The organism is Mesorhizobium sp. M0518, from assembly GCF_040321125.1.
GTDB lineage: Bacteria > Pseudomonadota > Alphaproteobacteria > Rhizobiales > Rhizobiaceae > Mesorhizobium.
The window spans coordinates 1-54,808 of record NZ_JAMYQY010000027.1; the positions used below are offsets into that span (position 1 = coordinate 1).

General features: G+C 62.6%; 60 protein-coding genes and 1 tRNA gene (1 of these 61 cut by a window edge). 40 read left to right on the top strand and 21 right to left on the bottom strand.

Annotated features, from left to right (window positions below; translation table 11 throughout):
* A partial coding sequence (locus NKI66_RS28355; RefSeq protein ID WP_352753709.1) for an IS3 family transposase occupies positions 1-512 on the top strand: 512 nt, incomplete at its 5' end.
* A gap of 63 nt (positions 513-575) precedes the next feature.
* Here the strand turns inward: NKI66_RS28355 and NKI66_RS28360 are convergent.
* Together NKI66_RS28360 and NKI66_RS28365 are read right to left on the bottom strand one after the other, a co-directional pair.
* Positions 576-1,766, bottom strand: a complete 1,191-nt coding sequence (locus tag NKI66_RS28360; protein ID WP_352611685.1) for an aq_1923 C-terminal domain — start codon at positions 1,764-1,766, stop codon at positions 576-578.
* A 103-nt stretch (positions 1,767-1,869) separates the two neighbouring features.
* On the bottom strand, positions 1,870-2,139 hold the full coding sequence (locus tag NKI66_RS28365) for a hypothetical protein (protein WP_352611718.1): 270 nt from the start codon (positions 2,137-2,139) through the stop codon (positions 1,870-1,872).
* On the opposite strand from NKI66_RS28365, the gene parC reads away from it, so the two are divergent.
* Together parC and NKI66_RS28375 are read left to right on the top strand one after the other, a co-directional pair.
* Positions 2,095-4,347: a DNA topoisomerase IV subunit A gene (gene parC / locus NKI66_RS28370; protein WP_352611686.1), complete on the top strand. Its 2,253-nt coding sequence runs from the start codon at positions 2,095-2,097 to the stop codon at positions 4,345-4,347. The genes NKI66_RS28365 and parC overlap by 45 nt on opposite strands.
* Positions 4,348-4,665: 318 nt before the next feature.
* Complete coding sequence (locus NKI66_RS28375; RefSeq protein WP_352753711.1) at positions 4,666-5,880, top strand: AI-2E family transporter; 1,215 nt, start codon at positions 4,666-4,668, stop codon at positions 5,878-5,880.
* A 12-nt stretch (positions 5,881-5,892) separates the two neighbouring features.
* On the opposite strand, the gene NKI66_RS28380 is transcribed toward NKI66_RS28375, so the two are convergent.
* The 3 genes from NKI66_RS28380 to NKI66_RS28390 form a co-directional block, all read right to left on the bottom strand.
* Positions 5,893-6,789, bottom strand: a complete 897-nt coding sequence (locus tag NKI66_RS28380; protein ID WP_023810204.1) for a DMT family transporter — start codon at positions 6,787-6,789, stop codon at positions 5,893-5,895.
* A gap of 129 nt (positions 6,790-6,918) precedes the next feature.
* A complete protein-coding gene (locus tag NKI66_RS28385) occupies positions 6,919-7,683 on the bottom strand; it encodes an arginyltransferase (protein WP_023810205.1) in 765 nt (254 codons plus the stop codon).
* Between the two features lie 140 nt (positions 7,684-7,823).
* A complete protein-coding gene (locus NKI66_RS28390) occupies positions 7,824-8,294 on the bottom strand; it encodes an RDD family protein (protein ID WP_352629775.1) in 471 nt (156 codons plus the stop codon).
* A gap of 208 nt (positions 8,295-8,502) precedes the next feature.
* Here NKI66_RS28390 and sthA point away from each other — a divergent pair, with 208 nt between their 5' ends.
* A complete protein-coding gene (gene sthA, locus NKI66_RS28395; RefSeq protein ID WP_023810207.1) occupies positions 8,503-9,891 on the top strand; it encodes a Si-specific NAD(P)(+) transhydrogenase in 1,389 nt (462 codons plus the stop codon).
* 26 nt (positions 9,892-9,917) lie between these two features.
* Here sthA and NKI66_RS28400 read toward each other — a convergent pair whose 3' ends face one another.
* Complete coding sequence (locus NKI66_RS28400) at positions 9,918-10,580, bottom strand: alpha/beta hydrolase (RefSeq protein ID WP_128305700.1); 663 nt, start codon at positions 10,578-10,580, stop codon at positions 9,918-9,920.
* A gap of 202 nt (positions 10,581-10,782) precedes the next feature.
* Between NKI66_RS28400 and NKI66_RS28405 the strand changes: the two genes are divergently transcribed.
* The gene (locus tag NKI66_RS28405) at positions 10,783-11,994 is read left to right on the top strand and encodes an OpgC family protein (protein WP_128305701.1); all 1,212 of its coding nucleotides are present in this window, start codon (positions 10,783-10,785) and stop codon (positions 11,992-11,994) included.
* A gap of 2 nt (positions 11,995-11,996) precedes the next feature.
* Here NKI66_RS28405 and NKI66_RS28410 read toward each other — a convergent pair whose 3' ends face one another.
* Positions 11,997-13,076 (bottom strand): LacI family DNA-binding transcriptional regulator, encoded by a 1,080-nt coding sequence (locus tag NKI66_RS28410; protein WP_128305702.1) that lies wholly within the window; start codon positions 13,074-13,076, stop codon positions 11,997-11,999.
* A gap of 155 nt (positions 13,077-13,231) precedes the next feature.
* Between NKI66_RS28410 and NKI66_RS28415 the strand changes: the two genes are divergently transcribed.
* The gene (locus NKI66_RS28415) at positions 13,232-13,375 is read left to right on the top strand and encodes a hypothetical protein (RefSeq protein ID WP_126068772.1); all 144 of its coding nucleotides are present in this window, start codon (positions 13,232-13,234) and stop codon (positions 13,373-13,375) included.
* A gap of 60 nt (positions 13,376-13,435) precedes the next feature.
* Complete coding sequence (locus NKI66_RS28420) at positions 13,436-13,585, top strand: hypothetical protein (RefSeq protein WP_127288860.1); 150 nt, start codon at positions 13,436-13,438, stop codon at positions 13,583-13,585.
* A 43-nt stretch (positions 13,586-13,628) separates the two neighbouring features.
* Here NKI66_RS28420 and NKI66_RS28425 read toward each other — a convergent pair whose 3' ends face one another.
* Together NKI66_RS28425 and NKI66_RS28430 are read right to left on the bottom strand one after the other, a co-directional pair.
* Entirely contained in the window at positions 13,629-14,003 is a 375-nt protein-coding gene (locus NKI66_RS28425) for a DUF423 domain-containing protein (protein ID WP_352753714.1), read from the bottom strand.
* Between the two features lie 39 nt (positions 14,004-14,042).
* Complete coding sequence (locus NKI66_RS28430) at positions 14,043-15,305, bottom strand: multidrug efflux MFS transporter (protein ID WP_023810214.1); 1,263 nt, start codon at positions 15,303-15,305, stop codon at positions 14,043-14,045.
* Positions 15,306-15,487: 182 nt separating this feature from the next.
* On the opposite strand from NKI66_RS28430, the gene NKI66_RS28435 reads away from it, so the two are divergent.
* Entirely contained in the window at positions 15,488-16,153 is a 666-nt protein-coding gene (locus NKI66_RS28435; RefSeq protein WP_023810215.1) for a GntR family transcriptional regulator, read from the top strand.
* Positions 16,154-16,266: 113 nt separating this feature from the next.
* Complete coding sequence (locus tag NKI66_RS28440; protein ID WP_244506945.1) at positions 16,267-16,500, top strand: DUF982 domain-containing protein; 234 nt, start codon at positions 16,267-16,269, stop codon at positions 16,498-16,500.
* A 66-nt stretch (positions 16,501-16,566) separates the two neighbouring features.
* On the opposite strand, the gene NKI66_RS28445 is transcribed toward NKI66_RS28440, so the two are convergent.
* Positions 16,567-16,719 carry a hypothetical protein gene (locus tag NKI66_RS28445; protein WP_013532262.1) on the bottom strand — a complete coding sequence of 51 codons (153 nt, stop codon included), beginning with the start codon at positions 16,717-16,719 and terminating at the stop codon, positions 16,567-16,569.
* 176 nt (positions 16,720-16,895) lie between these two features.
* Positions 16,896-17,939, bottom strand: a complete 1,044-nt coding sequence (locus NKI66_RS28450; RefSeq protein WP_352753717.1) for an aldo/keto reductase — start codon at positions 17,937-17,939, stop codon at positions 16,896-16,898.
* Between the two features lie 270 nt (positions 17,940-18,209).
* On the opposite strand from NKI66_RS28450, the gene ppk2 reads away from it, so the two are divergent.
* Complete coding sequence (gene ppk2, locus NKI66_RS28455; RefSeq protein WP_023810217.1) at positions 18,210-19,130, top strand: polyphosphate kinase 2; 921 nt, start codon at positions 18,210-18,212, stop codon at positions 19,128-19,130.
* 52 nt (positions 19,131-19,182) lie between these two features.
* Here the strand turns inward: ppk2 and NKI66_RS28460 are convergent, their stop codons facing one another.
* From NKI66_RS28460 to NKI66_RS28470, 3 genes are all read right to left on the bottom strand, one after another.
* A complete protein-coding gene (locus NKI66_RS28460) occupies positions 19,183-19,830 on the bottom strand; it encodes a dihydrofolate reductase family protein (RefSeq protein ID WP_023810218.1) in 648 nt (215 codons plus the stop codon).
* Between the two features lie 217 nt (positions 19,831-20,047).
* Complete coding sequence (hemB, locus tag NKI66_RS28465) at positions 20,048-21,079, bottom strand: porphobilinogen synthase (RefSeq protein ID WP_352753719.1); 1,032 nt, start codon at positions 21,077-21,079, stop codon at positions 20,048-20,050.
* Between the two features lie 88 nt (positions 21,080-21,167).
* Entirely contained in the window at positions 21,168-21,944 is a 777-nt protein-coding gene (locus NKI66_RS28470; RefSeq protein WP_245273170.1) for a DUF8605 domain-containing protein, read from the bottom strand.
* Positions 21,945-22,191: 247 nt separating this feature from the next.
* Between NKI66_RS28470 and NKI66_RS28475 the strand changes: the two genes are divergently transcribed.
* The 20 genes from NKI66_RS28475 (at position 22,192) to NKI66_RS28570 (ending at position 42,119) form a co-directional block, all read left to right on the top strand.
* Positions 22,192-23,235, top strand: a complete 1,044-nt coding sequence (locus tag NKI66_RS28475) for an enoyl-CoA hydratase/isomerase family protein (RefSeq protein ID WP_023810221.1) — start codon at positions 22,192-22,194, stop codon at positions 23,233-23,235.
* A complete protein-coding gene (locus NKI66_RS28480) occupies positions 23,232-23,654 on the top strand; it encodes a DUF6163 family protein (RefSeq protein WP_023810222.1) in 423 nt (140 codons plus the stop codon). The genes NKI66_RS28475 and NKI66_RS28480 overlap by 4 nt, the downstream gene beginning before the upstream one ends.
* A 238-nt stretch (positions 23,655-23,892) precedes the next feature.
* Positions 23,893-24,408, top strand: a complete 516-nt coding sequence (ldtR, locus tag NKI66_RS28485; protein ID WP_008875359.1) for a transcriptional regulator LdtR — start codon at positions 23,893-23,895, stop codon at positions 24,406-24,408.
* A 176-nt stretch (positions 24,409-24,584) separates the two neighbouring features.
* Complete coding sequence (locus NKI66_RS28490) at positions 24,585-24,983, top strand: hypothetical protein (protein WP_023810223.1); 399 nt, start codon at positions 24,585-24,587, stop codon at positions 24,981-24,983.
* A gap of 362 nt (positions 24,984-25,345) precedes the next feature.
* A complete protein-coding gene (locus tag NKI66_RS28495) occupies positions 25,346-26,599 on the top strand; it encodes a L,D-transpeptidase family protein (protein WP_023810224.1) in 1,254 nt (417 codons plus the stop codon).
* A 142-nt stretch (positions 26,600-26,741) separates the two neighbouring features.
* Positions 26,742-28,388, top strand: a complete 1,647-nt coding sequence (locus NKI66_RS28500) for a Na+/H+ antiporter (RefSeq protein ID WP_352753722.1) — start codon at positions 26,742-26,744, stop codon at positions 28,386-28,388.
* A gap of 179 nt (positions 28,389-28,567) precedes the next feature.
* A complete protein-coding gene (gene glyA, locus NKI66_RS28505) occupies positions 28,568-29,881 on the top strand; it encodes a serine hydroxymethyltransferase (protein WP_023810225.1) in 1,314 nt (437 codons plus the stop codon).
* A gap of 76 nt (positions 29,882-29,957) precedes the next feature.
* A complete protein-coding gene (locus NKI66_RS28510; RefSeq protein WP_032909003.1) occupies positions 29,958-30,608 on the top strand; it encodes a hypothetical protein in 651 nt (216 codons plus the stop codon).
* A gap of 160 nt (positions 30,609-30,768) precedes the next feature.
* Positions 30,769-31,248 carry a transcriptional regulator NrdR gene (gene nrdR, locus NKI66_RS28515; RefSeq protein WP_023810227.1) on the top strand — a complete coding sequence of 160 codons (480 nt, stop codon included), beginning with the start codon at positions 30,769-30,771 and terminating at the stop codon, positions 31,246-31,248.
* A 2-nt stretch (positions 31,249-31,250) separates the two neighbouring features.
* Positions 31,251-32,366, top strand: coding sequence for a bifunctional diaminohydroxyphosphoribosylaminopyrimidine deaminase/5-amino-6-(5-phosphoribosylamino)uracil reductase RibD (ribD, locus tag NKI66_RS28520; RefSeq protein ID WP_352753725.1), 1,116 nt, complete (start codon positions 31,251-31,253; stop codon positions 32,364-32,366).
* A gap of 12 nt (positions 32,367-32,378) precedes the next feature.
* Positions 32,379-32,996, top strand: a complete 618-nt coding sequence (locus tag NKI66_RS28525) for a riboflavin synthase (protein WP_023810229.1) — start codon at positions 32,379-32,381, stop codon at positions 32,994-32,996.
* Complete coding sequence (locus tag NKI66_RS28530; protein WP_023810230.1) at positions 32,996-33,199, top strand: type II toxin -antitoxin system TacA 1-like antitoxin; 204 nt, start codon at positions 32,996-32,998, stop codon at positions 33,197-33,199. Before NKI66_RS28525 ends, NKI66_RS28530 begins: the two co-directional genes overlap by 1 nt.
* A 107-nt stretch (positions 33,200-33,306) precedes the next feature.
* Entirely contained in the window at positions 33,307-33,801 is a 495-nt protein-coding gene (ribH, locus tag NKI66_RS28535) for a 6,7-dimethyl-8-ribityllumazine synthase (protein ID WP_013532245.1), read from the top strand.
* The gene (gene nusB / locus NKI66_RS28540; protein ID WP_023810231.1) at positions 33,798-34,298 is read left to right on the top strand and encodes a transcription antitermination factor NusB; all 501 of its coding nucleotides are present in this window, start codon (positions 33,798-33,800) and stop codon (positions 34,296-34,298) included. The genes ribH and nusB overlap by 4 nt, the downstream gene beginning before the upstream one ends.
* Positions 34,295-35,500, top strand: coding sequence for an MFS transporter (locus NKI66_RS28545; protein ID WP_352753727.1), 1,206 nt, complete (start codon positions 34,295-34,297; stop codon positions 35,498-35,500). Before nusB ends, NKI66_RS28545 begins: the two co-directional genes overlap by 4 nt.
* Before the next feature lie 177 nt (positions 35,501-35,677).
* Positions 35,678-36,589, top strand: a complete 912-nt coding sequence (osmF, locus tag NKI66_RS28550) for a glycine betaine ABC transporter substrate-binding protein OsmF (protein WP_352753729.1) — start codon at positions 35,678-35,680, stop codon at positions 36,587-36,589.
* Between the two features lie 302 nt (positions 36,590-36,891).
* The gene (locus tag NKI66_RS28555) at positions 36,892-38,055 is read left to right on the top strand and encodes an ABC transporter permease (protein WP_023810234.1); all 1,164 of its coding nucleotides are present in this window, start codon (positions 36,892-36,894) and stop codon (positions 38,053-38,055) included.
* Positions 38,052-38,990 (top strand): ABC transporter ATP-binding protein, encoded by a 939-nt coding sequence (locus tag NKI66_RS28560; RefSeq protein ID WP_023810235.1) that lies wholly within the window; start codon positions 38,052-38,054, stop codon positions 38,988-38,990. Before NKI66_RS28555 ends, NKI66_RS28560 begins: the two co-directional genes overlap by 4 nt.
* Entirely contained in the window at positions 38,987-39,736 is a 750-nt protein-coding gene (locus NKI66_RS28565) for an ABC transporter permease (protein ID WP_023810236.1), read from the top strand. The genes NKI66_RS28560 and NKI66_RS28565 overlap by 4 nt, the downstream gene beginning before the upstream one ends.
* Before the next feature lie 241 nt (positions 39,737-39,977).
* Positions 39,978-42,119 carry a sodium-translocating pyrophosphatase gene (locus NKI66_RS28570; RefSeq protein WP_023810237.1) on the top strand — a complete coding sequence of 714 codons (2,142 nt, stop codon included), beginning with the start codon at positions 39,978-39,980 and terminating at the stop codon, positions 42,117-42,119.
* A 267-nt stretch (positions 42,120-42,386) separates the two neighbouring features.
* On the opposite strand, the gene NKI66_RS28575 is transcribed toward NKI66_RS28570, so the two are convergent.
* Positions 42,387-42,899, bottom strand: a complete 513-nt coding sequence (locus tag NKI66_RS28575) for an outer membrane protein assembly factor BamE (RefSeq protein WP_023810238.1) — start codon at positions 42,897-42,899, stop codon at positions 42,387-42,389.
* Between the two features lie 114 nt (positions 42,900-43,013).
* Here NKI66_RS28575 and NKI66_RS28580 point away from each other — a divergent pair, with 114 nt between their 5' ends.
* From NKI66_RS28580 to NKI66_RS28615, 8 genes are all read left to right on the top strand, one after another.
* Positions 43,014-43,562 carry a ubiquinol-cytochrome C chaperone family protein gene (locus NKI66_RS28580; protein ID WP_023810239.1) on the top strand — a complete coding sequence of 183 codons (549 nt, stop codon included), beginning with the start codon at positions 43,014-43,016 and terminating at the stop codon, positions 43,560-43,562.
* Entirely contained in the window at positions 43,559-44,107 is a 549-nt protein-coding gene (locus tag NKI66_RS28585; protein WP_352753733.1) for a YceD family protein, read from the top strand. Before NKI66_RS28580 ends, NKI66_RS28585 begins: the two co-directional genes overlap by 4 nt.
* 113 nt (positions 44,108-44,220) lie before the next feature.
* Positions 44,221-45,291, top strand: coding sequence for a phosphate acyltransferase PlsX (plsX, locus tag NKI66_RS28590; RefSeq protein WP_023810241.1), 1,071 nt, complete (start codon positions 44,221-44,223; stop codon positions 45,289-45,291).
* Between the two features lie 9 nt (positions 45,292-45,300).
* Entirely contained in the window at positions 45,301-46,272 is a 972-nt protein-coding gene (locus tag NKI66_RS28595) for a beta-ketoacyl-ACP synthase III (protein ID WP_023810242.1), read from the top strand.
* A gap of 103 nt (positions 46,273-46,375) precedes the next feature.
* Positions 46,376-46,699, top strand: a complete 324-nt coding sequence (locus NKI66_RS28600; RefSeq protein WP_023810243.1) for an integration host factor subunit alpha — start codon at positions 46,376-46,378, stop codon at positions 46,697-46,699.
* A 124-nt stretch (positions 46,700-46,823) separates the two neighbouring features.
* A complete protein-coding gene (locus NKI66_RS28605; RefSeq protein WP_023810244.1) occupies positions 46,824-47,363 on the top strand; it encodes a MerR family transcriptional regulator in 540 nt (179 codons plus the stop codon).
* 92 nt (positions 47,364-47,455) lie between these two features.
* Positions 47,456-47,758, top strand: a complete 303-nt coding sequence (locus NKI66_RS28610) for a hypothetical protein (RefSeq protein ID WP_128305467.1) — start codon at positions 47,456-47,458, stop codon at positions 47,756-47,758.
* A gap of 86 nt (positions 47,759-47,844) precedes the next feature.
* Positions 47,845-47,994 (top strand): hypothetical protein, encoded by a 150-nt coding sequence (locus NKI66_RS28615; RefSeq protein WP_164893064.1) that lies wholly within the window; start codon positions 47,845-47,847, stop codon positions 47,992-47,994.
* Positions 47,995-48,522: 528 nt separating this feature from the next.
* Here the strand turns inward: NKI66_RS28615 and NKI66_RS28620 are convergent.
* Entirely contained in the window at positions 48,523-49,137 is a 615-nt protein-coding gene (locus tag NKI66_RS28620; protein WP_352753736.1) for a hypothetical protein, read from the bottom strand.
* 283 nt (positions 49,138-49,420) lie between these two features.
* Here NKI66_RS28620 and NKI66_RS28625 point away from each other — a divergent pair, with 283 nt between their 5' ends.
* Together NKI66_RS28625 and NKI66_RS28630 are read left to right on the top strand one after the other, a co-directional pair.
* Positions 49,421-49,705 (top strand): helix-turn-helix domain-containing protein, encoded by a 285-nt coding sequence (locus tag NKI66_RS28625; RefSeq protein WP_127320647.1) that lies wholly within the window; start codon positions 49,421-49,423, stop codon positions 49,703-49,705.
* Positions 49,706-49,883: 178 nt separating this feature from the next.
* Complete coding sequence (locus NKI66_RS28630; RefSeq protein WP_128305465.1) at positions 49,884-50,345, top strand: YbaK/EbsC family protein; 462 nt, start codon at positions 49,884-49,886, stop codon at positions 50,343-50,345.
* 119 nt (positions 50,346-50,464) lie between these two features.
* On the opposite strand, the gene NKI66_RS28635 is transcribed toward NKI66_RS28630, so the two are convergent.
* From NKI66_RS28635 to NKI66_RS28655, 5 genes are all read right to left on the bottom strand, one after another.
* Positions 50,465-50,541 (bottom strand) — tRNA-Pro (locus NKI66_RS28635).
* A gap of 56 nt (positions 50,542-50,597) precedes the next feature.
* On the bottom strand, positions 50,598-51,866 hold the full coding sequence (locus tag NKI66_RS28640; RefSeq protein ID WP_128305464.1) for an O-antigen ligase family protein: 1,269 nt from the start codon (positions 51,864-51,866) through the stop codon (positions 50,598-50,600).
* Complete coding sequence (locus NKI66_RS28645; RefSeq protein ID WP_128305463.1) at positions 51,863-53,398, bottom strand: undecaprenyl-phosphate glucose phosphotransferase; 1,536 nt, start codon at positions 53,396-53,398, stop codon at positions 51,863-51,865. The genes NKI66_RS28640 and NKI66_RS28645 overlap by 4 nt, the downstream gene beginning before the upstream one ends.
* A 94-nt stretch (positions 53,399-53,492) precedes the next feature.
* Entirely contained in the window at positions 53,493-54,623 is a 1,131-nt protein-coding gene (locus NKI66_RS28650) for a glycosyltransferase family 4 protein (RefSeq protein WP_128305462.1), read from the bottom strand.
* A gap of 10 nt (positions 54,624-54,633) precedes the next feature.
* On the bottom strand, positions 54,634-54,808 hold the 3' end of the coding sequence (locus NKI66_RS28655; protein WP_013532220.1) for a polysaccharide biosynthesis/export family protein. It continues 389 nt past the right edge of the window; only the last 175 of its 564 coding nucleotides appear in the window; its start codon lies off the right edge, out of view; it ends in the stop codon at positions 54,634-54,636.

Sequence of the window (54,808 nt, forward strand, 5' to 3'; positions counted from 1 at the left end):
AGTTCAACGCTGACAGCGCCAACCATAAATGGGTGACCGATGTGACGGAGTTCAACCTGGCGGGCGACAAGCTCTATCTCTCACCGGTCATGGACCTTTATAACGGCGAGATCATCGCCTTCGAGACCGCAAGGCGACCGCTCTTCAAGCTGGTGGAAAATATGCTCGCCAGAGCGCTGGACCGGCTCGATCAAACCCAACGGCCCATCCTACACTCCGATCAGGGATGGCAGTATCAGACGCCTGCCTACCAGCGCAGGCTCCAGGCACGAGGCATTGCCCAGAGCATGTCACGCAAAGGCAATTGCCTCGACAACGCACCTATCGAGAGCTTCTTCGCAACACTCAAATCCGAGCTCTTCTACCCCAATACCTTCGAGAACGTTCAGAGCCTCAAGGCCAGCATCGAGGATTACATCCACTACAACAATCATGATCGCATCAAACTGAAACTGAAAGGGCTGAGCCCTGTGCAATACAGAACCCAGCCCTTAAATCTGCCGCCACCTTAAACTGTCCAACTTTAAGGGGTCAGTTCACACAGGCGGGTTTTTCGCATCTTAAGATCGCTTCGATCAGTCTTCGTTGGCCTTGACGGTGACGCCGAGCGTCTTCGGCAGGTCGAGCGGGTTGGACATGGCGCCCGCCATGATCAGTGCGAACGGCACGGATGCCGGCGGCTCGGCCGAGATTTCGAGGCTCTTCGGATCGTCGAGGAATTTGCTGACCGCGGCCGTAACCTGCGCCGTCAGTTCTGGGTTGTTGAGCTGCGCCATGCCGAACGGCACTATCGCCTTGGCCTGGTTGGCGATGTCCTTGCCGGACATGCCTTGCTGCTTGCCGACATAGTCCAGCACCTTGTTGGTCAGCGAATCGTCGTCGAAGCGGATCGAGGCGCTGTTGAACGAAAGCTGCTGCAACAGGCCGAGCATGGCCATGCCTTGCGCCGAATTGTCGGCGCCTTCAGGCTGTGCCGCCATCTTCTTCTGCATTTCCTGCAGCGACTTGATAAAATCCAGCGTGTAGCCGCCGAGATTGAAGGTCATGCCGAGCGTGCCGGCATTCTCGACCGAGATGTCGTATTTCGACAGTTCCATCTTGCCGTCCGTGGGCTGCCAGGTGCCGGCCATTTCGAGATTGCCCGCGATGTTCTGGTAGCCGAGCGCGTTGATGACTTCCTTGGACTTGGGATCGTCCACCAGCGTCAGGTCGGCGTTGAATTTCTCCGTGGTGGCGGTGAATTCCATTGCCTTGCCGTCCGCCGGCGGCGTGATTTCGATGGCAAGCCCGTCCATCGAGAAGGCGGTCTTGTCGGCGACCTTGACGGTCATGTTCGAGAGTTCGGCGGACTTGTACATCATCAGCGAGCCGAGCGGGCCGGTGGCGCCGTCGGCCGGAACTGTCATGTCATGGATGACGAAGGGGCTGAGGTCGAGGGTGACGCCGTCCTTGCTGTGTGTGAAGGCAGCCGTCGATACGGTGGCGATGGCATAGCCGCCATTTGCCTCGGTCACACCTTCGAGTTTGACGTCGCCGATGGGAAGCGCTTCCTTCTCCGCCGCCGGTTTGATGGCAACGCCCTGCAGCACCATGCTGGTGTTGTCGCCGGTCACGCCGGTCCAGGTGATGTCGACACCTTGTGCGACAAGCGCGGCCTTCAGCCGGTCGGCCACTGCCGTATCCTGTGCGAGGGCCGCATTCAGCGGCAGCGTGAGCAAGAAGGTCGAAAAAGCCAGTTTCTTGAGAGTTGAGCGTTTGATTGTCATCGCAAGGTCCCTGAGAGTGTCCTGAAATTGTTTTTTCAATTATTTGCGCCATCACCATTCCGTGACGAACTGGACCGGAAAAAGGCGTGTCCCGGCACAATGGTCAAAAATCGCGGTGAAAGGCAAACCTGATCCCGCCGTCTTTGCGCAAACCGGTGAATTTGTCATGAAGAGCCGATAGCCGGATATCGTCACGCTTGGCCATAGAACCCGCATGTAACAGCCTGATGTTGGCCGACATCCCCCGCGGTGCGGTTTCATGTTGCAGAAGGGCCGGTATCTCTGTCGGGCTCTTGCCGAGAATCACCCGCTCGGCTAGTCCGAGCCCATGGGAAAAAGGCTTTTGCCGCCTGAAAATGGCGGTGGCGATCATATCGAGCCGGTCGATCTGAAGAAGGCGCTGGAAGAGCGCTATCTCGCCTATGCGCTGTCGACCATCATGCACCGGGCGCTGCCCGACGTGCGCGACGGACTGAAGCCGGTCCATCGCCGCATCATGCATGCCATGCGCCTGCTGCGGCTCAACCCCGACCAGGGCTTTGCCAAATGCGCCCGCATCGTCGGCGAGGTGATGGGCAAGTTCCACCCGCATGGCGACCAGTCGATCTATGACGCGCTCGTGCGGTTGGCGCAGGATTTTTCGATGCGCTATCCCCTGGTCGACGGGCAGGGCAATTTCGGCAACATCGACGGTGATAACGCCGCCGCCATGCGCTACACCGAAGCGCGCATGACCGATGTGGCGACCGAACTGTTGTCCGGCATCACCGAGGATGCCGTCGATTATCGGCCGACCTACAATGAAGAAGACGAGGAGCCGGTGGTTTTGCCCGGCGCCTTTCCGAATCTGCTGGCCAACGGCTCGTCCGGCATCGCGGTGGGCATGGCGACATCGATCCCGCCCCACAACGCCGCGGAGCTTTGCGATGCCGCATTGCACCTGATCGAAAACCGGGACGCGCCGGTGGCGAAGCTGATGGACTTTGTCCAGGGGCCGGATTTCCCGACCGGCGGCATCATCGTCGACAGCCGCGCCTCGATCCTCGAAGCCTACGAAACCGGCCGCGGCGGTTTCCGCGTGCGCTCGAAGTGGTTCCAGGAGGACCAGGGCAGGGGCACCTGGAGCATCGTCGTCACCGAAATCCCCTACGGCGTGCAGAAGGCGCGGCTGATCGAGAAGATCGCCGAGCTGCTGATGGCACGCAAGCTGCCGCTGCTCGAGGACATCAGGGACGAAAGCGCCGAGGACGTCCGCGTCGTGCTGGTGCCGAAGAGCCGTTCGGTCGATCCCGGCATCCTGATGGAATCGCTGTTCAAGCTGACCGAGCTCGAAAGCCGCTTCCCGCTCAATATGAACGTCCTGTCGCGCGGCAAGGTGCCCAACGTGCTGTCGCTGAAGGGCGTGCTGCAGGAGTGGCTCGAGCACCGCCGCGAGGTTTTGATCCGCCGCTCGAAACACCGGCTCGGCGAAATCGAAAGACGGCTGGAGATACTTGCCGGCTACCTGATCGCCTACCTCAACATCGACGAGGTGATCAGGATCATCCGCGAGGAGGACGAGCCAAAGCAGGTCATGATGGCCCGCTGGTCGCTCACCGACAACCAGGCCGAAGCCATTCTCAACATGCGCCTGCGCGCGCTGCGCAAGCTTGAAGAATTCGAGATCCGCAAGGAATTCGATGGCCTGAGCGCGGAGAAAAAACAGATCGAGGCACTGCTTGCTTCAAACGAGAAGCAGTGGGCGACGATCAAGTGGGAAGTCACCAACATCCGCGACAAGTTCGGCCCGGAGACCGAGCTCGGCAAGCGCCGCACGCAATTCGCCGACGCGCCCGAGCATGATCTGACCGACATTGCCCATGCCATGATCGAGCGCGAACCGGTCACCGTGGTGGTTTCGGAAAAAGGCTGGCTGCGGGCGATGAAGGGGCATTTGGCCGATCTCTCGACGCTGACCTTCAAGGAGGGCGACAGCCTCAAGCTCGCCTTCCATGCCCAGACCACCGACAAGGTGCTGGTCTTCACCACCGGCGGCAAATTCTACACCATCGGCGCCGACCGGCTGCCTGGCGGGCGAGGCCATGGCGAGCCGATCCGCATCATCGTCGATATGGACAATGACCAGGACATCGTCACCGCCTTCGTTCATGACCCGAAACGCAAGCTGCTGCTGGCCTCGCATGATGCCAATGGCTTCATCGTGCCGGAAGAGGAAGTCGTCGCCAACACCCGCAAGGGCAAGCAGGTGATGAACGTCAAGGCGCCGGACGAAGCCAAGCGCTGCATCCCGGTCACCGGTGACCATCTCGCCATCGTCGGCGAGAACCGCAAGATGCTGGTGTTCGCGCTCTCCGAGATTCCGGAAATGGGCCGCGGCAAGGGCGTGCGGCTGCAGAAATACAAGGATGGCGGCCTTCTCGACCTCAAGCCGTTCACGCTGGAGACCGGCCTATCCTGGCAGGATTCGGCCGACCGCACTTTCATCCGGTCGCGTGAGGAACTGACTGAGTGGATCGGCGCCCGCGCCTCAGCCGGACGCATGGTGCCGAAGGGATTCCCGAGGACGGGGAAATTTGGGTAGCGGCAGTTTTCAGGTTTGAAAATCTCAGGCGCTAGCAATCCTTCACACCCCCCTCTGTCCTGCCGGACATCTCCCCCGCAAGGGGGGAGATCGGAAGCTTCGCCCTTTCTGCCCGCTTTCCAATGTTGGCGATTTGCGAAAGCCGACATGACAGCCAATCTCCCTCCTTGCGGGGGAGATGTCCGGCAGGACAGAGGGGGGTGCTGGCCCGCGGCGACGCCAATGGCGCGCGCAACTCCATCACCATTTGGACTATCGTCACGATTGCTGCACTATATCAGTGCATAGACAGGAGGGGTGTTTGGGAGAGCCAGGCGTTTGAAGGAAGCAAAAGTCCAGAAACCGGAACGGCAGCAACGCCTGTTCGGCCTGTCGACGCCGCTCAGGTCCGCCGTCATCCCGCCGCTGTCGGCGGCGCGCTGGCTGCTGGTGCTGATCGTCGCCGCCGGCGTTTATTTCTTCCACGGCTTCCTGTTTCCGGTGCTGGCGGCGCTCGTCATCGCTTTCGCCAGCTGGCCGCTCTACCGCCGCCTGCTTGTCGCGGTCAGTGGCAACCGCACCATCGCCGCGACCTTAGCCATCCTCTTCATCCTCGCCTTCCTGGTGATCCCGATCGCGCTCGCCGGCACCTATGCGATCAACGAGGTCCGCGAATGGGTCGCCTGGGCGATCGAGACCAACCGTCATGGCGCGGTGACACCGCACTGGATCGTCACGCTGCCTGTCGTGGGCGAGTGGCTGAACCAGCAGTGGACGACCAATTTCGGCCATCCGGGCGGCATTGGTGAACTGATCCAGCTGGTCAGCGGCGCCAATATCGGCAGCATCTATCGCGGTGTGCTGGCGGCTGGCGGCAGCGCGTTCGGGCTGCTGTTGACGCTTTTGTTCATGATGATCGCGCTGTTCTTCGCCTATCGCGACGGCGAGCATTTTGCCGGCCAGGTCGACCGTCTCGGCGAGCGCATCCTGCCGACCAGATGGGAGCGGATCTCGCGCGTCGTGCCGGCAACGATCTCGTCGACGGTGACCGGCATGACGGTCATCGCCATCGGCGAAGGCCTGGTGCTGGGCATTGCCTACTGGCTGGCCGGCGTGCCGTCACCGGTAACACTCGGCGCCCTGACCGGCGTCATGGCGCTGATCCCCGGCGGTGCACCGCTGTCCTTCACGCTGGTCTCGATCTACCTCGCCGCCAGCGGGTCGCCGATGGCCGGGCTGGCGCTGTTCATCTGGGGTGCGGTCGAACTGTTCATCGTCGACAAGACATTGCGCCCGAAGCTCGTCGGCGGGCCGATAAAACTGCCGTTCCTGCCGACCTTTTTCGGGCTGATCGGCGGCGTCAAGACCATGGGGTTTCTCGGCCTGTTCATCGGCCCGGTGCTGATGGCCCTGCTGGTCGCGATCTGGCGCGAATGGCTGCGCGAGGTTGAAATGGCCGACGACATCGTCCCGGGCTCGGCAGCCGAAATCGAAGCCGGTCCGCAAATCGAGGTCCTGCCGGAACCTGACGTGGCGGAGAAGGCCAGCGCTTGATCTCAACGCACCTCAGACCGGATGTTGCACCGCAAGGTCGCCACGCCGCTTGCGTCCCTCGTGAAGTTGCCACAGCGAATGCGCGACCAGTGTGACGATCAGGATCCCGCCGCCGATCAGGCTGTTGCGCGTCGGTGTTTCGGCAAAGATCATCCACACCCAGACTGGCGCCAGCACGGTTTCAAGCAGGTAGAACATCGCCACTTCAGGGCCCGAAATGTATTTCGGCCCGGTGGCAAGGCAGAAGAACGCTATCGGCATGATGACGGCGCCGTTGAGGATGATCCACCATGGCGCCTCCACCTGAAAGCCGGTCTTGGAGACCATGAACGCCGCCAGCCCTAAAGGCAGGACGACGCCGATCAGTGAGGTAAAGCCCATGTCCTTGCCGCTGGCGCGCGAGATGGTGATGGCGCAGGCGATCAGGAAGGCCGAACACAATGCCATCAGGTCGCCGAACAGATGTCCGGTGCCGACGGAATCGCCGACGATGATGACGACGCCGACAATCATCATGGCCAATGCCGCAAGGGTCAGCGGCCGCGGCCGCTCCTTCAGGAACACCCATGAAAGCAGCGCGGCGAACATGGTTGTGAAGGCCAGGATGAACACCAGGTTGGCGGTCGAGGTGTTGTAGACGCCTGTGATGAACGCAATCGCGCCGAGCCCGTAGATCGCGGCAACGATCAGGCCCGACCAGCCAGGTATCAGCTGCGGCGCATTCTTGCTGAACGAGCGCCAGATGGTCCACATGATCAGTGCCGCGGCCAAGGTGCAGCCGGTGCGCAGCAGCAAGATTGTCCACGCCTCGCCGTGGGCGAGCCGGATCAGCGGGATATCCACGGTCAGCGTCAGCCCGCCAAATGCGGTGAGCAGAAGTCCTTTGGTGTGAGTATCGTGAGATGACATGCAGCGACTTTCACAATGAATTCGGGAGAGGATGGCGGACCGGCGCAATCTCACGCTCTCCGCCAACCAGCGGAAAGACCAGCATCGTCTCGATTGAAAATGTTTAAGCCCGGACTTGGGAAAGACTAATCAGCGCGCGACCGCTTCGTTGGTGTAGCGCTCCCAGCCCTTCGGGCCGAGATGCTCCTGCGGCATGAAGCGCATCTTATAATTCATCTTGCGCGAGCCGTTGACCCAGTAGCCGAGATAGACATGGGGCAGGCCCATCGCCCTGGCGCGGGCGATGTGGTCGAGGATCATGAACGTGCCGAGCGACCGTTCCTCGAAATCGGGATTGAAGTAGGAATAGACCATCGACAGGCCGTCGGCCATCTTGTCGGTGAGCGCCACCGCGATCAGCTCGCCCTGTCCCTTGCCGGTGATGAACGTATCGGGTCCACGCCGCCGATACTCGATCACCTTGGTGTCGACATGGGTATCCTCGACCATCATCGCATAGTCGAGCACCGTCATGTCGGACATGCCGCCACGGCGGTGGCGGGCGTCGAGATAGCTGCGGAACAGGGAATATTGTTCGGTCGAAGGCTCGGCATTGTGCATGTGGCCGACGAGGTCGGAATTGTGCTGCAGCACGCGCTTCATGTTGCGGCTGGCGACGAATTCCTGGGCGAGGATGCGTACCGAAACACAGGCGCGGCAGGTCTCGCAGGCCGGCCTGTAGGCGATATTCTGCGAGCGCCGGAAGCCGCCTTGCGTCAAGAGGTCGTTCATCTCCGCCGCCTTGTCGCCAACCAGGTGCGTGAACACCTTGCGCTCGAACTGGCCGTCGAGATAGGGGCACGGCGAAGGCGCGGTCAGGAAGAACTGCGGCGACTGGGTCGGATGCTGCGTCATCGAGCCTTGGAAACACTCCTTCGAATCGCTCTACCTTTGGCGCGGACGGCGAAAAATTCAACAGGATTGTGTGGGCGTGGTCGACTCGACGCCTTCACATTTGTGCTCAATCAGTTGCGACTGCTCTTCAGAGGGCCGTTTCAGCGGTCGGTGCGGCTGACGACCGTGCCAAGCAAAAGATCGTGCAAGGTGCGCTTGCGGTCGGAAAACAGCGTCACCAGCAGGACGAGCGGCGACAGGATGACATTGCCGGCCCAGAACAGCACCGAATGGACGACCGCGGTGAGGCCGTCGATCGGCCTGCCGTCGAGCCGGTCAAGGCGGATGCCCATCATCTTCATGCCCGTGGTGGCCTGGTCGGTGTTGCCCAGCGTGTTCCAGATGTAGAGGATGGCGACGGCCGGTACCAGGATGCCGAACAGCATCCAGCCAAGCCCGAGGGTCAAAAGCCCGAGGAAGAACACCAGAATGGCAAACGGAATGGTAAGCAGCGCGACGATGACATAGTCGATTACGAAAGCCAGAATGCGCTTCGTGCGCACACCGTCATAGGCCCTGACATCGTCGAGCCTGCTGGTGATGATTTCGCCGTCGAGAACGCGCGCGTCCATGTCATTTCCTCGTAACAAGGTCCGACATAGGGTGCGGACCGCTCAGCCATGAAATGGTGAAGGCCTGTGGCGGAATCAAGATCGAGCTTCTTGCGGTGCGCCGGCCTTCAAGGCGCCAGGCGCAATCTGAACCGGTTGAATTTGCGGCGCGGATAGCATTAGCTTGCTGCGGCGCAACAAAAGCGCACATGGCAGGGGACGGGGCAATATGGACTACGACATGCTGGTCATCGGCAGCGGCCCTTCCGGTCGCCGGGCCGCGGTGCAGTCGGCCAAGCTCGGCAAGTCGGTGCTGGTGGTCGATCGCGGCCGGCGTCTGGGCGGTGTCTCGGTGCATACCGGCACCATCCCGTCGAAAACGCTGCGCGAAACGGTGCTCAACCTTTCGGGTTGGCGTGAGCGCGGCTTCTACGGGCGCGGCTACCGGGTCAAGCAGGATATCTCGGTCGGCGATCTGGTCGAGCGCCTGCACAAGACGCTCGACCATGAGGTCGAGGTGCTGCAGCACCAGTTCATGCGCAACACGGTCAAGAGCGCCCGGGCTGCGGTCAAATTCCTTGGCCCCAACAAGGTCAGCCTGACCACCGACACCGGCGATTACAGCGAGGTCGGTTTTGCCAATGCGCTGATCGCGGTCGGCACCAGGCCGCACCGGCCGCGCGACGTGCCTTTCGACAAGACCCGCGTCTTCGACAGTGACGAGATGCTGGAGCTTGATCGCTTGCCGCGCACGCTGACCGTGATCGGCGCCGGCGTCATCGGGGTCGAATATGCCACGATCTTTTCCGCGCTTGACGTGCCGGTAACCTTGGTCGAGCCGCGCAACTCCATCCTCGATTTCGTCGACCGCGAGATCGTCGACGATTTCATCCACCAGATGCGCGATCGTGGCATGACCATCCGGCTGGGCAGCGCGGTGAAGGAAATCCGCTCCAAGCCTGATGCCGCCGAGGTGGAACTGGCCGATGGCCGCACTATCCGTTCCGAGGTCGTGCTCTACGCCGCCGGTCGCACCGGCAATGTCGGCAGCCTGGGCCTCGATGTGGTCGGTATCGACGCCGATTCCAGGGGCCGTATCAAGGTCGATCCGCATACGTTCCAGACCAGAGTGCCGAACATCTACGCCGCCGGCGACGTCATCGGCTTTCCGAGCCTGGCCTCGACGTCGATGGAGCAGGGCAGGGTGGCCGCCTGCCATGCCTTCGGCGTGCCTTTGCCGCCGCCACCGGAAACATTCCCCTATGGCATCTATGCGGTGCCGGAAATCTCGACGGTTGGCCAGTCCGAGGAACAGGTGCGTGAAAGCGGTGCGGCCTATGAGGTCGGCGTAGCGCGCTTTCGCGAAACCTCGCGCGGCCACATCATGGGCGTCAACACCGGTTTCCTGAAGCTGCTCTTTTCGATCGAAACGCGCCGTCTGCTCGGCGCGCACATCATCGGCGAGGGCGCCACCGAGCTCATCCACATCGGCCAGGCGGTGATCAATCTCGGCGGCACCGTCGACTTCTTCGTCAACAACACCTTCAACTATCCGACGCTCGCCGAAGCCTACAAGATCGCCGGACTGGATGCCTGGAACAGGATGGGACGAGGGTAGGCAGACTGGTCATGCTGGTGAGTCCGTCAGCCTGCCTGCGCCGCCGATCCCGGCAGCCATTGCCTGACGATTGCCGCGTCAGCGCTGCCGAATTCATGACCTGATGGGACAATCCGGGCGTCGATCTCGGCGCCATGCTGGCTGAGCAATGTCACCAGAGCAGGGGCGAAGGGCGAATAGGTGAGATCCGCGGCGCCGGCGATCATCAGGACGCGCACCTTTGACAAATCCGTCGCCGGCACATCATCGAGCACCGGCATCGGCCGCAGCAGTGCGGCGCGCTCTATAAGAGCCGGATGCAGCAGCATCAGGCTCGAAATCAGATTGGCGCCGTTCGAATAGCCGAGGAACGTCGCGCGTGAGAGATCGAGATGGTGGCGTCTGGCCGCGTCGGCGACGAAGCCCGCAAAGGCATCGGTTTCGGTGCGGATGCTGTGCTGTTCGAAGCGCGTCGGCGTGATGCGCCCGAACCAGCGGAAACCATCCTCCTGGACAATGCGGCCACGCACCGCGATCAGCTTGGCCCGCGGTGCGATCTCTCGTGCCAGCGGCACCAATGTCGTCTCGTCGACACCCGATCCATGCAGCAGGAAGAGACATTCGCCGGTTGAATCCGCCGGACTGTAAAGCCGGTAGCTGAAGGCGAGATCGCGCCGCAGCGCACCATCTTGTGAGGTCTCTTCGATCATCGCGCATCCTCTTGATTATATGAGGTTTCGCTCAATTTGCCGGCTTCAAAACGCAATATTTTCAAGCTCCGCGAAAGTTGATTGAACCGGGCGCATTACAGTCCGTTTCTCCGCCGATAACATTCCTTCGGGAGGAATCGAAGCGGTGCGCCGGGGGTCGCATTGCGCGGTATGAACAACCAGCTTTGAGGCCTTTTTGTCGATGACCACCCAGATTTCCCCGGACCGCGATGCGCGTGTCCCGGATCGCACTGAGCGCGACACGCGCATAGACGTGCTCCGTGCTCTCGCTTTGCTGACCATCTATGTCGACCATGTGCCAGGTACCGCCTTCGAGTATCTGACCTACAAGAATTTCGGCTTTTCCGATGCGGCGGAAGTCTTCGTACTGATCTCCGGCATCTCGGTCGCACTTGCCTATGGCAGGAAATTCCAACCTGGTAACCGGCTGCTGGCAACGTTGAAGATGTGGCGCCGCGCCGGTGTCCTCTATGCCGCCCACATCGTCACCACCATGGTGGTGATGGCCATCTTCTGCGCGGCGGCAGTGTTCGTCAGGCGGCCGGAGCTTCTGACGATGATCAACATCGAGCCGTTGATCAAGAATACGCCGCAGGTGCTGATCGGCATCGTGACGCTCGGCCACCAACTCGGCTACAACAACATACTGCCCGTCTATGCGGTGCTGCTCTTGCTGACGCCGGTGTTCCTGCTCATTGTCAGCTATCGGCCGGTCTCGGCACTGGTCGCCTCCGGCGCCCTGTGGCTGGTCGCGGGGGTTTATCAAATTGCTCCGCCCAACTATCCCGAGCCCGGCTTCTGGTTTCTCAACCCGCTGTCGTGGCAGTTCCTTTTCAACATCGGCCTGGCAGGCACGCTGCATGTGCGTCGCGGCGGCATCATCCCGGTCAATCGCTGGCTGGTTGGCGCTGCCTTGGCCTACACCGCAACCGCGCTGGTCTGGGTGCACAGCCCGCTTTGGGGGCATATCTCCTGGTTGGGCCTGCCTCCGGTGCTGACCGGCTTCGACAAGACATTTCTGTCGCTGCCGAGGCTGCTGCATATATTGGCGGTGAGCTACCTGATCGTGGCATTCCCCGCCATCTCGAACCTGTTTCGCACCGGGCGCGATCATCCGCTTGCCATATTGGGCAAACGATCGTTGCCGGTTTTCATTGCCGGCACGGTGCTCGCGATGGCGGCGCAGGTGCTGAAGCTGATCAATCCGGGCGGATTTGCCTATGACAGCCTGTTGATATCGGCCGGCATCGTCATGCAGTTCGCGCTTGCCTACTATCTCGAATGGCTTTCGGGACTTGGCTGGTCCGCCAAAAGCAGGCCGGCTCACGCCGCACCGCCCGTCCATGCTGCATCCTTCGCGATGCCGACCATGGCGACAAGAATGGGCCGTTGAGCTTAGGCGGGCGAGGGGCCGGATGAAGCTCGCACCACGAGTTGGACCGGCAGCGATTGCCGGCTGAACGAGCCATCATTTTCAAGGATCGCCTTGACGGCAAGACGGCCCATCTCGGCGATCGGCTGGACGATCGTGGTCAGCGGCGGACTGGAAACCGCTCCTTCCGGAACACCGTCGAAGCCGACGATCGAAACGTCGCCGGGTACCGTGACGCCACGCTGCCGCAGCCAGTCCAATGCATGCAAGGCCATCCTGTCTGACATAGCCAGGATGGCGGTCGGGGTCTCGGCGCCGGCGAAAATATGATCGAGGCCGGCCCGCACGCTTTCCTCGTCATTGACGGTTTCGTAGATCGGCACACGCTCGACGTCGATGTCGACGCGGGAGAGTTCCGCGAAATAGCCACGCAGGCGGTCGCGCGTCCCGGAATAGAGGGCCTTCTCCATCTGCTCCCTTGTGGTGGGGCCGAAGCCGGAGTCCGCGACGGGCAGGGCAAGCACGGCAAAGCGGCGATGTCCGAGTTCGGTCAGGTGGCGGGCCGCCAGGCCAGCCCCGGCGATGTTGTCGACGCCGATCGCTGCAACGGCGTCGTCGTCGTCCGAATCGAGATCGAGCGCGACAAAGGGGAGTTTGCGTTCACGCGCCAGTTCGACCAGCCTTGAACCGCCATCGACGCAAAAGACGATGAAACCGTCGACCAGCGCACTCTGTATGTTCCAGGCAAGCTGTTCGTTGTTGGCTGCGGAGACCAGCGAAATCCCCGCACCGGTCGCGTCGCAAGCCTGCGAGATGCTGGCCATCATCACCCGGGCAAAGGGGTCGTCGAAGAAATAGGAGAGGGGTTCCGCGGTCGCGACACCGATGGCATTGACCTTGCCGGCGCGCAGCAGCCGGCCCTTGGGATCGGGGCCGCCATATCCCATGGCCTCGGCTGCCGCCTTGACCCGCTCGCGGACCTCCTCACGCACGATCTCCGGACGGGCGAACACGTTGGACGCGGTGCCGTGCGACACGCCGGCCGCCTTGGCAATGTCCGCCAGCCGGACCGGTCTTGTCTTTGCAGAGATAAGTGGCGCCATCTTCGTCTCCTGAATCCCTCCCATCTAACACTTTCGTTGGATCGGTTCAAATTTTGACTTGATCGCAGCCTCGCCAAGGCGTATATTTGAATCGATCCAAGTGAGCGATGGTTCTCTGAATTGGATCGATTCAACATATTCAGGGGAGTTGTGCCATGCATCCCGTCAATTTTCTGTTCGAAGACATTTACCGCAACGACTGGAGCATCTCGTCGAACACCACGACGCAGAAGCGCCGCGGCAAAGCCAGCCCATGGGTTCGCGAGTTGCGGTTCCTTGTGGAGCGCAAGCGGAGCTGAGCGGGGTCGGTTTTCGCGCCTGTCGATTGGATCGATTCAAGAATCTAAAGGAAGCACATCATGCACCCCGTCAGCTATCTGTTCGAAGACATCTACCGCAACTATTGGGGCATCGCGCCGGCTTCCAAAAGGCCGCAAGAGCGCTGGTTGGCCAAGCTGCGGCGACGCAATCGCGAATTGCTCATCAAGCCCGAGCGTCGGCAAGACTAGCAGCCACGCTTTGACGTTTGGTGCCGGCGGGCGCGCCGAGGCGTCAGGAGCGCACGCGCACCAGCGCCGAGGCGGCGATCGTCAGCCAGCCGGCGATGAGTAAGGTGCCGCCGGTCGGCGCCGACAGCGGGAACAGCCGCGACCCGATGAAATCGCGGGCCAGCAGATCGCCGCAGAATAGCAGGAGCCCGACCAGCAGGATCAGGCTGCCGATGCGCAGGGTCCGGTTCGCGCCAAGCAATCCGGCGACAAGGAAGACCGGCGCATGCATCAGCAGGAAGGATGCGGCGGTGCCGACGAAGGCGCCGCCCAGATGCGCTGCCGCGGCCGACAGCGCCACGCCGGCGGCGCCGCACAGGCCGCCGGCCAGGGCGAGGATACGGCCGCTGCTATCGGAAGGTCGTTCGGCCGTGCTCATGTCCATGGCTCCGTGATATCAGGGGGATGCCCAATCCCGTCAGGACTTGCCGGCTTTGGCGAGCATGTCCTGCTCGCGGCGCGACTGTGCGAGCCAGTTATACACCGCGCCCCCCGCCATCAAGACGGATGTGCCCAGAAACACCGAGCGCATGCCGAAATGACCACCGGCAAAGCCGCCCAGCAGGGGGCCGGCGACCTGCCCGACATACTGGGCGGAAATCGACAACCCGAGCACATTGCCGCCGACCCCATCGGGAACATTGTGGCGGATCACGCTGGTGATGCAAGGCAAGAGCCCGCCCAGCGCCAGGCCCATCAGGAAACGCAGGCCGACGAGTTGCCAGCTTTGCGTGACGAAGGCCTGCGGGATCAGCAGCAGCGCCGAGACGGCAAGCGCGCCGATGATGACGTTCCAGTGGCCGACGCGGTCGGCGAGCTTGCCGAGGCGCGAGGCCGACAGGATGGCGCCAAGGGCCGCCGCCGACATGACGACGCCCGATATCAGCGTCACGCGGCTTTGGTCCGCAATCAACTGCTGCACATAGACGGTGATGATCGGCTCGATCGACATGGTGGCGAAGCTCAACAGCATGCCGGTCGCCAGCATGGCGACGACAGGCCGCTTGTCGGGGATTTGTGACCAGCCGCCTTTCCGCTTCTGCGTCGCTGCGGCGTCCGCTGTTTTCGGCCGGGGATTCTCCTTGATCAGAAACGTGGTTGCCAGGAACGCCAGGAAGATGACGCCGCCGGAGAGGAGAAAGGTGGCGCGGATGCCGATCAGCGGCGGCAGGGCGCCGCCAACCAGCGGACCGACCAGAGCCCCACCCGTGATACCGGCCGACAGCAGGCCCAGCGCCCAGCCGGAACGCTCCTTGGGTGTTTGCATGGCGACGAGGATGGTCGATCCCGAGGAATAGCCGCCGGCAAACCCAATCAGCAGCCGCAGCAGCACCAGCTGCCAGACCGTCTGCACCATGCCGGTCAGCGACATGCATATGGCCATGCCGAAGCTGGCGCGAACCAGCATCACCTTGCGGCCGTAGCGGTCGCCGAGACGTCCCCAGAGCGGCGCCACCAGCGCCGCCGCGAAGAACGTCGCGCCATAGGCAATCCCCGACCATTGCACGATCGCCGCGTGGCCCTCGGCGCCGAGCTGCTCGATATAGAGCGGCAGGAATGGCAAAAGCAGCGTCATGGCGACAAGCGTCGAAAACGATCCGGCAAAGCACACGAACAGATTGCGCCGCCAGTGAATGTTGTAGGTGCTGTCGGTTGCCGGGGGCGTGCTCTGCTGCTGCATGTCATATGTCCTGTCCCAGCAACTCTTTATCGATGGTTGCTGCGGATACCAAATTGGAATACCAAGATGGTGCCCCTGATGGACGCAAGCTTGACCGCTGTCAATGCGACCGTCTCAAACGTGATCGGAAAAGGCGGCCGGCAAGACGATCGCCAGCAACGATCAAAAAATGGAAAACGACAATGTCGCAGATGCAGAGCGTCGAGAAACAGCTTCGGCAAATGATCCTGGGCCTCGAGATCGGTCCCGGCGAGAAGCTGACCGAGCGCTGGATCGAGAGCCGCTTCGGCGCGTCGCGAACCCCGGTCAGGGCAGCACTGCTGCGGCTTGAGACCGAGGGCCTGGTCGGCAGGGACGGACGTGGCTGGACGGTGTCGCCGATCAATCTGGCTGAACTCGAGCAGATCGCCGTCTACAGGGATGCGGTCGAGGTTGCGGCGCTTCGCCTGACATGCAGCCTGGCGGACCGGAGCGCCGTCGATGTCATCGAGGCGATGCTCGAGTCCTGCGACAACGACACGCCGCGCGAGGAATGGCATCGCGTCGGCATGGATTTTCACATCGAACTGGCGCGTCTGTCGGGCAATGAATTCCTGTTTAGGGCGGTGCGCGATGCCATGACGCGCCTGTCGCGGGCGCGCTGGCTGGAGGTTCGCGACGAAGCGGCCCTTGCCCGCGCCTGGGCTGAACATCGCGCCATTCTGGCGGCCACGCGCCTTGGCGACGCCGATGAAGCCGCGCGCCTGCTCTCGGTCCACATCGTCGGCAGCCGCGACCGGCTGGTGACGTCGCTCGCCAACGATCGGCGCGGTCTTCGCGCCAGAGGCTTTGCCGTCGTTGCTGCTTAAGAGTGGATGAAGGGGCGCAAAGCGGCGTCTGGACGTATGCGCACTTTCGCCTCGCTTCGCAGACGCCGATGGCGTAAGGAGCGGCCATGGAAAACAACCGATTTGAAACACCTGTGACTGTGAAGTCAGTCGCGGCGGGAAGCACTCAGCTCTTGCGCACGGCGCGTGAGGCTTCCGACTACCTCCTCAACAGCTGGCCCGGCAAGCGCAGCCCCAAGCATCGCGCGGCCCTGCAGGCCTGCCATGACGCACTCGCCGGCGACAAGCCGGCAATGAACGCCAGGCGCGCCTTCATCGCGGCAGCACGCGAAGTGGACGTGTTCGTCAGCGACAAGGCGCCGGCCTGACACAAGGCGACATCCGGGGCGGCAATCCGAATTGAGGCGCGGCCCGCATCTGCGGGCCGTTTGCCGTCACTTTGCCGTTTCGGTTTCGGCTTCAGTCTCGTCTTCGGGCTTCGAACGTTCCCTCGCTGCAACCTTGGCTGCCAGCTTCTCGGCCTTCTTGGCCGCCTTCTGGCGGTCGCGTTCCTTGCGTTCCTGATCGTAATTTGGTGGTCGCGCCATATCGGCTCCTTTTCACTGCCTCGCGGCTCTGGTCCTGCCTAGGAGCATTAGCCGTCAAACACAACAGCTGAAGCGATAGTGCGTCGATGATGGCCAGGCTTGCAAGATGCGCGTTGCAATGAAGGGGCCAGGCTCATCATTGCGGCGGCCGATACCTATCGCCGTCGATTTGCCGATCAGATGCCGCTTCGGTCAATCACCAGATCGGCGGCGCCAAACCGGTCCTTTGCCGTCAATTGCTGGTGCCAGTAGGGATAGAGCAAGGGCGGCCGGCTCACCACGTCGAGGCGCTCGCGCTCCTCGCCGGAAAGCACCAGGCTTGCCGCCGCGATGTTGTCCCGGAACTGCGTTTCCGTCCTGCCGCCGATCACCAGCGAACTGACGGCCGCCCGGCCAAGCAGCCAGGCCAGCGCCACCTGCGCTGCCGACACGCCGCGCTGCGCGCCGATCTCGACAAGCACATCGACGATCCGCCACAGCCGGTCCTCGTCGCGGATCGGCGGTTCCGACCAGCCTGCAAGCTGGCGGGCGGTGGGGCTGTCGCGGCGGTATTTGCCGGACAGCAATCCGCCGGCAAGCGGGCTCCAGACCAGAACGCCCAATCCCTGGTCGACGGAAATCGGCAGCAGTTCGTACTCCGCTTCGCGCGCTTCCAGCGTGTAGTGGATCTGCTGCGAAACGAAGCGCGGCTGATGATGGCTGTCGCTGACGCCGAGCGCCTTCATCACCTGCCAGCCGGAATAGTTGGAGCAGCCGACATAGCGGATCTTGCCCTGGGCAACCAGCGTATCGAGCGCGGCGATGGTTTCCTCCAGCGGTGTCACGCCATCCCATTCGTGCAGGAAATAGATGTCGATGACGTCTGTCCTGAGCCGCTTCAAGCTCTTCTCGCATTCGCGGATCAGGTGATGGCGCGACAGGCCTTCATCGTTCGGACCTTTGCCGATCCGCATCCGTGCCTTGGAGGCGATCAGCACGTCGCCCTTGCGCTTGCCGCCGAGCGCTTCGCCGATGATTTCTTCGGAAATGCCGTTCGAATAGACGTTGGCAGTGTCGATGACATTGATGCCGGCGTCGATGCAGAGATCGATCATCCGGCGCGCCTCGTCGAGGTCGGTCTTGCCGACAGCCGAAAATGCGCCGGCGCCGCCGAAAGTCATGGTGCCCATGGTCAGCGTCGATACTTTCAGGCCGGAACGGCCGAGAGTGCAGTATTCCATGTCGGTCCTCGCGATTGCATTGAGAAGGGGTTGGGAAGGGCGCCCGAATGTGGCTGCTATTTGTAGGACAATTTGCGCGGTATGTCTCCATGCCAGGGCGGCGGATCGATCATGCCTCGCGGGTTTTTGCAGTGATGGCGATCAGGTCAGGCTGCAATAAAACCGTCATTGCGGGCCTATATTGAAGTCGGCTCAGGCGTTGCCGTTCCGGGCTGTAAGCCGGGAGTTTGGGGCGCCGATCGACAGAGCTTGCAAGTGGAGCAGCCGATAATGACCGAGCTAAAACAGAATTCTGCGGCCAGGGATTGGCTTGAAGCCGAACTCGCCGACACGCTCGACGAAGACTATGAGCTCGAAATGTCGGAGCCGGCGCTGTCGATGGAGATCGCCAAGATCTACAAGAATTCGCATCCGCCTTCGATCGATCGCATGCAATATTTTCGCGACCTGATCAGCCTGCAGTCCGAATTGATCAAGCTGCAGTCCTGGGTCGCCTACCACAAGAAGAAGCTGGTGGTGATCTTCGAGGGACGCGACTCGGCCGGCAAGGGCGGCGTCATCAAGCGCATCACCCAGCGGCTCAATCCGCGCATCTGCCGTGTCGTGGCACTGCCGGCGCCGACCGAGCGCGAAAAGTCGCAATGGTATTTCCAGCGCTATGTCCCGCATCTGCCGGCCGGCGGCGAGATCGTGCTGTTCGACCGCTCATGGTACAACCGCTCGGGCGTCGAGCGGGTGATGGGCTTTGCCCAGCCCGATCAGGTCGAAGAATTCTTTCACGACGTGCCGGAGTTCGAGCGCATGCTGGTCCGCTCGGGCATCACCGTGGTCAAATACTGGTTCTCGATCACCGACGAGGAACAGCAGATGCGCTTCCTGATGCGCATCCATGATCCGATGAAGCAGTGGAAACTGTCGCCGATGGACCTGCAGTCGCGCGTGCGCTGGGAGCAATACACCAAGGCCAAGGAAGAGACCTTCGCCCGCACCAACATCCCGGAAGCGCCCTGGTTCATCGTCGAGGGCAACGACAAGAAGCGCGCGCGGCTGAACTGCATCGACCATCTGCTCAAGCAATTGCCCTACGAGGAGGTGCCGCACGAGGAGATCACGCTGCCGGAGCGCGTCTTCAACCCCGAATACGAACGCCAAGTGCTGCCGCGCGAGCTTTACGTGTCGGAGAAGTATTGAGATAGACGAAGCTGCGATCTCCCCCCCGAGGGGGGGGAGATTGGCTCTCCACCTACGCCCGCTTGATGATGACGTGCGTGGCGAGCGGCGTCGCCACCTGCTCGTTGCAGACATAACCGAGCTTGAGCATGTCCAGGCCGGTAAAAAGGTTCTCGCCCGTGCCCAGCAGCACCGGCGCGATCGCCAGATGCATCTCGTCGATCAGTTTTTCCTGCAGATATTGCCGGATGGTGGCGACGCCGCCGCCGACCCGCACGTCCTTGCCGCCAGCGGCAGCCTTAGCCTGTTCAAGAGCTGAATGGATACCGTCAGTGACGAAGTGGAAAGTGGTGCCGCCCTCCATCGTGATCGGTTCCCGCTTGTGATGGGTGAGCACGAAAACCGGCACATGATAGGGCGGGTTGTCGCCCCACCAGCCCTTCCAGCTGTCGTCAGGCCACTCGCCGCGGATCGGTCCGAACATGTTTCGGCCGAGGATCCAGGCGCCGACATTTTCGAAGCTGCGCGCCGCGAACGCCTCGTTGACGTCGGTGGTGCCGCCATCTTGTCCGAGAACCATCTCACGGAAGGTGCGGGTGTCGACAAACCACTTGTGCAAGGATTCCCCACCGACGCCGAGAGGATTTTGCAGATCCTGATCGGGACCGGCGCCATAGCCGTCGAGCGACAGGGTGAAAGCGTTGACGCGAAGTTTGGACATGCGAGCCTCCTCGATAACCAGTTGTATTTTGCAAGCAGTTGTTTTGTATCAAACTGATTGTGAATTGCAAGCGGTATTTCAAGCGCGAACGAAGCCCAGGCTAGGGGTCAAGCGACCCCCGCTATGGATTCCCCGGCCAGGAGCCGGAAATTGGTAGGGATGTCGAAGCGGATTCGCCGACATTGGTTGCCGCGACCGGTCATCGTCGGAAGAGAAATTACCCCTTGAGCAGCTCCGCCACCTCGGGCGCGAAATAGGTCAAAATGCCGTCGCAGCCGGCGCGCTTGAAGGCGAGCAGCGATTCCAGCATTGCCTTCTCGCCGTCGATCCAGCCATTGGCGCCTGCCGCCTTGATCATCGAATATTCGCCCGACACCTGGTAGGCGAAGGTCGGCATCTGGAACTCGTCTTTCAGCCGCCGGATGATGTCGAGATAGGGCAGGCCGGGCTTGACCATCAGCATGTCGGCGCCCTCGGCAATGTCCTGTTCGGCCTCTCTCACCGCTTCGTCGGAATTGGCATGGTCGATGTAATAGGTCTTCTTGTCGCCCTTGAGCAGGCCGGCGGTGCCCACCGCCTCGCGATAGGGGCCGTAGAAGGCCGAAGCGAATTTGGTCGCATAGGACATGATCGCCACATCCTGGAAACCATTGGCGTCAAGCGCGTCCCGGATGGCGCCGATGCGGCCGTCCATCATGTCGGACGGCGCGATGATGTCGGCACCGGCGGCCGCCTGGATGACAGCAGCGGCGGTCACCTGTTCCACTGTCTCGTCGTTGACGATGATGCCGTCGCGCAGGATGCCGTCATGGCCGTGGCTGGTGAACGGGTCGAGCGCTGCGTCGGTGATGATGCCGATCTCCGGCACCGCATCCTTGATCGCACGGGTGGCGCGGTTGATGACATTGTTGGGATCGAGGATGTGCGAGCCGGTCTGGTCGCGCAGCGAGATGTCGACATTGGGGAAGGTGGCGAGTGCCGGAATGCCGAGTGTTGCCGCGCGCTCGGCCTCCTTGACGGCGAGATCGATCGACAGGCGGAAGACGCCGGGCATGGCGGCGATCGGCTCGCGGACACCCTTGCCCTCGACGACGAAGATCGGCCAGATCAGGTCGTCGACCGTGAGCCGGTTCTCCTGCACGAGACGGCGCGACCAGTCGGCCTTGCGCATGCGGCGCAGACGGCGGCTGCCGGTGATCTCGTCGACGCCGCGCGCGCCGGCGGGCTTTGCGGGGGTGAATTTGTTCATCGCCAATACTCTCGTTCGGGCAGGCTTTTACCACGAGCTCCCGCCGCTGACCAATGCGGCACGATTGTGCCAGCGACGCGGTCGAGGTCTATTCGGGTTGCCCATTGCCTGACAGAATCTGTGCTGCGCCCCTGATGGCGACACGGAAAGCTTCGTCGAAGCCGACACCGCGCACCTGCCAGATGTAGGTCTTGCCGGCCATGGCCAGCCGCCAGTCGGCGATCCAGCCCAGTTCCTTGTCGCTCCAGACAAGGTTGCCGGAAAGCGCCTGGTCGGCACCGGCCTTTTTCGCGATGCTGTCGAGCTTGGTCATCTCGGCGTTGCGAAGTGTCTGATCGTCCAGCCCGGCCTGCGACAGCAGTGCTGCCGTTGGAAAACTCACCTGCATGGCCAGTGGCGCGGCGGCATTGCTGAAGGATTCGCGCATCAGCATGCCGCGCTCGTCATTGGCATCGAGCGCGGCATGCCTTGGGCCGCGTTCGGTCACCAAAAACACCGCCAGCCGTGGCCGCTCGGTCAGCCACGGCCTGCTGTCGAGCGAAGCCAGCACCGGGTCGATGTCAGCCGGCTTGTACTGGCAATAAAGATTATGAGGCCGATCGTACGTGCCCTGATCGTCATGGTTGGGAATGCCTTCCATGCGGTCGCGGTAGCGAAAGCCAGCGACGAAGCTGCCGGCCTTATCACGCAATACCGTCATTTCAGGTTTCGCCGGCAGGCGCTGATCACCGGAAATCCGCACCAGAACCGCGTCGAGACAGCGCTTGAAGCCGGACTGGCGGTTCTTCTCGTACTTGCCGTTGACGATGGTCTGCGAACTGTAGAGGTCTTCCAAAGTCCCCGCCATGACAGGGTGAACAGCCAAGCAGATGCTCAGCCCAATTGCCACCGGCGCAAAGCGTGAAAATCGAGTCATAACCAATCGTCCCGTTCGAAGACCCGCCAGAGCTGCGCTGCAATGAACTCTATCCAGTTTTTCAGTATTGCAGCTCGATTTTTAGTACCGGCTCCTGGTCCGGGCCAGAGCTTGCACCGGTGTGCTCGCCATTGACGCACCCATGCGCCACGCTTTAGCACTTCAGTCCCGGCGGCCGGGGGAGGGATTCTTCACGATGGATTTTGGCGGAGGCGACGAGATCCGCTTCGAACATCTGGGCCGGGCCGGCGTCGTCACCTTGACGCGGCCGCAGGCGCTCAATGCCTTGACGCACCGCATGATCGGGGCGCTCGACGCTGCCCTTTCCGCCTGGGAGACCGACCAGGGCGTCGATGTCGTCGTCGTCAGGGCCGAGGGCAGGGCCTTTTCGGCCGGCGGCGATATCCTGCATGTCTATGAGACAGGCCGGGCGGGAAAACCGCCGGTCGAGTTCTTCGCCGACGAATATCGCCTCAACGCCCGCATAAACAGTTATAGGAAACCTTATGTGGCCCTGATCGACGGCATCGTCATGGGCGGTGGTGTCGGAATCTCCTTCCATGGCTCGCACCGGGTGATGACCGAGAATGCCCAATTTGCCATGCCGGAGGTCGGCATCGGCTTTTTTCCGGATGTTGGCGCCAGCCACCTGCTGCCTGATCTCGGCGGCTCCTTCGGCATGTATCTGGCGCTGACCGGCAATCGCATCCGCTATGGCGATGCGCTGTGGTCGGGGCTGGCCACCCATACCATCAAGGCCGAGGACCAGGCTGGCTTCCTCGACCGCCTGGCGCTGACCGGCGATCCGGAATCGGTGCTGCGCGGCTTCTTCGTGCAGGCAAGGCGAGAAACCGACAGGCCGACGCTGGAGGCGATTGTTCGCCATTTTTCGCAACCGTCCCTGAACCGCGTCATCGACAGCCTCGAGCGTGCGGCCGCCGCCGACGAGTTCGCGGCAAAGACACTGGCGACGATCCGCACCCGCTCGCCGACCAGCCTGCGCGTCGCCTGGCGGCAGATCAGCGCCGGACTGACGCTGTCCATGGAAACCTGCATGAAAATGGAGTTCCGCATCCTCAACCGGATGCTCGCCGGCCATGATTTCTACGAAGGTATCCGCGCCGCCATCATCGACAAGGGCTCGAAGCCGCAATGGCGGCCGGCAAGCCTCGCTGCGGTTAGCGAAGCGGATGTCGACGCCTATTTCGCCCCGCTCGGCGAACGGGAACTCTTGATATGAGCGAGGTGACCTCGAGGCGCGTCGTGCTGCAGCCCTCCGGGGTGGAGGTGATCTTCGCCTGGTTCCAGCGCGTCATATCGGGCTACTGCCTGCTGTTCGGCATTCTCTACTGGATCAGGCTGATCGGCTTTTATCCGGGCACACTGTGGCGTTTCGACCTGATGCCCGTGCACTGGCAGGTCGCGGCGGTGGTGCTCGCCGTGTTCTTCCCCTTTGCCGCTGCCGGCCTGTGGATGCTGGCGTCCTGGGGCCCGGTGATCTGGTTCATTTGCGCGGTGACCGAGACGGTCATGTATGCCGGCTTTCCCGAGCTATTCGGCCATCGCTTGCTGATTGTCGTCTCGCATGCGGCGGTGGCGGTGCTCTACATTGTCTTCCGCGTCGTCATCTACCTGCAGAAGCGCCCGGTCCGCCACTAAGCCCTTGAGCACATTGGCGGCCCGGCTGTCGCCTCGAATGAGCCCCGCAATCGTTGCCGAAATCTTTAGGTTAATTATCCTTGCTCGGGTGACCGTTCGTTAAGCCTCTTGCGAAACCTCTTACCGGTAAGCTCTTGTTAGCCCTAGCGTTTAAGTCGAATTTTATGAGTATTCGATAGTGTCGCGATCAAGGTGAAAAACAAAAAATCACCAGGGCGACAAACGAGAGGCAAAGACAATGATCAATTCGCGTCCGGCGGCGAAGACCGCCAACGTATCCGACGATCGCCGCGAGGCTATCCGTTCCCTGTACATGGAATCGCTGCAGCTTGTTGAGCGGCTGCACCGCCGCCTGCTTGATGTGATCAAGGACGAATTCGACCGCAACGGCCGTTCCGACATCAATGCCATCCAGGCGCTGCTGCTGTTCAATATCGGCAATTCCGAGCTGACCGCCGGCGAGCTGCGCTCGCGTGGCTACTATCTCGGCTCGAACGTCTCCTATAATCTGAAGAAGCTGGTCGATCTCGGCTTCATCAACCACCAGCGCTCGCGCATCGACCGCCGTTCGGTCCGTGTCTCGCTGACGCCGAAGGGCAACGAGGTGGCGGAGGTCGTTGCCGGCCTCTACGAGCGTCATGTCGGCTCGATCGAACAGGTCGGCGGCATCAACACCGACGAGTTCAAGCAGATGAACCGCGCTTTGCAGCGGCTCGACCGCTTCTGGAACGACACCATCGCCTACCGGATGTAAGGCGTCGCATCGGATCCGGCCCGCGCCACAGAAGCGCGGCCGAAATATCGACCTTCAGTCAGGGCCGGTGCCGAGAGGCATCGGCCTTTTCTTTTCCTGATCCCAAAGCCCAAATATCCGGCCAGGTTTGCTTTCGCTGCAGCAGTGCCTAATGTCACGGCCTGGAGGGGCGCGTTATGGGTGAGGGAAAACGCACGAAGATTTGCTCGGTTGCCGCAGTGCTTTTGTTGGTCTCGCAAACGGCTTTTGCCGAGGAATGGTGGAAGGATTCTTTCGCTGGGGAAGGCAGCGAGCCCTGTGACAACAATGACTCGATAGTGACGTTTACCGACAAAGCAATGGAAATGTGGGAGGTCCGCTGCACGTTGGACAAGGTTCAGAAGATCAACCGCCTGGATGTCGTCATCCTGGATATGACGTGTACGGACGGCGAGAGCACAGACAAGAGGCGGGAGCTGCTGCTCAAACTCGAGGACAACAAAGTCCTGCGCTACCCCCAGCATGAGGTGTTGCAACGATGTTCGGAATTGAAGGCGAAGCTAGGTCCGGGCCCAAAGGTTGAAACCTCACACTGAGGGATCGTGAGGATAGGCAGCGCGTCTCGTGGAGCGGCCGAACCGCCGTCTGCTTGACGCGATCAAGGATGCCGATCGATACCGAAAAAGCACGGGCCTTTCATTTCGCTGCGGCGCCCGATGCAAATCGCGGGCCAAGGCCACGTTGCCGCCATATTCCAATGGAACCGAGAGTGGCAGTGATGCTGGTGTGAAGACCATGCGTTCACCCGCAATCTGTATCGCGCCTGGGCGCTGTCACACCAAGGTGATACGGAGCATGGTTGGCTAATTGTTAAGATTGCCAATTTTACAGTGCGGGCGAGATCGCCCGGTGATCAACGCAGCAAGTGATCGAACTGCTACAAATGTCTGGAACGTCCATGAGAACCAGCCGTCGTTTTTTCCTCTCCGGAGCCTCCGCGCTCGCAGCAGCGGTGGTCGCCGGCGGCGCCAATGCGCAAGATGTGATCGGTGATATCCTGAAATCCTCGGCGCGCGGCAATTGGGACGACCAGTTCGACGCCCGCGCCAGCGAGGGCGGCAAGGTGGCCTCGACGCTGCCGATCTTCAGCCCGCAGACCGTCGCCTTCACGGAACAGGCGGTCGGGCAATACCAGAACATTGTCGGGCAGGGTGGCTGGGTCGAGGTTCCCGCGACCAAGAAGCTGCAGCTTGGCGTCGATGATCCCGATGTGGTGCCGTTGCGCAAGCGGCTGATGGTTTCCGGCGACCTGTCGCAGAGCGCCGGCATTTCGACGGCTTTCGATTCTTATGTCGACTCGGCGGTCAAGCGCTTCCAGCTGCGCCACGGTCTGCCTGCCGATGGTGCGCTCGGCAAATACACCTATGCGGCGATGAACGTTTCGGCGCAGATCCGGCTCGGCCAGCTGCAGACCAATCTGCAACGGCTGCGCGAGAAGGCCGGCACGCTGGGCAGCCGCTACGTGCTGGTCGACATTCCGGCAGCGCAGGTCGAAGCGGTCGAGAACGATCGCGTCGTGCTTCGCCACACCGCGATCGTCGGCAAGATCGACCGGCAGACGCCGATCGTCAATTCCAAGATCAATGAGATCATCGTCAATCCATACTGGAACGCGCCCGTCTCGATCGTGCGCAAGGACATCATTCCGCTGATGCGGAAAAATCCCGATTATCTCAAGAACAGCCACATCCGCCTGTTCGCGCCCGATGGCAGCGAAGTCGATCCGATGAATGTGGACTGGTCGACCGACGACGCCGCCAAGTACCGTTTCCGCCAGGATCCCGGCTCGGAAAACGCCATGGCCTCGGTGAAGATCAATTTCCCGAGCCCTGACGGCGTCTACATGCACGACACGCCGCAGCAGAGCCTGTTCGGCAAGATGCTGCGTTTCGATTCCTCGGGCTGCGTGCGCGTGCAGAATGTGCGCGACCTCGTCACCTGGATCCTGCGCGACACGCCCGGCTGGGATCGCCAGCATTTCGAGGCGGCGATCAAGACCGGTGAAAACACGCCGATCCAGGTCACCAATCCGGTGCCGGTCCACTTCCTCTATCTCTCGGCTTGGTCGACCGGTCCGGGCGTGGTGCAGTTCCGCGACGACGTCTACGCGCTTGATGGCAACAACGAACTGCAGATCACGTCTGCGCTGTAAGCATTTGATTCTTATCTAAAAAGGCCGCCTCTCAGGGCGGCCTTTTTATTGATTGGGTGCCGCGGCGTTTTTCACGGGACGGGCGGCTGGACGGATCGGCCGGCTTTGCGCGCATGGTCGGCGGAAAGCCTGGAACCGGACCATGGAAGTCGCCGTCTTCATTCTGGTCGTGCTCGTCTTCGTGGCGCTTTCCGGCGCTCTGGTTCGCCTGGTGCGGGTACCGTTGCCGGTGCTGCAGATTGCGATCGGTGCCGCGCTCGCCTGGCCGGTGCGCGGCATCCATGTCGAGATCAATCCGGAACTGTTTCTGCTGGTGTTCATTCCGCCGCTGCTGTTCGGCGATGCCTATGGCGCGCCGAAGCGTGAATTGATGGCGCTGCGCAGACCGATCCTCGATCTTGCCATAGGGCTCGTCTTCTTCACCATCGTCGGCTTCGGCTACGCCTTGCACTGGCTGGTGCCGAGCGTCCCGCTGGTCGTCGCTTTCGCGCTCGCCGCGGTGCTGTCGCCGACCGACGCGGTGGCCGTGTCCTCGATCGTCGACAGAAATGTCGTCCCGGCGCGGCTGATGCACATTCTGGAAGGCGAGTCGCTGCTCAACGATGCGTCGGGGCTGGTCATGTTCCGCTTTGCCGTCGCGGCGGTGCTGACCGGCAGCTTTTCCCTTGCCGCGGCTTCGCTCAGTTTTCTCTATGCCGTGGCGATCGGCATCCTGATCGGCGTGGCGGCGCTGTTCGTTGCCGCCAAGCTGCTGCAACTGCTCAACCGGATCGGCGGCGTGCCGGCCGAGGCGCAGGTGCTGGTGATGGTCCTGCTGCCCTTCATCGCCTATCTCGGCGCCGAGCATGTCGGAGCTTCCGGCATCCTGGCGGCGGTCACCGCCGGCCTGCTCACCGGCGGCTCCGGCGTGTTTCGCTTCCTCGGTGTCTCGGCGCGCATGCAGACGATGTCGCTGTGGACGACGCTTTCCTTCGTTTTCAACGGCGCTCTCTTCATCGTGCTCGGCCTGCAGCTTCCCGACATCATCCGCCATGTGCCGCCGGAACTCATGAGCCTGCACCCGATCATCCAGCCGATCGCGACCGTCATCGCGCTGACGCTGTGCCTGATCGCGTTGCGCTTCCTGTGGATCTGGGTGGGCGATATCGCGGCCGGCATCGCCGCGCGTCTGGGCAAGCGCAAGGTGGAGCCGTTCGGGTTGCGCGTGCGGCTTGCCGGTTCGGTGGCCGGCGTGCGCGGCGCCATTACGCTGGCCGGCATATTGTCGCTGCCGCTCGCCATGCCGGACGGCTCGCCTTTTCCGGCGCGCGACCTGGTCATTTTCCTGGCCGCTGGCGTCATCATCTGTTCGCTGGTCTTCGCCAGCCTCGCTCTGCCGACGATCGCCAGGGGGCTGGTCGAACCGGGCGAGGATGCCGGCGCAGCCGAGGAGCGCCTGGCGCGTGTCGGCGCCGCCAAGGCGGCAATCGCACGCATCGAGAGCATCGCTGGAGTTGGTGACGATGAGGGAGGCGAGGTGCCCGGCGCCAGGCTTGCCGCCGCCGACAGCATCGTCGCCGGCTACCGGCGCCGCATCGCCGCCTCGGACGAAGCCGATGAGGCCCGCGCTGAGGCGCGCGAAGCCGGAAGGCTGGAACTCGAGCTGAGATTTGCGGGCATCGAAGCCGAGCGCGAGGCCGTACGCGCCATGTTTCGCCGGGGCGAGATCAACGACCACACGTCGCAGGCGCTGTTTACCGAGATCACGCTCACCGAGGCCTTGCTGAGAGGCCGCAAGGCGAGGAAATAGCGACCTGAAGGCTTCGCTGGCGCAATCCGGCCAGCAAATTTCGCGCCGCAAACGTGGCGGGGCGAAAACAACTGTGTTAATGGCCCGGCAAATGCAAGTCGCCCAAAAGTGTGCAGCGGTTTTGGGACAACGACTTGCATAAATCGAAAATTGCCCCCGAACCCCGAGGATTTCAGGCCATGGCAACAGCAGCGGCAGTGTCGAACAAATTCGAATCCTTCTTCGAAACCACGCTGGCCGATGCCGATCCGGAGATTTTCGGCGCCATCCGCAACGAACTCGGTCGCCAGCGTCACGAGATCGAGCTGATCGCCTCGGAAAACATTGTTTCCCGCGCGGTGCTTGAGGCGCAGGGCTCGATCATGACCAACAAATATGCCGAGGGCTACCCGGGCAAGCGCTACTATGGCGGCTGCCAGTTCGTCGACGTGGCCGAGGAACTGGCCATCGAGCGCGCCAAGAAGCTGTTCGGCTGCAACTTCGCCAACGTCCAGCCGAATTCCGGCAGCCAGATGAACCAGGCCGTCTTCCTGGCGCTGTTGCAGCCCGGCGACACTTTCATGGGCCTCGACCTCAATTCCGGCGGCCATCTGACCCATGGTTCGCCGGTCAACATGAGCGGCAAATGGTTCAAGGTCGTCTCCTATGGCGTGCGCCAGGACGACCATCTGCTCGATATGGACGCCATCGAGAAGACAGCGCACGAGACCAAGCCGAAGCTGATCCTGGCCGGCGGCACCGCCTATTCCCGCGTTTGGGACTGGAAGCGCTTTCGCGAGATCGCCGATGCGGTCGGCGCCTATCTGATGGTCGACATGGCCCACATCGCCGGCCTCGTCGCCGGCGGCGTGCACCCGTCGCCGCTGCCGCATGCCCATGTCGTGACGACCACGACGCATAAATCGCTGCGCGGCCCGCGCGGCGGCATGATCCTGTGCAATGACGAGGACATCGCCAAGAAGATGAATTCGGCGGTGTTCCCAGGCCTGCAGGGCGGCCCGCTGATGCATGTCATCGCCGCCAAGGCTGTCGCTTTCGGCGAAGCGCTGAAGCCAGGCTTCAAGGTCTATGCCGAGAGCGTTGCCGCCAACGCCAAGGCGTTGGCCTCCAGCCTCAAGGAGACTGGTCTCGACATCGTCTCCGGCGGCACCGACAACCATCTCATGCTGGTCGACCTCAGGCCCAAGAACGCCACCGGCAAGCGCGCCGAGGCGGCGCTGGGCCGCGCCAACATCACCTGCAACAAGAACGGCATTCCGTTCGACCCGGAAAAGCCGTTCGTCACCTCGGGCGTGCGTCTCGGCACCCCGGCCGGCACCACGCGCGGCTTCGGCCAGGCCGAATTCCGCGAGATCGGCAAGCTGATCGCCGAAGTGCTGGACGGTCTCAAGGTTGCGAATTCCGACGAGGGCAATGCCGCTGTCGAAGCAGCGGTCAAGGCCAAGGTCGTGGCGCTGACCGATCGTTTCCCGCTCTATCCCTATCTGGGCTGACGCGATAGGAAGTCTTACGGCCTGCTGCAACGACAAGCGTCGTTGCAGCAGGCCGGGGCGGCCGGCAGGAGCCTTGATGATGCGACCATTTCGTTTCGCCGACCTTGGCGCCGTTGGCGCTCTGGCCGCTTTGATCGCCGTGCCTTTCCCCGGCATCGCCTTGGCGCAAACCGCCTCTGCTCAACCCGCGCCCGCGCAACCCGCACCTCAGGCCGAGCCGGCGGCGCCCGCCCAGCCGGCACCCAAGCTCGAAACTTTCGGCAGATGGTCGACCCTGGTCGACGAGGTCGACACCGGTGAGGATCTGCGCAAGACCTGCGCTGCCTCGACCGCCTTTATCGGCGCGGGCGGCGTGCCCGGTACCTTGACGCTCGTCATCACGAACGGCGATGCACTGCCGCCGGATGCCTACCCGTCCGTAACGATCGCCGTCGACAACAAGGATCTGCCGGCCGGCAAGTCCGTCGCCGCCACCTTCGGCGACGACAAGGGCCGTGTTGCCGCAAAACTCCATTCTGATGGCGCCGTAAACGGCCGGCTCAGCTGGACCGTGGACAACCAGGCCAAGACCAGCCTGGCGCTCCTGCGCGCCATGCGGCGGGCATCGGTGCTTGACGTCTCCTTCGGCGACGCGCCGGTTGGAAGCATATCCATGGACGGCTTCACCAAGGCCTATCGAAGTCTCGGCACATCATGCGGATTTCCGACCGCCGACGTCGCTCCCTGAAGACATCGGTACGCTGTGCGGCCGCCTGGCGAGGCTGGCAATCCTGCTTGCGCCTCGCTATCTCTGTGCGATGAAGGGCGATTGTTGGCGACACTTTGCCATCGCTGCAAAAACCTCTAAGCCTTTCGCTTCACCAGATTCGCCAACCAAAGGCTTCTCCATGCGCTGTCCCTATTGCCAGTCAGAAGATACGCAGGTGAAGGATTCGCGCCCCGCCGAGGATGGCGCGGCGATCCGCAGGCGGCGCGTCTGCCCCGATTGCGGCGGTCGCTTCACCACCTTCGAGCGCGTGCAGTTGCGCGACCTCGTCGTGGTCAAGAAATCGGGCCGCAAAGTACCCTTCGACCGCGACAAGCTGCTGCGTTCGGTGGAGATCGCCGTGCGCAAACGCAATGTCGATCCCGAGCGCATCGACCGCGCGGTGACCGGCATCGTGCGCCAGCTCGAAAGTTCCGGCGAGACTGAGGTTGCTTCGGGAGAAGTCGGCCGGCTGGTCATGGAAGCGCTGAAATCGCTCGACGATGTCGCCTATGTGCGTTTCGCCTCGGTCTACCGCAATTTTCGCGAGGCCAAGGATTTCCACGAACTGCTGGGCGAGCTCAAGGGCGACGAAATCAAGGGTGAAGAGGAAGCCAGCTGAGCATGACTGCAAGCGAACAGGCCGCCCTTGATCGCCGCTTCATGGCGGCGGCACTCAGACTGTCGCGAAAAAATGCCGGGCGCACCGCGACCAACCCCTCCGTCGGCACGCTGATCGTACGCGATGACGGCAATGGCCCGATGATCGTCGGCACCGGCGTCACCGCTGTCGGCGGCCGCCCGCATGCCGAGACCGAGGCCTTGGCCGAGGCCGGCGACCTCGCGCGCGGCGCCACCGCTTACGTCACGCTGGAGCCTTGCGCCCATCACGGCCGCACGCCGCCTTGCGCCAATGCGCTGGTCAATGCCGGTGTCGCACGCGTCGTCGGTGCGGCCAGCGATCCCGATTCGCGCGTATCCGGCAAGGGTTACGCGATCCTGCGTGCCGCCGGTGTCGAGGTGGTCGAGAAGGTGTTGGCCGAGCAAGCCGCCGAGCAGATGGCCGGCTATTTGATCCGATCATTGAGAAAACGCCCGGAAGTGATTCTCAAGCTTGCGCTTTCCAGCGACGGCAAGATCGGCAGGGAAGGCGGTGGGCAGGTGTCGATCACCGGAGATATCGCGCGCCGCGAAGTGTATCTGATGCGGGCCGAGGCGGATGGCATACTGGTTGGTATCGGGACGGCCCTTGAGGATGATCCGGCCCTGACGGTGCGTTTGCCGGGGCTGGAGAACCGTTCGCCTGCCCGCATCGTGCTCGACCGCCAGATCCGGTTGCCGGAGGCCTCGAAGCTGGTTTCGGGCGTCGACCGGGTGCCGCTCTATGTCGCCGCTTGCCTGGAGGCCGATCCGCTGCGGCGGGCAGCACTCGAACGCGAAGGCGTGCGCTTCATCGGCACTGAAACACATGAGGGCGGCATCGCTCTGCCGGAACTGCTCGAGGATCTGGCCGCGCTCGGCATGGGCAGCGTGCTGGTCGAGGGCGGCGCCAAGGTGGCGAGCGCCTTCCTGGCCGATGGGTTGGTCGACCGCGTTGTGCTGTTCCAGGGGCCGGAAGCGATCGGCGACGACGGCATTGCATCGCCGATCGACGCCGACCATATCCCGGCAGGATTTCGCAAACTGCGCGACATGCGTTTCGGCGAAGACAGCTACGCCGAGTGGATAAGAGACCTCTAGGGATCAACACCAATGTTTACCGGAATTGTCACCGATGTCGGCACTGTCGCTTCCGTCGAGCCGCTCAGGGAAGGGGTGGGGCTGCGCATCGACACCGCCTATGATCCGCAGACCATCGCCATCGGCGCCTCGATCTCCTGCGGCGGTGTTTGCCTGACAGTCACTGCCTTGCCCGACAGCGGCTCGAACGCGCGCTGGTTCGAGGTCGAGGCTTGGGAAGAGGCGCTGAGGCTGACGACGGCCTCGGGCTGGAAATCCGGCACCAAGGTCAATCTGGAGCGGGCGCTGAAGATCGGCGACGAACTCGGCGGCCACATCGTTTCGGGCCATGTCGACGGCATGGCCGAAATCGTCGAGCGCAAGGATGAGGGCGACGCCGTGCGCTTCACGCTGGAGGCGCCGCGCGACCTGGCGAAGTTCATCGCGCCCAAGGGCTCCGTCGCGCTCGACGGCACCTCGCTCACCGTCAACAAGGTCGAAGGCACGCGCTTCGACGTGCTTTTGATCCACCATTCGCTGACCGTGACCACCTGGGGCGAGCGCAAGGTCGGCGACCGCGTCAACCTCGAGATCGACACCATGGCCCGCTATGCGGCGCGGCTGGTGGAGGCGACGAAAGAGGGGCTTTGATGACCAAGGACAGGGTGAATTCCACGCAGGAAGACAAGTTGATGCGTGAGGTGCAGGCCGATGTGAACACCGAAGAGCACTCGCAACTCGATCTGTCCGTCAACGACAGCAGAGTCTTCGTTGAAGCCTTGATCAATCCTCGATCGGTGAACGATCGTCTGCGCGATACCGTGCGTGGCTACCGTCACAATACAGGCGTATGAGCACTGGAAACCAATAAGTTCTGCGGACCTTCGGCAACGTGGACAATCTTCCGCTTGCGATGAACCCGGCTTCGGCCTAAGTCACCGGCAACTCCCCGGAGACTTTTATGGCTGGTACATCCCAACACGGCAAAGCCTTCATTCGTCCGAAGGCGAAGGCGCATCTGCTTATTGTCGAAGCGCGCTTTCACGACGACCTTGCCGACGCGCTGCTCGATGGCGCGACAAGCGCGCTCGATGAAGCGGGCGCGACTTATGATGTCGTCACCGTCCCAGGTTCGCTCGAAATCCCCGCGGTGATCACCTTTGCACTGGACGGCGCGACGGAAGGCGGCACACATTATGATGGCTTTGTCGCGCTCGGCACCGTCGTCCGCGGAGACACCTATCATTTCGACATTGTCGCCAATGAATCCAGCCGCGCGCTCATGGATTTGAGCGTGCAGGACTCTGTCTGCATAGGCAATGGCATCCTCACCACCGAGAATGACGCCCAGGCCTGGACTCGCGCCAAGCGCTCGGAAGGCGACAAGGGCGGCTTTGCCGCGCGTGCGGCGCTGACCATGATTGCCCTCAAGGAACAACTGGGAGCGCGATCGTGAGCGAACCCGCTTCGCCCGGCCAGCCCTCGGTGCGCCACGCCAACAAACGCGGCGCTGCCCGTCTGGCCGCCGTGCAGGCGCTCTATCAGATGGATGTCGCCGGCAGTGGCGTCTTCGAGATCACCGCCGAATACGAGGCCTTTCGTCTCGGCAAGGAAGTCGACGGCGCGCTCTACCGCGAGGCCGATGCGCAATGGTTCCGCGCTATTCTGGCGGGTGTCGTCGAGAACCAGAAGACCATCGATCCGATCATCCGCCAGGCGCTGACCGAGGACTGGCCATTGTCGCGGCTCGATTCGACGCTGCGCGCCATCCTGCGCGCCGGCGTCTACGAGCTGATGAAGCGCGAGGATGTCCCCGTCGCCGTCATCGTCTCCGAATATGTCGACATCGCTAAGGCCTTCTACGAGGAAGATGAGCCGAAGCTGGTCAATGCCGTGCTCGACCGTGTGTCTCGCCGGGTGCGTGGCGAGGGGCGCGGCAAGGACGCATCATGACGGCCATCGCCCTCGATGCCAGTCAGGAGGCGCGACGCACGGCGCTGATCCTGGCCGCCTCGCAGGCGATCATCGGCTCGGCGGCCCCCATCGCCATCTCCGTGGGCGCGCTGGCCGGGCAATATCTGCTCGGTCCCGACAAATCATTGGCGACAGCGCCGGTCACCGGCTTCAACATCGGCGTGGCGCTCGGCGCGCTGCCTGCAGCGGCCATCATCCGCAGCATGGGCCAGCGCGGCGGCTTCATGACCGGAACGATCGTCACGGCGCTTGGCGGCCTCGTCGCCACGCTTGCGCTTTTTCAAAGCAGCTTCTGGCTGTTTGCCTTTGGCTTGCTCACGATCGGTGTCGGCGGCGCCTTCGTCCAGCAGTTCCGCTTCGCCGCTGCCGACAACGCACCGCCGGAATTCAAGGCGCGCGCCATCTCCTTCGTGCTGGCCGGCGGCGTCGTCACCGCCATCCTCGGGCCGCAGATCGTCATCTTCACCCGCGAATTGCTTGCGCCGGTCATGTTTGCCGGTTCGTTCGTCTCCATCCTGCCGCTGGCCGCCGTCGGCGCCATCGTCCTGTCGTTCCTGCGGCTGCCGGCGAAAGCATCCGGCAAGGTGGAGATCGCCGACAGCGACGCCAGGCCACTGGCTGAGATCGTCACGCAGCCGCGTTTCGTCTGCGCGGTCGGCAGCTATGCGCTGATGAGCTTCGTCATGACGGGCGCACCGCTGGCCATGGTCGGTTGCGGCCTGTCGGAGAACGACGCGACGCTCGGCATCTCCTGGCACGTCATGGCGATGTTCGCGCCAAGCTTCTTCACCGGCTCGCTGATCCATCGCTTCGGCGCCGAACGCATCGTGGCCACCGGCCTGATCCTGCTCATCGGCTGCGCCATTGTCGCTCTGTCGGGCCTGGCGCTGTGGCAGTTCTGGACGTCGCTGATCCTGCTAGGCCTTGGCTGGAACTTCGGCTTCATTGGCGCGACCGCGATGGTGGCCGCCACCTACCGGCCGTCGGAAAAGGGCAAGGTGCAAGGCTTCCACGACTTCGTCCTGTTCGGCTCCGTCGCCTGCGCCTCGCTGATGTCGGGCATGGTCTACAACGCCTGGGGCTGGGAGATGCTGAACTGGATAGTCTTTCCGGTCACCGTCCTGTGCTTCGTGGCGCTCGGCGCGCTCAAGCTGACGAGCTTGCGCAAAGCCGAAGCCTGATCCATCCGCCGTTTCACCTGACACGGCGCTGTCAGCACGATGTCGGTCGAATTTACCGCTCCGGAACAAAAATATTGCGTCTGTACCTATTGTTATGAAACCGTGTGCCCCGACTGGCCGTTGAAGCCATGCTCATATGCGGTCACCGCGTTTCGGTTCATAGCAAGGGGTTTCACAATGTTTTCAGTCAAGTTTCTGGCCGGCGCGGCATTGGCGCTCGGCATCACGGTGGCTTCCGCCAATGGCCAGGTGGTTGTCTCTTCCAAGATCGACACAGAGGGGGGCGTGCTCGGCAACATCATCCAGCTCGTGCTCAACGCCAACAACATCAAGACATCGGACCGTATCCAGCTCGGTGGTACGCCGGTGGTGCGCAAGGCGATCACCGCCGGCGAGATCGACATCTATCCCGAATATACCGGCAACGCCGCTTTCTTCTTCGAAAAGGCCGACGACCCGGTCTGGAAAGACGCCGCCAAGGCCTATGAAACGGCCAAGAAGCTCGACTACGACGCCAACAAGATCGTCTGGCTGTCGCCGTCGCCCGCAAACAACACCTGGGCGATCGCGCTGCGCAAGGAAGTCGCCGAGACCAACAAACTCGCCACGCTCACCGACTTCGGCAAATATGTCGCGGGCGGCGGTCAGGTGGTGCTGGCGGCTTCCGCCGAGTTCGTCAATTCGGCGGCTGCGCTGCCGGCTTTCCAGACCACCTATGGCTTCACGCTGAAGCCGGACCAACTGATCACCCTTTCGGGCGGCGACACGGCAGCAACCATCGCAGCGGCCGCCAACCAGACCAACGGCGCCAATGCGGCCATGGTCTACGGCACCGATGGCGGCATCGCACCGTCCGGACTCGTCGTGCTCGACGACGACAAAGGCGTGCAGCCGGTCTACCAGCCGGCGCCGATCATCCGCGAAGCGGTGCTGAAGGAACATCCCGAGATCGAGACGCTGCTGAAGCCGGTCTTCGCCAAGCTCGACCTCGTCACGCTGCAGGAACTGAACGGTCGCGTGCAGGTCGGCGGCGAGCCGGTCAAGGGCGTCGCCGAGGACTTTTTGAAGAAGAACGGGTTTTTGAAGTAGTCAGTGACACCGGTGCAAGGCACCCCCCTCTGGAAGCTGCTGATCTCCCCCCTTGCGGGGGAGATGTCCGGCAGGACAGAGGGGGGTGCTGTCCCGCCGACCTCCCAACCCGTCAAAGGTGCGTGCCTCGACAGGGTTGCTTCTGAACAAGCCGACACCCGAAAGTTGGCGATCCTTCACACCCCCCTCTGGCCTGCCGGCCATCTCCCCCGCAAGGGGGGAGATCGGATATCGCGTCGGTTTTCGCCAATCCCCAAAGAAAGCTGCGCGATGTGGCAAATCGCCCCTCATGAGGGGCAACCATGACTCCCCGCTTCGACAAGCTCGGCGTGGTCATCGCCGCGATATCAGCCTACGCGGCTTTTGCCGCGCCCTTTGCCACGTTCCGTGCCAACCGCATCGTCCCCGGCCAGGCGCGCTCGATTCTCGAGGCGCTGCCGGCAACGACCGGGACGCTGCTGCTCGCCATCATTGTCGCCGCAGCACTCATCGCGCTGTTCAAGACACCACTTGTGCTGCGCCTTGCCGCCAGCGTGATGGCGCTTGCCGCGCTCGCGCTGCTGATCGGTGTCGCCGGAACATTTCTCACGCCGGCGGGCAACACCTTCGCCAGAGTTTCGCCAGCCTCCGGTTTCTGGATTCTGATCTTTGCCTTCACGCTTTTGCTCGCCGACGTGCTGACAAGGCTGAACCTGTCGCCATTGGCGCGGGTTGGCGTGCTTGTGGTCGCGGCTTTGGCGATCGGGCTGCTGTTGATTTCGGGAAGCTGGGACAATCTGTCGATCCTGAAGGAATATTTCAACCGCGCCGACAGTTTCTGGGCGGAGGGCTCCAAGCATGTGACGCTGGCGCTCGGTTCGCTGGCCGCCGCGGTGATCGTCGGCCTGCCGCTCGGCATCCTGTGCCATCGCGTCGAAAATCTGCGGGCCGGGGTTCTCAACGTGCTCAACATCATCCAGACCATTCCCTCGATCGCGCTGTTCGGCCTGCTGATCGCGCCGCTCGGCTGGGTTGCCGCGCATGTGCCGGGGGCTGCCGCGCTCGGTATTCGCGGCATCGGCACCGCTCCCGCCTTCGTCGCGTTGTTCCTTTACTCGCTGCTACCGGTGGTGGCCAACACGGTGGTCGGTCTCGCCGGCGTGCCGCGCGCGGCCAACGACGCGGCGCGCGGCATGGGCATGACCGACAGGCAGCGCCTGTTCGGCATCGAGTTTCCGCTGGCTTTTCCTGTCATCCTCACCGGCATCCGTATCGTTTTGGTGCAGAACATCGGCCTCGCCACCATTGCCGCGCTGATCGGCGGCGGCGGTTTCGGCGTGTTCGTCTTCCAGGGTGTGGGTCAGACGGCAATGGACCTTGTGCTGCTCGGCGCCGTGCCGACGGTCGCGCTCGCCTTTGCCGCCGCCATCATCCTCGATGCGGTGATCGAAATGACCGCCACCAAGCGCAGGGTTGAAACGGCATGATCGAGATCGAAGGCATCACTAAGCGCTATGACGCGACGACCGTGGTCGATGACGTGTCGATGGTCATCGAGCCGCGCACCATCGCCGTCATTGTCGGCACGTCCGGTTCCGGCAAGACGACGCTGCTGCGCATGATCAACCGGCTGGTCGAGCCGACCTCGGGCATCATCAAGCTCGACGGCGCCGACAATCGTTCGCTGCCCGGTTACGAGCTGCGCCGCAGCATCGGCTACGCCATCCAGGGCCACGGCCTGTTTCCACATCGCACGGTGGCACAGAACATTGCCACCGTGCCGGTGCTGCTTGGCTGGGACAAGGACCGTATCAAGGCCCGGGTCGACGAGCTGATGACGCTCTATCAGCTCGATCCCGAAGCCTTCGGGCCGCGCTATCCGCACGAACTGTCCGGCGGCCAGCAGCAGCGCGTCGGCGTTGCCCGCGCACTCGCCGCCGAGCCCAACGTGCTGTTGATGGACGAACCGTTCGGCGCCCTTGACCCGATCATCCGCACCAAGGCGCAGGAGGATCTGCTGGCGATCCAGAAGCGCTTCGGCACCACCATCATTCTCGTCACCCACGACATGGAAGAGGCCGTGCATATGGGCGACAAGATCGCGGTCATGGATGCCGGCAAGCTGGTGCAATACGCCAAGCCAGCCGAGATCCTGGCAAAGCCGGCAAGCGCCTTCGTCGAGACCCTGGTTGGCGCCAGCGAGAGGCCGTTCCGGTTGCTGTCGCTCGGCCGGGTCCGCGATGCCGTGGAGAAGGGCTCCGCCGAAGGCGAGGCGATCCCCGGCGATGCCAGCCAGCGCGACGCGCTGGCCGAATTGCTGTGGTCGGGCCGGCCGGCGCTGCCGGTCTCAGGCACCGACGGCAAGCCGCTTGGCCGCGTGACCATCGACGGGCTGGTGAAGCGCGCGGCGAGGCCGGCATGAAGGCCTGGCTTCCATCGCTGCTCAGGCTAGCCTTGGTGGTGCTGCTCGTTGCCTTCGTCACCAATCCGGGCTGGTTCGAGCCGCTGCTGAAGCCGCTGACCGAAAACAATGCGCCGGTGATCTACAATCAGGGCAGCCTGCTGACACTGACATTGCTGCATTTGCGCACGGTTCTGATCGCCACCGTGGCCGCAACCATCGTCGCGGTGGCGCTTGCCATCCTGGTCACCAGGCCGGCCGGCGCCGAATTCCTGCCGCTATCGCGCAGCCTGGTCAACATCGGCCAGACCTTTCCGCCGGTGGCGGTGCTGGCGCTTGCGGTGCCGGCCGTCGGCTTCGGCGAGAAGCCGACGCTGATCGCCCTGTTTCTCTACGGCCTGTTGCCGATCTTCGAAAATGCGCTGACCGGCCTGACGACGCTGCCGGCCAATGTCGTCGAAGCGGCGCGCGGCGCCGGCATGACCGGTTGGCAAAGGCTCACCAAGGTCGAGCTGCCGCTCAGCGCCCCGATCATTCTCGGCGGCATCAGGCTGTCGGTGGTGATCAGTCTTGCCACCGCGACCATCGGTTCGACCGTGGCAGCCAAAACGCTGGGCGAAGTGATCATCGCCGGGCTGTTGTCCAACAATCTCGCCTTCATCCTGCAGGGCGGCCTGATCGTGGCAGCGCTTGCCGTGCTGATCTATGACGGTCTGTCGGCGATCGAGCGCTACACGGCGCGCCGCATGGGCCGGGAAGCCGAGTAGGGGCGTCCTGCGTCAAGAGGCCAATTTCAATCGATCTAATAGGAGGGTGCTGACGGCAGCCGCCGCCTGGCCCCAACCATTTAGGCGAAAGCCGGGCAAAAACCGAACAATATCTTGACGTTCGCAGCCCTGTTTCGCATACACCGATGCGAAGAGGCGGATTGCGTGCGCGGAATCCGGTCTTTGTCTCAACGGCCCAGGGAGGGGTTCTTTTGGGCCATCAATCGAGGAAAATCCGGCAATGACAATTATTTCCGCCGTCATCGCCTGCGGCCTGCTTTCAATCCTTTACGCCATCTGGGCGACACGTTCGGTCCTTGCGGCCGATCAGGGCAATGCACGCATGCAGGAAATCTCCGCGGCTATCCGCGAGGGCGCACAGGCCTATCTGGCGCGTCAGTACACCACCATCGCCATCGTTGGCGTCGTCGTCCTCGTGCTCGCCTGGTGGCTGCTGTCCATCACCGCCGCGATCGGCTTCCTGATCGGTGCAGTGCTTTCAGGCGCCGCCGGCTTCATCGGCATGCATGTCTCCGTTCGCGCGAATGTTCGTACGGCGCAGGCCGCATCGAACAGCCTCGCTGCCGGCCTCGACATCGCGTTCAAATCGGGCGCCATCACCGGCATGCTGGTTGCTGGCCTGGCCTTGCTCGGCGTTTCGATCTACTACCTCATCCTGACCCACTTCATGGGCCTCCAGCCCAATGATCGCATCGTCATCGACTCGCTGGTCTCGCTCGGCTTCGGCGCATCGCTGATCTCGATCTTCGCCCGTCTCGGCGGCGGCATCTTCACCAAGGGCGCCGACGTCGGCGGCGATCTCGTCGGCAAGGTCGAAGCCGGTATTCCCGAAGACGATCCGCGCAACCCGGCCACCATCGCCGACAATGTCGGCGACAATGTCGGCGACTGCGCCGGCATGGCCGCTGACCTGTTCGAAACCTATGCGGTGACCGTTGTCGCCACCATGGTTCTGGCTGCCATCTTCTTTGGCGGTACCGCCGTTCTGGGTGCAGCCATGCTTTATCCGCTCGCTATCTGCGGCGCCTGCATCCTGACCTCGATCGTCGGCACCTTCTTCGTCAAGCTCGGTTCCAACGGCTCGATCATGGGCGCACTCTACAAGGGCCTGATCGTCACCGGCCTGCTGTCCATCGTCGGCCTCGGCGTCGCCACCCATGTCACCCTCGGCTGGGGCGAGATCGGCACCGTCGCCGGCATGGTCATCACCGGCAAGAACCTGTTCATATGCGGCCTGGTCGGCCTCGTGGTGACCGGTCTCATCGTGGTCATTACCGAATACTACACCGGCACCAACAAGCGCCCGGTCAACTCTATCGCCCAGGCGTCGGTCACCGGTCACGGCACCAACGTCATCCAGGGCCTTGCGGTCTCGCTGGAATCGACGGCGCTGCCCGCGATCGTCATCGTCGGCGGCATCATCTCGACCTATCAGCTTGCCGGCCTCTTCGGCACGGCGATCGCGGTCACGACGATGCTCGGTCTTGCCGGCATCATCGTTGCGCTCGACGCCTTCGGCCCGGTCACCGACAATGCCGGCGGCATTGCCGAAATGGCCGGCCTGCCCAAGGAAGTGCGCCAGTCCACCGACGCGCTCGACGCGGTCGGCAACACCACCAAGGCGGTGACCAAGGGCTATGCCATCGGTTCGGCCGGTCTCGGCGCACTGGTGCTGTTTGCCGCCTACTCGAACGACCTGAAGTTCTTTGCCGCCAATGGCGACAAATATCCCTACTTCCAGGGCATTGGCGAGATCTCCTTCGATCTCTCCAACCCCTACGTCGTCGCTGGCCTGATCTTCGGCGGGCTGATCCCGTATCTGTTCGGCGGCATCGCCATGACGGCCGTCGGCCGCGCGGCGGGCGCCATCGTCGAGGAAGTACGCAAGCAGTTCCGCGAGGATCCGGGCATCATGGCCGGCACCTCGAAGCCGAACTACGCACGCGCGGTCGACCTGCTGACCAAGGCGGCAATCAGGGAAATGATCATCCCGTCGCTGCTGCCGGTGCTGGCGCCGCTCGTCGTCTATTTCGGCGTGCTGCTGATCTCGGGCTCGAAGGCGTCCGCCTTTGCCGCCCTTGGTGCCTCGCTGCTCGGCGTCATCGTCAACGGCCTGTTCGTCGCCATCTCGATGACCTCTGGCGGCGGTGCCTGGGACAACGCCAAGAAGTCCTTCGAAGACGGCTTTGTCGACAAGGACGGCGTCAAGCATCTCAAGGGTTCCGAGGCGCACAAGGCTTCGGTGACCGGCGACACGGTCGGCGATCCCTACAAGGACACCGCTGGCCCGGCCGTCAACCCGGCGATCAAGATCACCAACATCGTCGCGCTCTTGCTGCTGGCCGTGCTCGCGCACGGCTGATCAAAAGCATCCACTCGAAAACAGAACCCGCGGGAGCGATCCCGCGGGTTTTTTGTTGAAGCGATGACAACGTCGACCCTTCAGCGCTTCGCTTCGCCTGGGTCCTCCAGTGCGTGGTGTGCAAGCATCTCATCCAGGCTCGGCTCGCGTTTCCTTGGCCACGGCCACACCGGTGACCGATCCCCATAACAAAAACCCGCAGGATCGCTCCCGCGGGTTTTTGGTCGCCTGAGATGATGAGGCTTCCGGAATGAAAGCCGAAAGGAATTAGACGCCGCCGCCCGGAATGCTGGGTGCCAGCTTGCTGGCACCGTTGATGATCTGGCTGAGGAAGTTCTGGTCCTTGCCGCCGGTCGGTGTGGTGCGCGAGATGAAGTCGAACATCTTGCCGTCCTTCATCCCGTAATTGGCGATCTGGGTGACGCGGCCATCGGCGCCGAAATAGACCGCCAGCACATGCTGGTCAATCAGCCGTGGCTTGTCGAAGGCGACGTAGCGCTTGCGCGTCTGCGAAATGTAATAGAAGGCCTCGTTGTCGAAGGTCGCGGTCGTCGACGGCGTGCCGAGCGCCAGAAGCACCTGCTCGCGGCTCGAACCGACCGGCACCAGGTCGATTGCCTGCTGGTCTATGACGTAACCTTGCGTCAGCGTCTCACTTGGGCTGAGGTCGCCGATCATCTTGGAGGTGTGGCAGGCGGACAGTGCCGAAACGATCATCAGCAGCGAGATCGCGCCGGCGGGCCTGGACGAGAAGGTCGACTTGAAATTCAGCGCGCGCAACAACAACTCCATTAGCTGGCCGCAACTTGCGCTGGGCCGCGAAACCGGTAAACCAGCTTGCTTGCCGATGCAACAAGCCCATTTCAACAAACGGTCCCCAGGAGACCATCCCCAATGTTCCAGCGCTTTTTTGGCCGCGAACGCTACGCCAACCGCGCTATCACCGAGGCGCTTTACGCACAAATCGTGGCGGCGGCGCGGCAGACCGTGTTTTATTCCCACTGGAATGTGCCAGACACGCCGCTTGGCCGTTTCGAGATGCTGTCGCTGCACATGTTCCTGTTCCAGCACAGGTTGCGCGGGGAGGGCGGTGCGGCGCAAGAGGTCGCCCAGGTGCTGATCGACGAGTTCTTCCTCGACGTCGACCATTCGTTGCGGGAATTGGGCATTGGCGACGTGGGCGTGCCCAAACGCATGAAAAAGCTGGCAAAGATGTTTTATGGCCGAACCGCTGCCTATGACGATGCCCTGAAAAGAAACGACCATGAAGGGCTGACCGCGGCTCTTGCCCGCAATGTCCGGCCCGACGCGGGCGCCTGGCTGGAAGCATCGCTGCTGGCCAACTATGTTACCGACGCGCGCAGTCATCTGGCCGCGCAGACATCCGAATCGATTGTCTCCGGCACGCTGACCTTTCCCGCCGCCAAGGAGGTTGAACAATGAAGCATGTTGACCCGCAAAGCCCGGTCTCCTTCCGGGCAAACGTTACGCGCCTGCCGCAGAAGGGCCTGCCGCTGGTTATCGAGGCCGATGCCGCGCAGCGTGCGGCACTGGCCGAGGAGCACGGGCTGATTTCGGTCGAATCCTATCGCGCCGAGCTTCTGGTCGCGTCGTGGAAGCGCAATGGCGTGAAGATAAGCGGTCGCGTCGAAGCCGACATCACCCAGGCCTGCATCGTCACGCTCGAGCCTGTCGAGGCGCATATCGACGAACCGGTCGAAGCGCTGCTGCTGCCCGAGGATTCCAAGCTTGGACGGCAGGGTTTCGATGGTGGCGGCGAGATCCTGCTCGACGCGGAAGGCCCTGACAGTCCAGAGACATTTTCCGGTGACACGATCGATGTCGGGACAATCGCCGAACAGTATTTCGGGCTCGCCATCGACCCCTATCCGCGCAAGCAGGGCGCATCGCTCAACACCGGCAGCGAGAACGAACCGGCGGAGAATGAATTTCAGCAAAAACTGCGATCCTTGCTGGGAAAATCCTGAAAAGCTCGCCCGCGACGGAAAAGTCGGTTGTGCGGCAGCCCAAAACCGTTATTTTCGCCGAACCTTCGCGGTCGCTAAAGCGACCTGCCGCCTAACCGTGAGATAAATACCGCGTGATCAGGATTTCCATCGATGCCATGGGCGGCGATCACGGACCAGCCGTGGTCATTCCAGCGCTCATGACGGTCGCGACCCGTCGTCCCGACATCCGCTTCGTCATCTTCGGGCGTGAGGAGGTCGTGCGCCCGGAGCTTGCCAAATTTCCCAAGCTCGCCGAGATCAGTGAATTCTTCCATTGCGAAATTGCGGTCAGGATGGACGACAAGCCGAGCCAGGCGCTGCGCCACGGCCGCTGGAAGTCATCAATGTGGAAGGCCGTCGAAGCGGTCAAGGCCGGCACGGCCGACGCCTGCATTTCCGCCGGCAACACCGGCGCGCTGATGGCGATGTCGAAATTTTGCCTGCGCACCATGGCCACCATCGATCGCCCGGCAATCGCAGCCCTTTGGCCGACATTGCGCGGCGAAAGCGTGGTGCTGGACGTCGGCGCGACCATTGGGGCCGATGCGCAACAGCTCATTGATTTTGCCATTCTCGGCACCGGCATGGCGCGCTCGGTCTTCGGCATAGCCCGGCCCAGCGTCGGCCTGCTCAATGTCGGCGTCGAGGAGATCAAGGGCCAGGAAGAGGTCAAGGAGGCCGGGCGCATGCTGCGCGAAGCCAACATGGCCTCGATGAACTATCACGGTTTCGTCGAGGGTGACGATATCGGCAAGGGCGTGGTCGACGTCGTCGTCACCGAAGGCTTTGCCGGTAACATCGCGCTGAAGACGGCGGAAGGCACGGTGCGCCAGATCGGTGGCTATCTGCGCGCGGCGATGAGCCGGACTCTGATGGCCAGGATCGGCTATATCTTCGCCAAGGGCGCCTTCGATCGCCTGCGCGAAAAGATGGATGTCGGCCGCTCCAATGGCGGCGTTTTCCTGGGGCTGAGCGGCATCGTCGTCAAAAGCCATGGCGGTGCTGATTCTGACGGGTTCGCCGCCGCGATCGAACTCGGCTATGACATGGTCCGCAACAACCTACTCGACCGCATCGAGGCCGATCTGGACCTGTTTCATGCGCGCAACCCGCGTGCCCTGTCAGCTAGGAAATCCGACGTCGTCACCGACGCAAAGGAATAGGAAAGAACTTTGATCAGATCAGTCGTGCGCGGCACGGGCGCCGCGCTGCCCCGCCGAATCATGAAGAATGCCGATTTCGAAGGCATGGTCGAGACCTCTGACGAGTGGATCGCCCAGCGTACCGGTATTCGCCAGCGACATATCGCTGGTGACGACGAGACCACGGCTTCGCTCGGGGAAGCAGCGGCACGTGCCGCACTTGCCAATGCGGGCCTCACGCCCGCCGACATCGATCTGATCGTGCTGGCGACCTCGACGCCAAACAACACATTCCCGGCCACCGCCGTCGAGATCCAGAACCGGCTCGGCATGCATCACGGCTTTGCCTTCGACCTGCAGGCGGTCTGTTCGGGCTTCGTCTATGCCGTGACCACCGCCGATCTCTACATCCGCGGCGGCCTGGCCAAGCGTGTCCTGGTGATCGGTTCGGAAACATTCTCGCGCATCCTCGACTGGAGCGACCGCTCGACCTGTGTGCTGTTCGGCGACGGCGCCGGCGCCATGATTCTGGAAGCAGGCGAGGGGGCGGGCACGATCGCCGACCATGGCGTTCTGGCGGCCAGCCTGCGCTCCGATGGCACGCACAAGGACAAGCTTTTCGTCGACGGCGGGCCGTCGACCACGGGTACGGTTGGCCATCTCCGGATGGAGGGTCGCGAAGTCTTCAAGCATGCGGTCGGCATGATCACCGACGTCATCGAGGCGACGTTCGCGCAAGCCGGTATCTCGGCCGATGATCTCGACTGGTTCGTGCCCCACCAGGCCAATAAACGAATTATTGACGCTTCCGCCAAGAAGCTCGGGATAGCTGAGCAAAAGGTGGTGGTTACGGTCGACTTGCACGGTAACACCTCGGCTGCTTCCGTGCCGTTGGCGCTGTCGGTGGCCGTCGCCGACGGCCGCATCAAGAAGGGCGATCTCGTCCTCCTGGAAGCGATGGGTGGCGGCTTCACCTGGGGCGCTGTCCTGGTTCGCTGGTAAGTGCCGAACGGTCCAGTTTCGGTCCTTGACCTTGACGGATCAATTACTTAGGCTCTGCCGTCGTTGTGCCGAATTTTATGTTTTGAGCTGATGGGACGGTCGCATGGGGGGAAAGACACTTACGCGCGCCGACCTTGCCGAGGCAGTTTACCGGAAGGTCGGCCTGTCGCGCACTGAATCGGCCGAGCTCGTCGAAGCGGTGCTGGATGAAATCTGCGAAGCCATCGTGCGCGGCGAAACGGTGAAGCTGTCGTCCTTCGCGACATTCCACGTCCGCTCCAAGAACGAACGCATCGGCCGCAATCCCAAGACCGGCGAGGAAGTGCCGATCCTGCCGCGTCGGGTGATGACCTTCAAGTCGTCGAATGTGCTGAAGAGCCGTATCTTGCGCTCCCATCAGAGCGGCAAGGCCAAAAGCAGCAAGTAGTCCATTGTGCGGTTGAAAACTGCCGCCGCCATGACGCCGGGCTTGAATATTGCTTCATAAACCGCTGAAATACGCCCCGATTCGGCAGGTAGGCTGGATCATCGTCCAGCGTGAGGATTCGCCCATGGACAAGAGCCCCGACGCCTTTCGTACCATCAGCGAGGTCGCCGAAGATCTCGATCTGCCGCAGCATGTGCTGCGTTTCTGGGAAACGCGTTTCAACCAGATCAAGCCGATGAAGCGCGGCGGCGGCCGTCGTTACTACCGGCCGCAGGATGTCGAGCTGATCAAGGGCATTCGCCACATGCTCTACGACCAGGGCTACACCATCAAGGGCGTGCAGAAGCTGTTGCGCGAGAACGGCAACCATTTCCTGGTTGCCATCGGCAATGGCGACATGGCCGCCGTCGAGGCGATCTCGCAGCGGAGGCAGGCTGACCAAGTGCCGCTGACGCCGGCGGCCCAGCCGCGTGGCATGGACGACGAACTGGTCGGCCAGCCGCGGGTGAAGCCCAGCCGCCGCTTTTTCGGCCTGGGCAAGAGCGACGAGGACGGTCCGGTGCAACCGGATGCATCGAAACTCTCGCGCGACAACAGGGCCTTGCTGCAGGAGGCGCTGTTCGACCTCCTGGAATGCAAGCGCCTGCTTGACCAGGTGCGCTGACCGCAGCCCGACGCGACATCGATAGTTCGAAAACCGGAACCCGTCTTCGGGTGAGGCGTTACGCTTCTTTCTGCAAGTGAAGGAAACATACCATGGCATCATTTTCGACCCTCTCGGACATCGATCTCGACAGGCAGGTCGCGGTTCTCAGCAAGGAACTGGCCAGCTTGAAGAGGGCTGTGGCGAGGCGAGGCGGCGCCTACTACGAGGACGGTCGCGATGCCGCGCTCGACACCTATTCCGATCTTGCCGGCCGCCTGCACGATGCCATGCCGGCAATCCGCAAACAGGGCAGGGTGATCGAGAAGTCGGCCCGCGACCATCCGGCAGCTGCCGCCGCAGTGGGCCTTGTGGTGCTCGGTCTTGTCGCCAGTCTGCTGTTCAGCCGGCGCTGAATTCTAAAACCCAAATCCCACAGATACGAGCAAGAAGAAGTGACGGCTCGCCCTAAGGTGATCCGTCATTTTCCTTGCGAGCGGCCATGTCTGTTGTCGCTCCGGCATCTGGCGAGGAGCGTGTCGGCATAGAGGCGCCCAACACCTCTGTGTCGCCGGCGCAGGAATGCGGATTGGTCAAGCCGCCAGAGCCGCTCGATTCGCCGGTGAACGCCGGATTGGTGGTGGTGCCATAGCCAGCGCCGGGATGACGATCTCACCGGCGTCGCGCATTGGATTTGCGTGAATTGTCGATCCGCGATCGAGCCTCGCGGGGCGGAGTAGCCGGCCTTGGACAGGAAGCCAAGGCCGGTCTTCTCGGTGGCGGTCTGCGGAGCTTAGGCCTTGTTTCCGATCACATGGTGGTGGTGGCGGTGATGATGGTGGTGGCGGACATGGTGGCGATGATGATGGTGGTGACGATGATGCTTTGCCATCGGGGCGGCATCCGCACTCGTCGCACCGATGACGGGCACCGTGAAAGCCAATGCAACTGCAAGCCCGAGGGCCGAGAGGAGGGACTTCTTCATGGATCGTTTCCTTTTGTTTCGCGGGCGTATGGATCGGGGCGATAGCCCGGCCGCCGCGAATGGAATTACGCGCCTGAATTTTTTCGTCAGTATTTCCCGATTGTAGAATTTTGTTTCTGTACTGTTTCTGCCCAATTCAGCCTCCTGCCACCATGCACGGCAAGATCGAGAGGCGGCCATTGGCCGCCCGTCCCACTACATCGGCGGCACGACGCCGTTGTTTCCGACCACGACGCGGCTGGCGCTCAGCGCGCCGTCACTGCCCCGCTCAGCGGTGACAAAGACCGTCGCACCCGGCTTGAGGTCGGTAGGCGTCGCCGGCGCGAAGGTCACGACGGGCGTGGTGTCGGGGATCGAAATCTTCTTGGTCTGGCCATTGTCATAGGTCAGGGTGACGGATCGCCCGCTTATATCGGTAACGTCGGCGACGGTGCCGTTGGTCATCCGGCTGTTTGGCTGCAGGTCCCAGGGACGGTCGCCCTCGCCAGTGCCTTTCAGCGCGGCCGGAAAGACCACCACCTCCAGGGCGCCGCTGCCGCCATCCGCTTTCGAAACGGAGGCAATGCCGAGGAAATCCCCCTGCTTGATGTCCTTTGCCGAGGTGTTGGCGACGCCCGAGATCTTCCAGCCAGCCTTGAGCTTGATCGCGTCGGTATCGCCCTGGCGGGTTTTCACGGTGAGCAGCGTGGGCTCAAAACTGACCACCGTGCCGCGCACACGCAGCGCGTCTGCGGCTTGGGCGGCGCCCGCGCCGGCGACGGAAAGGCTGGAAATCGTGCCGAGCACGACCATGAATGTCTTCAAGTTCATTGCAAAAATCCTTCCGGGAACGAGCTGGCTGGAACCGGATGGTTTCACGCCAGCGACCCGGAGATAACGAACGTGCGCGGCGAAACTGCCGGCAAAAGGCCGATCGGACCTTCAAAACAACTTGATCGCGACGTGTACGCGAGAGGGCCGCGCCAGGCGCCTGGTTCACGATCCCGTGACGGCCCTTTTGGCTCTTGGCAAATCGCCGGCGAGAGGGCATCTTCCCGACCGTCTCAGGCAACACTCCTCATTTGATCAAACTCTTTCAGTCATGGAGTTGCCAATGCCCCATAATGCGAAAAGCGAACCCCACTCCGAACCGGCAACCAACGGGAGCGGGCCAGATTACAACACCCTCAGAGCGATGCGGGAGACCCGCGGTTACAGCGTGGAAGAGCTCTCCCTGACATGCGGCCTGGCGGTGGACGAGATTGAGGATATCGAAAGCGGGAGAGTGACCGACCCGTCGAAGCTGCGTCGTATTGTGTCCGCGCTTCACCTTCCCCAGGAGGCTCTGATCACCCCGGCTGCGCCGACGCCGGCGGCGCAAGGTCGATCGCTGGCGTAGATCCGCACCATGCATTCCAGAGAACCCGCCAAGGCCCCTTGGCGGGTTTCTTTGTACCTGCCGCAGCGCTTTGCTTCAGCCTGGCACTTGCCGATCTGTCTATCGCACGTGCCTATGCGTCTGGCTGCTGGACCGTAATCCGCCGTCCATAACGTTTTTGAACCGTCGGTTTTTCGATATGAGCCTGGAATCCGTTCGTGCCTTCTTCGCCGCCCATGCGCCGGACATCCATGTCATCGTCACGCAGGCGAGCTCGGCGACGGTGGCCCTGGCGGCCGAGGCGCATGGCGTGCTGCCGGCCCAGATCGCCAAGACGATCTGCCTGCGCGTCGGCGACCGCACCATGCTGGTGGTGACCAGCGGCATCGCCAGGCTGGACAACCGCAAGTTCAAGGACCAGTTCGGCGGCAAGCCGCGTATGCTCGACGCCACCGAGGTTGTCGAAGCAACCAGCCATCCGGTCGGCGGCGTCTGCCCGTTCGGCCTGCCGGCGCCGCTGCCGGTCTATTGTGACGTGTCGCTGCGCGAATTCGACGAAGTCGTGCCCGCTGCCGGCGCCACCAATGCGGCCGTGCGGATTGCGCCGCAGCGCATGGTTGAGCTCATTGGGGCTGAATGGGTTGATGTGTGCCAAGGGTAGAGTTGGCGCCCAAGCCGGAGTTCAAATGGGAGAGGACATGGTTGCCCAGATCCGAGATTTGGCCGGGCTGACTGGGGCATCTGGAGGGGCGGACTTCGGGGGCAAGTCCTGCTTTGAATTGGTCGGAGTGGCCGGATTCGAACCGACGACCCCTTGACCCCCAGTCAAGTGCGCTACCGGGCTGCGCTACACTCCGGACCGGTCGCGATGTATCGTGATAACCCCGTGCGGGTCAACCGAATTCCGCGACTTTTATCCCGCTGCGATTGCCGGTGCCGGCGAGCCCTGCAAGGCAGGCCGCAACAGCCGCTGATGGCTGTATTCCAGCGCGATGGCGCCCCAGATCAGGCCGAGCAGCAGATAGACGTGGCGCCAGTGGTCGATGTCGATGAAGGTGCCGAGCCCGATATTGCCGATAAAGGCGACATAGGCGCACAGGAGATAGGGCTGCCACGGCCGGTCGCGCAGCAGGATGCGGAAGCCGGCTGCTATCGTCCATAAGACGAGCGCCAGGAACGACACGAAGCCGAGCCAGCCATAATCCATCAGCATCTTCAGCCAGATGTCGTGGGTGTCTTCACCGAAGATCGTGCCGAAGACCAGCGGGCCGATGCCGAACGGATGCTCCATCGCCATTTGGAAGCCGATGCCGTAGCGGGCGAAACGGCCGAGGCGGGCGGTGTCGTAGCTCTGCTCGAGATGGGCACGGTTGGAGAACATCTCCGAGACGCCGGGCAGCTGCAGGATGACGATCATGGCGACGACCAGCAGCGCCAGTGCTGCAATCGTCATCACCACCACGCGCAGCCGGAACATTCCGCTGGCGCTCTGCAGGAACAGGCAGCCGGTGAGCAGGACGGCCGAAACGGCGAACATGCCCCAGGCACCGCGCGAGAAGGAAAAGAAGATGCCGGCGGTGATGATCAGCAGTGGTACCGCCAGCAGCGGCATGCGTGTCACCGGTCCGGTCAAAAGCAGATAGAGCAGATAGATGCCGGGCAGCACCAGGAAGGGGCCGAACACGTTCGGGTCCTGGAAGGCGCCGGCGGCACGATCGTATTTGGTGAACATCTCCGCGCCCGGAAAGGCATGGAAGTAGCCTGCAATGCCAAGCAGCGAGGTGGCCACGGCCGAAACCACATAGGCAATGAAGATCAATCGGTAGAGGCCCGGCTGTACGGCGGTGATCGATGCGAAGAACACCGCGCTGAAGGCGAGAAACAGCGAGACGGCGAGATAGAGCGGTGTGTTGGCGAGGTCCGCCATCTGCGTCATAGAGATCATGCCGCCGATGTTCATCGTCACCAGCAGCACCAGCAGCGGCGTGGCCGCGCGGGAAATCCGCAAGCCGAAAAGCGCACAGATGGCGATCAGCCCGGCCATGTAGAGCTCATAGGGCGCCGGCTCGCTGATGACGAAGCCGGACAGCAGAATGCCGAGGAAGACCGCGCCCGAGGAAATCAGCGCGACCAGCTTGGCGTTGACCGCCGCGCGCGGCAGATCATGGCTGATCGCGCTCAATAGGCGTTTTCCGTGTTGAGCAGCCGGAGCGGCGTGAGGAACAGAATCCGCAAATCGAACAGCAGCGACCAGTTCTCGATGTAGAAGAGATCATACTCGGTTCGCATGCGGATCTTCTCGTTGGTGTCCATCTCGCCGCGCCAGCCATTGATCTGCGCCCAGCCGGTGACGCCGGGCTTGACCTTGTGGCGGGCGAAATAGCCGTCGACAACCTCGTTGTAGAGCAAATTATGCGACTGTGCGGCGATGGCATGCGGGCGTGGACCGACCAGCGACAGCGAACCCAGCAGCGAGTTGAAGAACTGCGGCAGCTCGTCGATCGAGGTCTTGCGGATGAAGCGGCCGACGCGGGTGACGCGCGGGTCGTTCTTGGTCACCGTCTGCTTGGCGGTCGGATCGGCCTTGTCCGTATACATCGAACGGAACTTGTAGACCTCGATGATCTCATTGTTGAAACCGTGCCGCTTCTGATGGAACAGCACCGGCCCCTTGCTGTCGAGCTTGATGGCGATGGCGGTCGCCAGCATCACCGGCGAGAACACGACGATGCCGATCAGGCTGAAGACAATGTCGAAGGCGCGCTTGGCGACCGAATCCCAGTCGTTGATCGGCTTGTCGAAGATGTCGAGCATCGGCACCGCGCCGATGTAGGAATAGGCGCGCGGGCGAAACTGCAGCGCGTTGGAATGCGCCGAAAGCCGGATGTCGACCGGCAGCACCCACAGCTTCTTCAGCAACTGCAGAACGCGCGATTCGGCGGTCAGCGGCAGCGATACGATCAGCATGTCGATGCGGGCGATGCGGGCGAATTCGATCAGTTCCGAAATGGTGCCGAGCTTGGGGTAGCCGGCGACGATGGGCGGCGAGCGCTTGTCGCCGCGATCGTCGAAGATGCCGCAGATGCGGATATCGTTGTAGGGCTGCTTTTCGACCGAGCGGATCAGGATTTCCGCCGCCTTGCCGCCGCCGACGATGACGGCGCGCCGCTCCATGCGGCCATCGCGCGCCCAGGCCCGGATCAGCTTCGACATCACCAGCCTGAGGCCGAAGATGAGAACGAAGCCGATGACGAACCAGCTGCCGAACAAAAGGCGCGAATAGTCCTGCGACATCTTCATGACGAATGCCGTCAGCGCCATCAGGGCGAAAGTGCCGGCCCAGACGAGCAGCACGCGGCCGAAATTGGCGATGGGCCGCATCAGGGCGACGATCTGGTAGCAGTCGGTGACGTCGAGCAGCACCACGGCAAGGAACGAGCCCGCTGCGATCGTCACCGGATATTGCCAGGCGAGATAGTTGAAGAACCCGACATAGTGGAAATAGACGGCGAGTCCGGACAGGAACAGCAAGCCGAATTCGACCATGCGCAGGACACCGCTGACCATGATCGGCGACATCGTATCGCGCCGGTACTGCGAGGCGACCTGGCGGGCGACATCGTTCATGCCGCTTGGCGTGTCGCCGTCGGCCGGGCCGTCGAATTTACGCACCGCCTCTGCTGAAAAGCGGCGCGCGGGGTCGATCTCGTTCATGAGGGCTTTCCGCAAGCTTCCCCCCGGTCATAGCAAAAGAGAGCTAAGAAACCCTTGAAACAACGCATGGCTTTGGAACGGCTTGGTCCTGCGCCTACGTGTCGAGCGCGGCGAAATAGGCCTTCTCGATGTCGGCGGCCATCACATCGGCGCCGAAGCGTGCCTTGAGGTTGGCGCTATCGGGCATCAGGTCGCGATAGGCGGCCGGGTCGGCCAGCGCCTGGCTCATCCTGTCCGCGAGCTCGATCGGGTCAGGTCGGATCAGGGCGGGGGAACCGATGTCGAATATCTCCGGAATGCCGCCGACCGCGGTTGCGATCATCGACTTTCCCGCGGCAAGCGTTTCCAGGACGATATAGGGCATGGCTTCGGCGCGCGAGGGAACGATGATAAGCGCGGCAAGGGCAAAGGCCTCCCTGGCCGGCATCGGCGGCAGGAAGCGGACATGGCGCTCGAGCCCGAGGCGTTTCACTTGCCCGTGGTAACGCGGAAGGTCGTCGCCGTCGCCGACCATCACCGCGGTCAGCGCGCGGCCGAACCGCGGGCCGGCGAGCGCCAATGCGTCGATGAAGATGTCCGGTCCCTTCAGGTCGCGCATCATGCCGATATAAAGCAGGTCGGCTGCGTCCGGCGCGGTGATCACCGGCTCGAATTCAGTGGCGCGCAGGCCGTTATAGACGAGGGTGTTGGGAATGGGCGGCTCGCCTACCTTGTGGCGATAGGTCCGCCGCTCATAGTCCGAGACAAACAGCAGATAGTCGGTGAAGCGAGCCATGAAGCGCTCGAGCGCGAAGAACAGCTTTCCGGTGGTCGTGTTCTCGTCATAGTGGAGCGAGCCGCCATGCGGCGAATAAAGGCGGGCTACGCGAGACCTTGATACCCGCAACAATGAGCCGAACAGACGGGCATAGGCGCCACCCTTGGCGCCGTGCCCATGCAGTACGTCCGGCCGCAATTCCTTGATGATCCTGTACGTGCGCCAGGCCGAGGCAAGGTCGCCGGGACCGACGTGGCGCTGCATCGGCGTGCGATGAATGCCGAGCGCCAGCAAGTCCTTCATCTGCTCGAACAGATGTTCCTCGAACGTGCCGCCTGTCGTCGAATCGCAGACGATGCCGACGGAATGCCCGGCGGCGACCTGCGCCTCGGCCAGGTCGCGCACATGCCGGAAAATTCCTCCGACGGGTGAGCGAAAGCAATGGACGATCCTGAGCCTGTCCGCCACTTGGTATCTGTCAGAACAGACGTTCGCGGACGTAGACCGTATCGCCCGGCAGCAACGGGTCGGAGGTGACCACGCGGCCGGTCATCACCTTGCCGTTGATGTCGCGGGTGATGTCGACGCTTTCCTGGTTGGCGCGCGGCGTGAAGCCGCCGGCAATGGCGATCGCCTTCTGCACCGTCAGGCCG

What these genes read in the sequence shown, in the direction of transcription:
- NKI66_RS28480 (WP_023810222.1), top strand. Translation starts at nt 23,232, where the DNA reads ATGAGCGAGGTGACCTCGAGGCGCGTCGTGCTGCAGCCCTCCGGGGTG.
- NKI66_RS28580 (WP_023810239.1), top strand. Translation starts at nt 43,014, where the DNA reads ATGTTCCAGCGCTTTTTTGGCCGCGAACGCTACGCCAACCGCGCTATC.
- NKI66_RS28410 (WP_128305702.1), bottom strand. Translation starts at nt 13,076, where the DNA reads ATGGCGCCACTTATCTCTGCAAAGACAAGACCGGTCCGGCTGGCGGAC.
- NKI66_RS28530 (WP_023810230.1), top strand. Translation starts at nt 32,996, where the DNA reads ATGACCAAGGACAGGGTGAATTCCACGCAGGAAGACAAGTTGATGCGT.
- ribD (WP_352753725.1), top strand. Translation starts at nt 31,251, where the DNA reads ATGACTGCAAGCGAACAGGCCGCCCTTGATCGCCGCTTCATGGCGGCG.
- NKI66_RS28390 (WP_352629775.1), bottom strand. Translation starts at nt 8,294, where the DNA reads ATGGACGCGCGCGTTCTCGACGGCGAAATCATCACCAGCAGGCTCGAC.
- sthA (WP_023810207.1), top strand. Translation starts at nt 8,503, where the DNA reads ATGGACTACGACATGCTGGTCATCGGCAGCGGCCCTTCCGGTCGCCGG.
- NKI66_RS28545 (WP_352753727.1), top strand. Translation starts at nt 34,295, where the DNA reads ATGACGGCCATCGCCCTCGATGCCAGTCAGGAGGCGCGACGCACGGCG.
- NKI66_RS28380 (WP_023810204.1), bottom strand. Translation starts at nt 6,789, where the DNA reads ATGTCATCTCACGATACTCACACCAAAGGACTTCTGCTCACCGCATTT.
- glyA (WP_023810225.1), top strand. Translation starts at nt 28,568, where the DNA reads ATGGCAACAGCAGCGGCAGTGTCGAACAAATTCGAATCCTTCTTCGAA.
- hemB (WP_352753719.1), bottom strand. Translation starts at nt 21,079, where the DNA reads ATGAACAAATTCACCCCCGCAAAGCCCGCCGGCGCGCGCGGCGTCGAC.
- NKI66_RS28630 (WP_128305465.1), top strand. Translation starts at nt 49,884, where the DNA reads ATGAGCCTGGAATCCGTTCGTGCCTTCTTCGCCGCCCATGCGCCGGAC.
- NKI66_RS28425 (WP_352753714.1), bottom strand. Translation starts at nt 14,003, where the DNA reads ATGAGCACGGCCGAACGACCTTCCGATAGCAGCGGCCGTATCCTCGCC.
- NKI66_RS28510 (WP_032909003.1), top strand. Translation starts at nt 29,958, where the DNA reads ATGATGCGACCATTTCGTTTCGCCGACCTTGGCGCCGTTGGCGCTCTG.
- NKI66_RS28445 (WP_013532262.1), bottom strand. Translation starts at nt 16,719, where the DNA reads ATGGCGCGACCACCAAATTACGATCAGGAACGCAAGGAACGCGACCGC.
- NKI66_RS28610 (WP_128305467.1), top strand. Translation starts at nt 47,456, where the DNA reads ATGGCATCATTTTCGACCCTCTCGGACATCGATCTCGACAGGCAGGTC.
- NKI66_RS28430 (WP_023810214.1), bottom strand. Translation starts at nt 15,305, where the DNA reads ATGCAGCAGCAGAGCACGCCCCCGGCAACCGACAGCACCTACAACATT.
- NKI66_RS28435 (WP_023810215.1), top strand. Translation starts at nt 15,488, where the DNA reads ATGTCGCAGATGCAGAGCGTCGAGAAACAGCTTCGGCAAATGATCCTG.
- NKI66_RS28600 (WP_023810243.1), top strand. Translation starts at nt 46,376, where the DNA reads ATGGGGGGAAAGACACTTACGCGCGCCGACCTTGCCGAGGCAGTTTAC.
- NKI66_RS28605 (WP_023810244.1), top strand. Translation starts at nt 46,824, where the DNA reads ATGGACAAGAGCCCCGACGCCTTTCGTACCATCAGCGAGGTCGCCGAA.
- NKI66_RS28495 (WP_023810224.1), top strand. Translation starts at nt 25,346, where the DNA reads ATGAGAACCAGCCGTCGTTTTTTCCTCTCCGGAGCCTCCGCGCTCGCA.
- NKI66_RS28490 (WP_023810223.1), top strand. Translation starts at nt 24,585, where the DNA reads ATGGGTGAGGGAAAACGCACGAAGATTTGCTCGGTTGCCGCAGTGCTT.
- NKI66_RS28415 (WP_126068772.1), top strand. Translation starts at nt 13,232, where the DNA reads ATGCATCCCGTCAATTTTCTGTTCGAAGACATTTACCGCAACGACTGG.
- ppk2 (WP_023810217.1), top strand. Translation starts at nt 18,210, where the DNA reads ATGACCGAGCTAAAACAGAATTCTGCGGCCAGGGATTGGCTTGAAGCC.
- NKI66_RS28365 (WP_352611718.1), bottom strand. Translation starts at nt 2,139, where the DNA reads ATGATCGCCACCGCCATTTTCAGGCGGCAAAAGCCTTTTTCCCATGGG.
- parC (WP_352611686.1), top strand. Translation starts at nt 2,095, where the DNA reads ATGGGAAAAAGGCTTTTGCCGCCTGAAAATGGCGGTGGCGATCATATC.
- NKI66_RS28420 (WP_127288860.1), top strand. Translation starts at nt 13,436, where the DNA reads ATGCACCCCGTCAGCTATCTGTTCGAAGACATCTACCGCAACTATTGG.
- NKI66_RS28625 (WP_127320647.1), top strand. Translation starts at nt 49,421, where the DNA reads ATGCCCCATAATGCGAAAAGCGAACCCCACTCCGAACCGGCAACCAAC.
- NKI66_RS28620 (WP_352753736.1), bottom strand. Translation starts at nt 49,137, where the DNA reads ATGAACTTGAAGACATTCATGGTCGTGCTCGGCACGATTTCCAGCCTT.
- NKI66_RS28585 (WP_352753733.1), top strand. Translation starts at nt 43,559, where the DNA reads ATGAAGCATGTTGACCCGCAAAGCCCGGTCTCCTTCCGGGCAAACGTT.
- NKI66_RS28525 (WP_023810229.1), top strand. Translation starts at nt 32,379, where the DNA reads ATGTTTACCGGAATTGTCACCGATGTCGGCACTGTCGCTTCCGTCGAG.
- ldtR (WP_008875359.1), top strand. Translation starts at nt 23,893, where the DNA reads ATGATCAATTCGCGTCCGGCGGCGAAGACCGCCAACGTATCCGACGAT.
- NKI66_RS28645 (WP_128305463.1), bottom strand. Translation starts at nt 53,398, where the DNA reads ATGAACGAGATCGACCCCGCGCGCCGCTTTTCAGCAGAGGCGGTGCGT.
- NKI66_RS28405 (WP_128305701.1), top strand. Translation starts at nt 10,783, where the DNA reads ATGACCACCCAGATTTCCCCGGACCGCGATGCGCGTGTCCCGGATCGC.
- NKI66_RS28450 (WP_352753717.1), bottom strand. Translation starts at nt 17,939, where the DNA reads ATGGAATACTGCACTCTCGGCCGTTCCGGCCTGAAAGTATCGACGCTG.
- NKI66_RS28500 (WP_352753722.1), top strand. Translation starts at nt 26,742, where the DNA reads ATGGAAGTCGCCGTCTTCATTCTGGTCGTGCTCGTCTTCGTGGCGCTT.
- NKI66_RS28615 (WP_164893064.1), top strand. Translation starts at nt 47,845, where the DNA reads ATGTCTGTTGTCGCTCCGGCATCTGGCGAGGAGCGTGTCGGCATAGAG.
- NKI66_RS28400 (WP_128305700.1), bottom strand. Translation starts at nt 10,580, where the DNA reads ATGATCGAAGAGACCTCACAAGATGGTGCGCTGCGGCGCGATCTCGCC.
- NKI66_RS28460 (WP_023810218.1), bottom strand. Translation starts at nt 19,830, where the DNA reads ATGTCCAAACTTCGCGTCAACGCTTTCACCCTGTCGCTCGACGGCTAT.
- osmF (WP_352753729.1), top strand. Translation starts at nt 35,678, where the DNA reads ATGTTTTCAGTCAAGTTTCTGGCCGGCGCGGCATTGGCGCTCGGCATC.
- ribH (WP_013532245.1), top strand. Translation starts at nt 33,307, where the DNA reads ATGGCTGGTACATCCCAACACGGCAAAGCCTTCATTCGTCCGAAGGCG.
- NKI66_RS28560 (WP_023810235.1), top strand. Translation starts at nt 38,052, where the DNA reads ATGATCGAGATCGAAGGCATCACTAAGCGCTATGACGCGACGACCGTG.
- NKI66_RS28360 (WP_352611685.1), bottom strand. Translation starts at nt 1,766, where the DNA reads ATGACAATCAAACGCTCAACTCTCAAGAAACTGGCTTTTTCGACCTTC.
- NKI66_RS28570 (WP_023810237.1), top strand. Translation starts at nt 39,978, where the DNA reads ATGACAATTATTTCCGCCGTCATCGCCTGCGGCCTGCTTTCAATCCTT.
- NKI66_RS28565 (WP_023810236.1), top strand. Translation starts at nt 38,987, where the DNA reads ATGAAGGCCTGGCTTCCATCGCTGCTCAGGCTAGCCTTGGTGGTGCTG.
- NKI66_RS28555 (WP_023810234.1), top strand. Translation starts at nt 36,892, where the DNA reads ATGACTCCCCGCTTCGACAAGCTCGGCGTGGTCATCGCCGCGATATCA.
- NKI66_RS28385 (WP_023810205.1), bottom strand. Translation starts at nt 7,683, where the DNA reads ATGACGCAGCATCCGACCCAGTCGCCGCAGTTCTTCCTGACCGCGCCT.
- nrdR (WP_023810227.1), top strand. Translation starts at nt 30,769, where the DNA reads ATGCGCTGTCCCTATTGCCAGTCAGAAGATACGCAGGTGAAGGATTCG.
- NKI66_RS28475 (WP_023810221.1), top strand. Translation starts at nt 22,192, where the DNA reads ATGGATTTTGGCGGAGGCGACGAGATCCGCTTCGAACATCTGGGCCGG.